This window comes from Chromobacterium sp. ASV23 (assembly GCF_016428945.1).
GTDB lineage: Bacteria > Pseudomonadota > Gammaproteobacteria > Burkholderiales > Chromobacteriaceae > Chromobacterium > Chromobacterium sinusclupearum.
Window position 1 is genome coordinate 1 of sequence record NZ_JAELTR010000006.1, and the last position, 57,671, is coordinate 57,671.

The 57,671-nt window shown below is 63.1% G+C and carries 46 protein-coding genes and 5 tRNA genes (1 of these 51 running past the window's edge); 30 read left to right on the plus strand and 21 right to left on the minus strand.

Annotation, left to right across the window (positions count from 1 at the left end; translation table 11 throughout):
* Positions 1 to 1,012: 1,012 nt before the first annotated feature.
* Entirely contained in the window at positions 1,013 to 2,413 is a 1,401-nt protein-coding gene (locus tag JHD59_RS04280) for an L-serine ammonia-lyase (RefSeq protein WP_199153283.1), read from the plus strand.
* A 115-nt stretch (positions 2,414 to 2,528) separates the two neighbouring features.
* Entirely contained in the window at positions 2,529 to 3,050 is a 522-nt protein-coding gene (locus JHD59_RS04285; protein WP_199153284.1) for a GNAT family N-acetyltransferase, read from the plus strand.
* A gap of 102 nt (positions 3,051 to 3,152) precedes the next feature.
* Here the strand turns inward: JHD59_RS04285 and speA are convergent, their stop codons facing one another.
* Positions 3,153 to 5,033, minus strand: coding sequence for an arginine decarboxylase (speA, locus tag JHD59_RS04290; RefSeq protein WP_199153285.1), 1,881 nt, complete (start codon positions 5,031 to 5,033; stop codon positions 3,153 to 3,155).
* 472 nt (positions 5,034 to 5,505) lie between these two features.
* On the opposite strand from speA, the gene astE reads away from it, so the two are divergent.
* On the plus strand, positions 5,506 to 6,489 hold the full coding sequence (gene astE / locus JHD59_RS04295) for a succinylglutamate desuccinylase (protein ID WP_199153286.1): 984 nt from the start codon (positions 5,506 to 5,508) through the stop codon (positions 6,487 to 6,489).
* Between the two features lie 72 nt (positions 6,490 to 6,561).
* Here the strand turns inward: astE and clpB are convergent, their stop codons facing one another.
* Positions 6,562 to 9,141 (minus strand): ATP-dependent chaperone ClpB, encoded by a 2,580-nt coding sequence (gene clpB / locus JHD59_RS04300; RefSeq protein WP_199153287.1) that lies wholly within the window; start codon positions 9,139 to 9,141, stop codon positions 6,562 to 6,564.
* 169 nt (positions 9,142 to 9,310) lie between these two features.
* Here clpB and JHD59_RS04305 point away from each other — a divergent pair, with 169 nt between their 5' ends.
* A complete protein-coding gene (locus JHD59_RS04305) occupies positions 9,311 to 9,799 on the plus strand; it encodes a hypothetical protein (protein ID WP_199153288.1) in 489 nt (162 codons plus the stop codon).
* A gap of 206 nt (positions 9,800 to 10,005) precedes the next feature.
* Here the strand turns inward: JHD59_RS04305 and JHD59_RS04310 are convergent, their stop codons facing one another.
* Positions 10,006 to 12,036, minus strand: a complete 2,031-nt coding sequence (locus JHD59_RS04310) for a methyl-accepting chemotaxis protein (protein ID WP_199153289.1) — start codon at positions 12,034 to 12,036, stop codon at positions 10,006 to 10,008.
* A gap of 337 nt (positions 12,037 to 12,373) precedes the next feature.
* Between JHD59_RS04310 and mnmC the strand changes: the two genes are divergently transcribed.
* Entirely contained in the window at positions 12,374 to 14,377 is a 2,004-nt protein-coding gene (gene mnmC / locus JHD59_RS04315) for a bifunctional tRNA (5-methylaminomethyl-2-thiouridine)(34)-methyltransferase MnmD/FAD-dependent 5-carboxymethylaminomethyl-2-thiouridine(34) oxidoreductase MnmC (protein WP_199153290.1), read from the plus strand.
* A 2-nt stretch (positions 14,378 to 14,379) separates the two neighbouring features.
* Here mnmC and JHD59_RS04320 read toward each other — a convergent pair whose 3' ends face one another.
* On the minus strand, positions 14,380 to 14,805 hold the full coding sequence (locus tag JHD59_RS04320; RefSeq protein WP_103320673.1) for a thioesterase family protein: 426 nt from the start codon (positions 14,803 to 14,805) through the stop codon (positions 14,380 to 14,382).
* Positions 14,806 to 15,238: 433 nt separating this feature from the next.
* On the opposite strand from JHD59_RS04320, the gene JHD59_RS04325 reads away from it, so the two are divergent.
* The 7 genes from JHD59_RS04325 to crcB all read left to right on the plus strand — a co-directional run bounded on the left by JHD59_RS04325 (position 15,239) and on the right by crcB (position 20,514).
* On the plus strand, positions 15,239 to 16,027 hold the full coding sequence (locus JHD59_RS04325; RefSeq protein WP_199153291.1) for an MBL fold metallo-hydrolase: 789 nt from the start codon (positions 15,239 to 15,241) through the stop codon (positions 16,025 to 16,027).
* The gene (locus tag JHD59_RS04330) at positions 16,024 to 17,436 is read left to right on the plus strand and encodes a FimV family protein (RefSeq protein ID WP_199153292.1); all 1,413 of its coding nucleotides are present in this window, start codon (positions 16,024 to 16,026) and stop codon (positions 17,434 to 17,436) included. The genes JHD59_RS04325 and JHD59_RS04330 overlap by 4 nt, the downstream gene beginning before the upstream one ends.
* Complete coding sequence (locus JHD59_RS04335) at positions 17,420 to 18,487, plus strand: hypothetical protein (protein ID WP_199153293.1); 1,068 nt, start codon at positions 17,420 to 17,422, stop codon at positions 18,485 to 18,487. Before JHD59_RS04330 ends, JHD59_RS04335 begins: the two co-directional genes overlap by 17 nt.
* Before the next feature lie 20 nt (positions 18,488 to 18,507).
* The gene (locus JHD59_RS04340) at positions 18,508 to 19,050 is read left to right on the plus strand and encodes an ATP/GTP-binding protein (protein WP_199153294.1); all 543 of its coding nucleotides are present in this window, start codon (positions 18,508 to 18,510) and stop codon (positions 19,048 to 19,050) included.
* Between the two features lies 1 nt (position 19,051).
* Entirely contained in the window at positions 19,052 to 19,684 is a 633-nt protein-coding gene (locus tag JHD59_RS04345; RefSeq protein ID WP_199153295.1) for a peptidase M23, read from the plus strand.
* 14 nt (positions 19,685 to 19,698) lie between these two features.
* On the plus strand, positions 19,699 to 20,061 hold the full coding sequence (locus tag JHD59_RS04350) for a roadblock/LC7 domain-containing protein (RefSeq protein WP_043622261.1): 363 nt from the start codon (positions 19,699 to 19,701) through the stop codon (positions 20,059 to 20,061).
* Between the two features lie 72 nt (positions 20,062 to 20,133).
* Positions 20,134 to 20,514: a fluoride efflux transporter CrcB gene (crcB, locus tag JHD59_RS04355; protein ID WP_103319473.1), complete on the plus strand. Its 381-nt coding sequence runs from the start codon at positions 20,134 to 20,136 to the stop codon at positions 20,512 to 20,514.
* A gap of 68 nt (positions 20,515 to 20,582) precedes the next feature.
* Here crcB and gltX read toward each other — a convergent pair whose 3' ends face one another.
* Positions 20,583 to 21,971 carry a glutamate--tRNA ligase gene (gene gltX, locus JHD59_RS04360; protein ID WP_199153356.1) on the minus strand — a complete coding sequence of 463 codons (1,389 nt, stop codon included), beginning with the start codon at positions 21,969 to 21,971 and terminating at the stop codon, positions 20,583 to 20,585.
* 84 nt (positions 21,972 to 22,055) lie between these two features.
* Positions 22,056 to 22,679, minus strand: a complete 624-nt coding sequence (locus JHD59_RS04365) for a LysE family translocator (protein ID WP_199153296.1) — start codon at positions 22,677 to 22,679, stop codon at positions 22,056 to 22,058.
* A 203-nt stretch (positions 22,680 to 22,882) separates the two neighbouring features.
* Here JHD59_RS04365 and JHD59_RS04370 point away from each other — a divergent pair, with 203 nt between their 5' ends.
* A complete protein-coding gene (locus tag JHD59_RS04370; RefSeq protein ID WP_199153297.1) occupies positions 22,883 to 24,304 on the plus strand; it encodes a PLP-dependent aminotransferase family protein in 1,422 nt (473 codons plus the stop codon).
* Positions 24,305 to 24,311: 7 nt separating this feature from the next.
* Here JHD59_RS04370 and JHD59_RS04375 read toward each other — a convergent pair whose 3' ends face one another.
* A complete protein-coding gene (locus JHD59_RS04375; RefSeq protein WP_199153298.1) occupies positions 24,312 to 24,824 on the minus strand; it encodes an SDR family oxidoreductase in 513 nt (170 codons plus the stop codon).
* 207 nt (positions 24,825 to 25,031) lie between these two features.
* On the opposite strand from JHD59_RS04375, the gene JHD59_RS04380 reads away from it, so the two are divergent.
* Complete coding sequence (locus JHD59_RS04380; protein ID WP_199153299.1) at positions 25,032 to 26,309, plus strand: O-acetylhomoserine aminocarboxypropyltransferase/cysteine synthase family protein; 1,278 nt, start codon at positions 25,032 to 25,034, stop codon at positions 26,307 to 26,309.
* Between the two features lie 48 nt (positions 26,310 to 26,357).
* On the opposite strand, the gene JHD59_RS04385 is transcribed toward JHD59_RS04380, so the two are convergent.
* Positions 26,358 to 27,239, minus strand: a complete 882-nt coding sequence (locus JHD59_RS04385) for a L,D-transpeptidase (protein ID WP_103319484.1) — start codon at positions 27,237 to 27,239, stop codon at positions 26,358 to 26,360.
* 139 nt (positions 27,240 to 27,378) lie between these two features.
* On the opposite strand from JHD59_RS04385, the gene rlmD reads away from it, so the two are divergent.
* The 5 genes from rlmD to JHD59_RS04410 all read left to right on the plus strand — a co-directional run bounded on the left by rlmD (position 27,379) and on the right by JHD59_RS04410 (position 32,751).
* A complete protein-coding gene (rlmD, locus tag JHD59_RS04390) occupies positions 27,379 to 28,923 on the plus strand; it encodes a 23S rRNA (uracil(1939)-C(5))-methyltransferase RlmD (protein ID WP_199153300.1) in 1,545 nt (514 codons plus the stop codon).
* Positions 28,924 to 29,209: 286 nt separating this feature from the next.
* Positions 29,210 to 30,397, plus strand: coding sequence for a NupC/NupG family nucleoside CNT transporter (locus JHD59_RS04395; protein WP_103319488.1), 1,188 nt, complete (start codon positions 29,210 to 29,212; stop codon positions 30,395 to 30,397).
* Positions 30,398 to 30,506: 109 nt separating this feature from the next.
* Complete coding sequence (locus JHD59_RS04400) at positions 30,507 to 31,133, plus strand: YecA family protein (RefSeq protein ID WP_199153301.1); 627 nt, start codon at positions 30,507 to 30,509, stop codon at positions 31,131 to 31,133.
* 114 nt (positions 31,134 to 31,247) lie between these two features.
* Entirely contained in the window at positions 31,248 to 32,078 is an 831-nt protein-coding gene (locus JHD59_RS04405; protein WP_199153302.1) for an undecaprenyl-diphosphate phosphatase, read from the plus strand.
* A gap of 202 nt (positions 32,079 to 32,280) precedes the next feature.
* Positions 32,281 to 32,751 carry an NUDIX hydrolase gene (locus JHD59_RS04410; RefSeq protein WP_052246652.1) on the plus strand — a complete coding sequence of 157 codons (471 nt, stop codon included), beginning with the start codon at positions 32,281 to 32,283 and terminating at the stop codon, positions 32,749 to 32,751.
* 65 nt (positions 32,752 to 32,816) lie between these two features.
* On the opposite strand, the gene JHD59_RS04415 is transcribed toward JHD59_RS04410, so the two are convergent.
* From JHD59_RS04415 to folD, 3 genes are all read right to left on the minus strand, one after another.
* Positions 32,817 to 33,407 (minus strand): hypothetical protein, encoded by a 591-nt coding sequence (locus JHD59_RS04415; protein WP_103319494.1) that lies wholly within the window; start codon positions 33,405 to 33,407, stop codon positions 32,817 to 32,819.
* Positions 33,408 to 33,414: 7 nt separating this feature from the next.
* Complete coding sequence (purU, locus tag JHD59_RS04420; protein ID WP_103319495.1) at positions 33,415 to 34,278, minus strand: formyltetrahydrofolate deformylase; 864 nt, start codon at positions 34,276 to 34,278, stop codon at positions 33,415 to 33,417.
* A gap of 176 nt (positions 34,279 to 34,454) precedes the next feature.
* Positions 34,455 to 35,306, minus strand: coding sequence for a bifunctional methylenetetrahydrofolate dehydrogenase/methenyltetrahydrofolate cyclohydrolase FolD (folD, locus tag JHD59_RS04425; protein WP_103319497.1), 852 nt, complete (start codon positions 35,304 to 35,306; stop codon positions 34,455 to 34,457).
* A 238-nt stretch (positions 35,307 to 35,544) separates the two neighbouring features.
* On the opposite strand from folD, the gene JHD59_RS04430 reads away from it, so the two are divergent.
* The 7 genes from JHD59_RS04430 (at position 35,545) to JHD59_RS04460 (ending at position 38,094) form a co-directional block, all read left to right on the plus strand.
* Positions 35,545 to 35,621: transfer RNA gene (locus JHD59_RS04430), tRNA-Pro, on the plus strand.
* Positions 35,622 to 35,644: 23 nt separating this feature from the next.
* Positions 35,645 to 35,721: transfer RNA gene (locus JHD59_RS04435), tRNA-Arg, on the plus strand.
* Between the two features lie 26 nt (positions 35,722 to 35,747).
* Positions 35,748 to 35,823 (plus strand) — tRNA-His (locus tag JHD59_RS04440).
* A 46-nt stretch (positions 35,824 to 35,869) separates the two neighbouring features.
* Positions 35,870 to 35,945 (plus strand) — tRNA-His (locus JHD59_RS04445).
* Between the two features lie 27 nt (positions 35,946 to 35,972).
* A tRNA-His gene (locus JHD59_RS04450) sits at positions 35,973 to 36,048 on the plus strand.
* A 168-nt stretch (positions 36,049 to 36,216) separates the two neighbouring features.
* The gene (locus JHD59_RS04455) at positions 36,217 to 36,891 is read left to right on the plus strand and encodes a GntR family transcriptional regulator (RefSeq protein WP_043622219.1); all 675 of its coding nucleotides are present in this window, start codon (positions 36,217 to 36,219) and stop codon (positions 36,889 to 36,891) included.
* Positions 36,892 to 37,254: 363 nt separating this feature from the next.
* The gene (locus JHD59_RS04460) at positions 37,255 to 38,094 is read left to right on the plus strand and encodes a pirin family protein (protein WP_199153303.1); all 840 of its coding nucleotides are present in this window, start codon (positions 37,255 to 37,257) and stop codon (positions 38,092 to 38,094) included.
* A gap of 65 nt (positions 38,095 to 38,159) precedes the next feature.
* Here the strand turns inward: JHD59_RS04460 and JHD59_RS04465 are convergent, their stop codons facing one another.
* Both JHD59_RS04465 and JHD59_RS04470 read right to left on the minus strand, forming a co-directional pair.
* On the minus strand, positions 38,160 to 43,058 hold the full coding sequence (locus tag JHD59_RS04465) for a hemagglutinin repeat-containing protein (RefSeq protein ID WP_199153304.1): 4,899 nt from the start codon (positions 43,056 to 43,058) through the stop codon (positions 38,160 to 38,162).
* Between the two features lie 166 nt (positions 43,059 to 43,224).
* Positions 43,225 to 44,814: a ShlB/FhaC/HecB family hemolysin secretion/activation protein gene (locus JHD59_RS04470; protein ID WP_199153305.1), complete on the minus strand. Its 1,590-nt coding sequence runs from the start codon at positions 44,812 to 44,814 to the stop codon at positions 43,225 to 43,227.
* A gap of 340 nt (positions 44,815 to 45,154) precedes the next feature.
* Between JHD59_RS04470 and JHD59_RS23190 the strand changes: the two genes are divergently transcribed.
* Positions 45,155 to 46,474, plus strand: coding sequence for a PAS domain-containing protein (locus JHD59_RS23190; protein WP_103319039.1), 1,320 nt, complete (start codon positions 45,155 to 45,157; stop codon positions 46,472 to 46,474).
* A 65-nt stretch (positions 46,475 to 46,539) separates the two neighbouring features.
* On the opposite strand, the gene alr is transcribed toward JHD59_RS23190, so the two are convergent.
* Positions 46,540 to 47,610: an alanine racemase gene (gene alr, locus JHD59_RS04480; RefSeq protein WP_199153306.1), complete on the minus strand. Its 1,071-nt coding sequence runs from the start codon at positions 47,608 to 47,610 to the stop codon at positions 46,540 to 46,542.
* Positions 47,611 to 47,614: 4 nt separating this feature from the next.
* Positions 47,615 to 48,982, minus strand: a complete 1,368-nt coding sequence (locus tag JHD59_RS04485; protein ID WP_368671525.1) for a D-amino acid dehydrogenase — start codon at positions 48,980 to 48,982, stop codon at positions 47,615 to 47,617.
* Positions 48,983 to 49,061: 79 nt separating this feature from the next.
* Between JHD59_RS04485 and JHD59_RS04490 the strand changes: the two genes are divergently transcribed.
* From JHD59_RS04490 to JHD59_RS04500, 3 genes are all read left to right on the plus strand, one after another.
* On the plus strand, positions 49,062 to 49,553 hold the full coding sequence (locus JHD59_RS04490; RefSeq protein ID WP_043622207.1) for a winged helix-turn-helix transcriptional regulator: 492 nt from the start codon (positions 49,062 to 49,064) through the stop codon (positions 49,551 to 49,553).
* Positions 49,554 to 49,829: 276 nt separating this feature from the next.
* The gene (locus tag JHD59_RS23195) at positions 49,830 to 50,957 is read left to right on the plus strand and encodes a methyl-accepting chemotaxis protein (RefSeq protein ID WP_103319035.1); all 1,128 of its coding nucleotides are present in this window, start codon (positions 49,830 to 49,832) and stop codon (positions 50,955 to 50,957) included.
* A 62-nt stretch (positions 50,958 to 51,019) separates the two neighbouring features.
* Complete coding sequence (locus JHD59_RS04500) at positions 51,020 to 51,487, plus strand: YbaK/EbsC family protein (RefSeq protein WP_199153307.1); 468 nt, start codon at positions 51,020 to 51,022, stop codon at positions 51,485 to 51,487.
* Positions 51,488 to 51,568: 81 nt separating this feature from the next.
* Here the strand turns inward: JHD59_RS04500 and JHD59_RS04505 are convergent, their stop codons facing one another.
* The 6 genes from JHD59_RS04505 to JHD59_RS04530 form a co-directional block, all read right to left on the minus strand.
* On the minus strand, positions 51,569 to 52,612 hold the full coding sequence (locus tag JHD59_RS04505; protein ID WP_199153308.1) for an ABC transporter ATP-binding protein: 1,044 nt from the start codon (positions 52,610 to 52,612) through the stop codon (positions 51,569 to 51,571).
* Position 52,613: 1 nt separating this feature from the next.
* Positions 52,614 to 54,215, minus strand: a complete 1,602-nt coding sequence (locus JHD59_RS04510) for an iron ABC transporter permease (protein WP_199153309.1) — start codon at positions 54,213 to 54,215, stop codon at positions 52,614 to 52,616.
* Between the two features lie 71 nt (positions 54,216 to 54,286).
* A complete protein-coding gene (locus JHD59_RS04515; RefSeq protein ID WP_103319028.1) occupies positions 54,287 to 55,279 on the minus strand; it encodes an extracellular solute-binding protein in 993 nt (330 codons plus the stop codon).
* A gap of 154 nt (positions 55,280 to 55,433) precedes the next feature.
* Positions 55,434 to 56,666 (minus strand): flagellar assembly protein T N-terminal domain-containing protein, encoded by a 1,233-nt coding sequence (locus tag JHD59_RS04520; RefSeq protein WP_233163893.1) that lies wholly within the window; start codon positions 56,664 to 56,666, stop codon positions 55,434 to 55,436.
* A gap of 50 nt (positions 56,667 to 56,716) precedes the next feature.
* Positions 56,717 to 57,427, minus strand: a complete 711-nt coding sequence (locus JHD59_RS04525; RefSeq protein ID WP_103319026.1) for an LPP20 family lipoprotein — start codon at positions 57,425 to 57,427, stop codon at positions 56,717 to 56,719.
* Positions 57,428 to 57,538: 111 nt separating this feature from the next.
* Positions 57,539 to 57,671 carry the final stretch of a helix-turn-helix domain-containing protein gene (locus JHD59_RS04530; RefSeq protein WP_199153310.1) on the minus strand. The gene runs 779 nt beyond the window's last position, so only the last 133 of its 912 coding nucleotides appear in the window; the start codon falls outside the window, past its right edge; the stop codon is at positions 57,539 to 57,541.

Genomic DNA, 57,671 nt, shown 5'->3' on the forward strand with positions numbered 1-57,671 from the left:
CCCCCCCCCCCCCCCCCCCCCCCCCCCCCCCCCCCCCCCCCCCCCCCCCCCCCTTTTTGAGTCTCGTGGGCTCGGAGATGTGTATAAGAGACAGCTGATCCTGATCGAGGTCAGCTTCATGACTCTGAATTAGCTCAGAGAACTCTTTACTCCGCAAATCCGCTCTTTCTTTAGCAGTCAGCTTGCTGGCAGCATCTGCACCAATCGAAGCCAGCACGCCAACTACACCAAACATTCCGCCCATACCCAGCAGACTGGAGCCGCCCAGATCCAAAACATTGTAATCGGCTTTGTGATAATAGATGTAAACGTTTTTAATGGCAGATATCTTGTCTTTATTGCTATCTTTCTGGGCAGCGGCAGCCGGTCCAGAAGCGCAGCCGCTCAAAGTTGATACGGCTATCGCTGTAGCCAGAAAAGCGCATAGTACTTTTGAATTTCTCATAGAACTTTTCATCTCTCTACAAAGTAGGCTCACTACCCGTCAATTGGGCTTGGCAGGGCACAACACCTCAGCCGAAGCTACACACCTGGTTCGCTCTGCCACTTATTAAAAACAATTAACAATAAGGCAGTCATTTTAATAAGCCCGTGCAATAAGTTCATAAGTAAAAACACTTAAATTACGCAAATAGCATCATTCCCTTACTCTTCCGCTCAGCTGCGCTACCGACTGCTAAAATTTACAATTTATTAACAATAAATTTCAAAAAATGGCGGTTGAAAATCATCCCTCATATACAGCATGTCAATACGATACTCAGACCCTCACACTCACGACAGGAAAGAGTTAGGTCTTATCACAATCGAACATCTCATTAAAATTCTGTTCAAAACCACTTTCTTGACAGGGTGGCGCTGGTTTATATGCTGAGTTACCCTAATCATCGGCTTTGCCAACACGCATCTTTCCCTGAGTAGTCTTACAATAGACACCAACATAAGCGACGCCCCGCGGCGCCCGACAACAACCCGGACTCGATCCGGGACTTTCCCTTAGAGAAGCATTACCATGGCAATCAGTGTTTTCGACCTGTTCAAGATCGGCATCGGCCCGTCCAGCTCCCATACCGTGGGCCCGATGCGCGCAGCCCGCCAATTCATCAGCCGCCTGGAGAAGGACGGCTTGCTGGACGCTACTGTCCACGTCAACGCCGAAATGTTCGGTTCTCTAGGCGCCACCGGCAAAGGCCACGGCACGGATGTGGCGGTGTTGCTGGGCCTGCAAGGCGAGCAGCCGGATCTGGTCGATACCGATGCGGTGGACGGCATGCTGGCCGCCATCCGCGAACAACGCAAACTGAAGCTGCTGGGCAAGCGTGAGATCGATTTCGTCGAAGGCGAGCATCTGGTGCTGCATAAGAAGAAGACCCTGCCCTACCACCCCAACGGCATGATCTTCGAAGCCTTCGCCGCCGATGGCCAAAGCCTGTCCAAGCGCGCCTACTACTCCGTCGGCGGCGGCTTCGTGGTCGATGAGGCGGCGATCGACGCCGGCTTCGTTCCGCCGGGCGTCACCGAATTGAAGCACCCGTTCAAGAGCGCGGCCGAGCTGTTGGCGCTGTGCCAGCGCCACGGCAAGAGCATCAGCCAGATCATGCTGGAAAACGAACTGGCCTGGCGCAGCGAAGAAGAAGTGCGCGCCGGGCTGTTGAACATCTGGAACGTGATGCAGGCCTGCGTCAAGCGCGGCTGCGACCGCGACGGCATTCTGCCGGGCGGCATGAAGGTAAAACGCCGCGCCGCCGATATGCACCGCAAGCTGCTCGCCACACCGGAAGCCGCCATGCGCGACCCGCTGACGGTGATGGACTGGGTCAATCTGTACGCACTGGCGGTCAATGAAGAAAACGCCGCCGGCGGCCGCGTGGTCACCGCGCCCACCAACGGCGCGGCCGGCATCATCCCGGCCGTGATGCACTACTACGCCCGCTTCGTGCCGGGCGCTAACGATGACGGCATCGTCCGCTTCCTGCTGACAGCCGGCGCCATCGGCATCCTGTTCAAGCTGAACGCGTCGATCTCCGGCGCCGAGGTAGGCTGTCAGGGCGAAGTCGGCTCGGCCTGCTCCATGGCGGCCGGCGCCTTGTGCGAAGTGATGGGCGGCACGCCCGAGCAGGTGGAAAACGCGGCCGAGATCGGCATGGAACACAACCTGGGCCTGACCTGCGATCCGGTCGGCGGTCTGGTGCAAGTGCCGTGCATCGAGCGCAACGCCATGGCCTCGGTCAAGGCGATCAACGCGGTGCGCATGGCGCTGCGCGGCGACGGCCAGCATTTCGTGTCGCTGGACCGCGTGATCAAGACCATGCGCGACACCGGCATGGACATGAGCACCAAGTACAAGGAAACCGCCCGCGGCGGCCTGGCGATCAATGTGATCGAGGTGCCGGTCAACATCGTGGAATGCTGATCCGCACCGCCTGAGAAAATGCGGCCATGGCACGCCACCATGGCCGTTTTTTCGCACTGGCATCCGTGTCGACATGCTGGCACACTGAACCCAAACCTATACGCAAGAATACTCCGTGCACGCACTTGATATCGAAACGCCCCGCCTCCGCCTGCGTCCGCTTCAGGAACAGGACGCCCCGTTCATCCTGGAGATGCTGAACGAACCCGCCTTTATCGCCAACATCGGCGACAAGGATGTGCGCGATCTGGACGGCGCTCGCCAATACATTGCGAAAGGCCCGCAAGCCAGCTATCAACAGCATGGCCACGGCCTGCTGCTGGTGGAGTTGTCGGACGACGCCACGCCGGTCGGCATCTGCGGCCTGGTCAAACGCGATTGCCTGCCGCACCCGGACATCGGCTACGCCTTCCTCGAACGCCACTGGGGCCGAGGCTATGCCTGCGAGGCCGGCGCGGCCTGCCTGGACCACGCGCGCAACGTCCTGAACATCGGCGTTGTCGTCGGCATCACCGCGCCGCACAATCAGGGATCGATCCGCGTGCTGGAGAAGCTTGGCCTGCGCTACGACCGCCTGCTGGAGCTGCCCGGCATAGAAGGACCGAGCCTGTACTTCGTTCCTGCCGAAGAGAAATAAGCGCGCCCAAACGACGCCGATTGCCCTTATCCGCGGCGTCCAAGCCAGACATGAAAAAAGCCGGGCTAATGCCCGGCTTTCTTTTTAACCCTGATTTTCAGATCAAACCGACAAGTAGGACGACTGCTTCAAACCGCGGCAGAACTCGGCGAAGAACTGGCTGCGCTCTTCAGCGCTCAGATCGCACTCGCGCGTTTTGGCCTCGTAACGGTTCAGCAGATCTTCCGGCGACAGGTGCACGTAGCGCAGCATGTCCTCGATGGTGTCATGCTCTTCGATGCCGGAAATCTCCAGCTCGCCGCCCGCGCGGACGTATACGTTCACCGAGTCGGTATCGCCGAACAGATTGTGCATGTCGCCCAGGATTTCCTGATAGGCGCCCACCAGGAACACCGCGATCAGGTATTCATCGCCCTGCTTCACCTCATGCACCGACATGCTGGACTCGATGCTCTGCTGGTCGACATACTGCTTCAGCTTGCCGTCGGAGTCGCAGGTCAGGTCCTGCAGCACCGCGCGGCGGGTTGGCTGCTCGGCCAGGCGATGCAGCGGCATGATGGGCAGCACCTGGTCGATGGCCCAGGTATCCGGCAGGCTCTGAAACACCGAGAAGTTGCAGAAGTATTTGTCGGCCAGGCGATCCGTCAGCTCGTCATACACTTGGCGCTGCGAACGCTGGCTGGCCTGCAGCTGATTGTGCAGACGGCGGCACAACGCGGCGTGCACATCCTCGGCCAGCGCCTTTTCCTTCAGCGACAAACGGCCTTCGGCATACATTTCGCCCACTTCCGATACATAGTGGCTGGCTCGGTAGTAGATTTCGGTGACCAGCTCTTCGTCATTGAGGCTGGCCAAGCCGACCAGCTTGCGCAGCGGGCGGGACAGCTCATCGATGTTGTCGATCGGGTCCACGGCATCCGGCAGGCGCTCGACGTCGGTCACGTTCATCAGCAGCACGGCATGGTGCGCGGTCATGGCGCGGCCGGACTCGGACAGGATGCGCGGATGCGGGATGCCGTTCTCGTCGCAGAACTCGGCCAGCATGGAGACGATCACGCGGGCGTATTCGTCCATGTCGTAGTTGATCGAGCTGTCGTTGCGCGAGTGGGTGCCGTCGTAATCGACGCCGAGGCCGCCGCCGACATCGACATGATCCACCGGCATGCCCAGGGCGCGCAATTCGGCGAAGTAGCGGATGGCTTCGCGGAAGCCAGTGCGGTAATCGCCGATATTGGCGATCTGCGAACCCATGTGGAAATGCATCAGCCGCACGCACTCAGACAGACCGGCAGCGGCCAGCTTGTCGGTGGCGGAAATCAGTTGGCCGGCCGACAGGCCGAACTTGCCCTTTTCGCCGCCGGTGTCGGACCATTTGCTGGACGCCAGGGACGACAGACGCACGCGCAGGCCGATATTGGGCTTGATGCCCAGCTTGCGCGACTCCTCGATCACCAGATCGACTTCCGATTCTTTTTCGATAACGATGAAAACCTGATGGCCCAGGCGTTCGCCGATCAGCGCCAGACGGATGAACTCGCGGTCTTTGTAGCCATTGCAGACGATGGTGCAGCCCTTGGGCGCCAGCGCCAGCACGGCCATCAGTTCCGGCTTGGAGCCGGCTTCCAGGCCGATGGAGACGTCGGGCGTGGCGATGATGCTCTTGACCACCGCCTCCTGCTGGTTGACCTTGATCGGATAGATTGCGGTATAGCGGTTGCCATAGCCCTGCTCCGAAATCGCCTTATCGAAAGCGCCGCACAGGCGGGCGACGCGATCCTGCAGGATGTCCGGGAAGCGGACCAGCAGCGGCAGGTCCAGGCCCTTGGCGCCCAGATCATGCACCAGCCGGTACAGATCAATTTCCTTGTGCTGGCGCGCATTGGGACTCACGACGATATTGCCGTTGTCCCCGACATCGAAATAACCAGCCCCCCAATGCCGGACGCCATACAGGCTCCGGCTATCAGCCACAGACCAAGCCATGAGTTTTCCTCTCAGAACTTATGATGGATAACCCCGCTCCTTAGTGCACGGCTTTCGGGCTCTACAGCTTTTATGTGGGCCTGGGATGTCGGAGCGAAACAGAGTGAATTGTAGTTGTTGCACAGCGCAAACGAGCGCGGATTGTAGCAACATCAGGCTGATTGACAAGTAAAAAAAATCTCGCGGCGGCACAGCGGCCCGCGCTCGGCGCACAACCCTGTGGCAATTAGGGTTTGATCGGAAAAAAATCCATGCTGACAAAACAAAGGATTGCAGGCTCAGCCCCCGCCCAGCCATGACATACGGCATTTTTCAGCAGATAGTTTCACCGTAAACATTTTCCGCTTCAAACAAAGTTTTTCGTCAAATTCGCAACACCTTGCCGCCCCTCGCGCCGGCCTGCAACATGACGCGCCAATGGCATCGCGCTTACAATCGGATGACCATCCACCCTCCGCACAGCACACGCACCATGAGCCGCTTCTTGCAGCACGCCCTCGCCGCCAATCCCACCCACCCCAGCTGGAACTTGCCCAATGGCCTTTGCGCGCGCTGGCTCGCCCCCGGCTGCGCGCAGCTAGACTGCGCGTCGGACGATGCCGATTCGGTGTTGCTATCCTGCGGCGTGCACGGCAACGAAACGGCACCGATCGAAGTGGTGGACGGCATACTCTACGACCTAGCCGCCGGACGGCTTGCCCTGAATTGCAGGCTGCTGGTGATATTCGCCAATCCGCAGGCGATCCGCGACGGCGCGCGCTACAGCCAGTACGACATGAACCGCCTATTCAACGGCGCGCATCGCGCGCAACCGGAACTAGCCGAGTCACAACGCGCAGCGCAACTGGAGACTCTGGCCGCCGGCTTCTTCCATGCAGCGCGCAAGCGCAGGCTGCACTATGACCTGCACACCGCCATCCGCGGCTCAGTGTTCGAGAAGTTCGCCATCTATCCCTATCTGCACGAGCGCAGCCACAGCCGCGAACAACTTGCCTGGCTGCAGCAATGCGGCATCGAGGCGGTGCTGCTGCATAGCCAGCCGGCCAATACCTTCAGCTACTTCACCAGCCGCCGCTGCGCGGCGGACGCCTTCACGCTGGAACTGGGCAAGGCCAGGCCGTTCGGCCAAAACGATCTGGCGCGCTTTGCCGGCATAGACCAAGCCTTGCGCAAACTGCTAGCCACGCCCGACGCCGCCATCGCGCCGCTGGACGCGCCAAGCCTGCCGCTATTCCGCGCCAAGTACGATCTGGTCAAGCACAGCGAGTCTTTCTGCCTGCATCTGGCCGATAGCGTGGAAAACTTCACCGAACTGCCGGACGGCATGCTGATTGCCGACGATGGCGACACGCGCTACGTCGCCGCCGGCGGCGCGGAGCGTATCCTGTTCCCCAACCCGACAGTCAAACCGGGCTTGCGCGCCGGCATCGTGGTGGAACCGGCCACGCTGGACTGAGCTGCCGATAAAACAAAACCGCCTGCGACAGACATCGCAGGCGGTTTTCTCACTCAATCCGCGCCGCCAGGCTCAATCGAACACCAGCTGTTCGTTGCGCGCGCCCACCAGCACCGTGGACTTAGGCGGATACTTGCCCGCCAGAATGGCCTTGGCCAGCGGGTTTTCCAGCTCCGACTGGATGGCGCGCTTCAACGGACGCGCGCCGTAAACCGGGTCGAAGCCGGCTTCGGACAACAGCGCCAAGGCTTCATCGCTGATCTGCAGATTCAAGTCGAGCTTGGCCAAGCGCGCCTCTAGACTCTTCAGCTGGATGCGGGCGATGGACTGGATATGCTTCTCGTCCAGGCCGTGGAACACCACCACCTCGTCGATGCGGTTGATGAATTCCGGCCGGAACTGCGTCTTCACTTCCGCCATCACCGCCAGCTTGATCACTTGATAATCGTCGGTGGCCATGGCCTGTATTTGCTGGCTGCCGATATTGGACGTCATCACGATCACCGTGTTCTTGAAGTCCACGGTGCGTCCCTGGCCATCGGTCAGCCGGCCGTCGTCCAGCACTTGCAGCAAGACATTGAACACGTCCGGATGGGCTTTTTCCACCTCATCCAGCAGGATCACGCTGTATGGCTTGCGGCGCACCTGCTCGGTTAGGTAACCGCCTTCCTCGTAACCAACGTAGCCCGGCGGCGCGCCGATCAGACGAGCGACGGAATGCTTCTCCATGTACTCGGACATGTCGATGCGGATCAGATGCTCCTCGCTGTCGAACAGGAAGCCTGCCAGCGTCTTGCACAGCTCGGTCTTGCCGACGCCGGTCGGCCCCAAGAACAGGAACGAACCATACGGTTTGTTCGGGTCGGCCAGGCCGGAGCGCGAGCGGCGGATGGCGTCGGCCACCGCGGTCACCGCCTCGTCCTGTCCCACCACGCGCTGGTGCAGCACTTCTTCCATATGCAGCAGCTTCTCGCGCTCGCCGGTCAGCATCTTGGACACCGGGATGCCGGTGGCGCGGCTGATCACCTCGGCGATTTCCTCCGCGCCCACCTGGGTGCGCAGCAAGCGGTTGGGCTTGCTCTCGCCGGCGTCGCCGGCCGCTTCCGCGTCCTTGAGGCGCGCTTCCAGTTGCGGCAGCTTGCCGTATTGCAACTCGGCCAGCTTCTGCCAATCGCCCTTGCGCTTGAGGTCTTCCATCTCCACCTTCAGGCGGTCGATTTCCTCCTTGATGCTCTGCGTGCCTTGCTGGGCGGCTTTCTCAGCCTTCCAAATCTCTTCCAGGTCCGCATACTCGCGCGACAGATCGGCAATCTCGTCTTCGATCAGCTTCAAGCGCTTTTGCGACGCTTCGTCGCTCTCGCGCTTCACCGCCTCGCGCTCGATTTTCAGCTGGATCAGCCTGCGATCAAGCTTGTCCATCGCTTCCGGCTTGGAATCCAACTCCATCTTGATCTTGGACGCGGCCTCGTCGATCAGGTCGATGGCCTTGTCCGGCAGGAAGCGGTCGGTGATGTAGCGCTGGCTCAATTCCGCCGCGGCGACGATGGCTGGGTCGGTGATGTCCACGCCGTGGTGGATTTCATATTTTTCCTGCAAGCCGCGCAGGATGGCTATGGTGTCCTCCACCGACGGCTCGCCCACCAGCACCTTTTGGAAACGACGTTCCAGCGCGGCGTCCTTCTCAATGTACTTGCGGTATTCGTCCAGCGTGGTGGCGCCGATGCAGTGCAGCTCGCCGCGCGCCAGCGCCGGCTTGAGCATATTGCCGGCGTCCATCGCGCCTTCGGCCTTGCCCGCGCCCACCAGGGTATGGATTTCGTCGATGAAGATCAGGGTCTGGCCGTCGTCTTTGGCCAGATCGTTCAGCACCGCCTTCAGTCGTTCTTCGAATTCGCCGCGGAACTTGGCGCCGGCGATCAAGGCCGCCAGGTCCAGCACCAACAGGCGCTTGTTCTTCAGGCTTTCCGGCACTTCGCCGTTGACGATGCGCTGCGCCAGGCCTTCGACGATGGCAGTCTTGCCCACGCCCGGCTCGCCGATCAGCACCGGATTGTTCTTGGTGCGGCGTTGCAGCACCTGGATGGCGCGGCGGATTTCATCATCGCGGCCGATCACCGGATCAAGCTTGCCTTGGCGCGCGCGCTCGGTCAGGTCCATGGTGTATTTTTTCAAGGCTTCGCGCTGGCCTTCGGCATCGGCGCTGTTGACGCTCTCCCCGCCCCGCACCGCGTCTATCGCGGCCTGGATGGAAGCGTGGCTGCCGCCGTGCTCTTTCAGTAAACGGCCAGTCTCGCCCTTGTCCTGGGACAACGCGGACAGGAACAACTCGCTGGCGATGAATTCATCGCCCAGCTTCATCGCGATCTTGTCGGTGACATTCAGCAGATTGGAAAGGTCGCGCGACACCGTGACCTCGCCGCCATGCCCCTGCACCCGCGGCAGACGCTCCACGGCCAGCTTCAGCGCGGCTTTCAGCCCCGGCACGTTGACGCCGGCGCGAGCCAGCAGGCCGCCGACGCCGCCTTCGCCGTCATCCAGCATCGCCAGCAGCAGATGCTGCGGCTCGATATAGGGGTTGTCGTTCGCCACGGCCAGGCTCTGGGCATCCCCCAGCGCCTGCTGGAATTTGGTAGTCAGCTTGTCGAATCGCATGGTTGAGGCTCCTGCAGTCAAAATCGATAGATTTCATTTGGGGTAGGATTCTGGGCTTTTCAAGCCTTGCCAAACTCAAAGCATTGACTAATCTCAAAAAAGAATAATCGCATTAAGAAACAACAAAGAAGTATCCATCGTCACACAATCAAGACAAGGGGAAGCAACCATGATGAAACTTGAGTTACTACTGGCCGCACTTTTGTCGCTTTGTGTCCAAAATGCCAACGCTGACGTTGCGCTCAATGACTTCTCGCTGTTGTTGTTTGGCGCATCAGACCATCACGGATGTTCAACTTGCCACTTAAATGAAAGCAATCCTGGAGCTGGCTTAGAATGGAAGTTTTCAGGAGATGACGACCAAGGCCGCTGGTTTGCGCGTGCGGGCAGCTACCGTGACTCATTCAAGAAAACCGCTTATTTTGGATCCATAGGCTGGCGAAAAGAGTGGCAAATTGCAGGCCCTGTCGTTGCAGGCATTGGCCTACAGGGCGGTTATTTGGATGGATCAGACCGGCACGGCCTAGCCGCCCTACCTATATTCAGTATCGGCACCCGTGCTGTTGCTCTTGAGATTGGCTATCTACCCAAAGTTTCAGCAGGAAACCATCATCCCAAAACAGCAGTTACCACCTTCAATCTGCGCTGGACTTTCTGAAAGCCGCAGCCCTTACACCCAGCGTAAGACTGGGGAAAGGGTGCTTTACACCATCCAATCCCGAAATAGAAAAACAAATTGACACTTCCCAAACCAGCACTCAAAGGCTGGTTTTTGCTTGCACGCGCCTATACAAACGGGCTTGCCGAACATCTTAAGACCTGTCTATCCAAAAACAGCCTTGAGCCAAATTGCTTTGTCATGGCCTATGTTCTAAAAACCCTCACCTCCCGCTTCAGCGAATCGGCCAGCTGCGTCATTTCCCCCGCCGTATCGGCGGAGCGCTCTGCCGCCTCGTTGTTGGCTTCAGCCAGCTGTGCCACTTGGGCGATCTGTTCGGCAATGCTCGCCACGGTCTGCCGCTGGGTGGCCAGTTCCTGATTGATGGCGGCGACCACAGCCATCGAGCGCTCGGCATCGGCAACGATGGAGGCCATGGCCTGGCGCGCGCTGGCGGTGATGGACGCGCCTTCCGACGCGCAGCTGACCGACTGCCGCATCGCTTGCACCGCCTGCATCGTGGCCTGCTGCATGGCGCTGATCATCTCGCTGATCTGGCGGGTGGACTGGCTGGTGCGTTCCGCCAGCTTTCTCACCTCGTCCGCCACCACGGCAAAGCCGCGCCCCATTTCGCCGGCGCGCGCCGCTTCGATGGCCGCATTCAAGGCCAGCAGATTGGTCTGGTCGGCGATGTCGTGAATCACATTGACGATGTCGCTGATCTGACGGGCATTGTTTTCCAGGGCCTGCAGGCTGTCGGCGGCATTATCCAGCGTGGCGGAGATGCGATTGACCTCGTCCACCGCCGCCACCAGGCTGGCGCTGCCGTTTTGCGCCGCTTCGCTGGACGCTTGCGCCACCTCGCTGGCCTGCGCCGCCACTTCTTCTATCTGCTGCACGCCGGCAATCAGCAGATCGGCATGCTGCGCCATCTGCTGGGCGCTGCTGCGTTGCTCGCCGGACGAGGCCGCCGCCGCGCTGGCCTTCTGCGACAAGTCGCGCGCCGCATGGTTCAGGTTCTCGGCGTGCTGGCCGGTGCGGTTCAAGGCCTGCTGAAAACTATCGAGCAGGCCGTTCAACGCGTCGGCCACCTCGCCGACCTCGTCGCGCCGCTCCATCGGCAGGCGGTGCTGCAGATCGTGGTTGTCCTGAATGGCGGCCACTTCAGTCACCAGCCGGCGCACCGGCCGCGTCACCAGCACCCGCGTCACCAACCACGATCCCAGAGCGAGCACCAACAGCAAAATGCCGCAGCCCGCCGCCAGCCAGACCGTCAACATGCGGTTTTCGCGCTGCAGCTCGGACTCGCTCTCGTCGCTGACCAGCAGCCAGTTCCATGGGCCAAAGGTGGCGTAAGACAGCATATGGGCAGCGCTGCCGGTTTCCGTCGGCAGACGCACCGAGAAATTGCCGCTGCCCGCCTTCAGGATATCGCGCAGATACGGTTGCCCATTCGCATCCACGGATTTGTCTATGGCGCGTCCGTTCAGCTTGGGATGCAGCAGATAGCGGCCGTAGTTTGGGGAGGCGGGATTGATGTCGATCACATCGATGTGGCCGCTTTCTTCGAGTTTGACCTTGCCCAGCCGCACCAAGAGGCTGGCGATGCCCTCCGTCGCGCCGACGCCGACGAAAGTGGCGCCGATCACCTTGCCCTCGCTGTCCTTGATCGGGCTGTAGCTGGTGACGTAATCCTTGCCGTACAGATTGGCCAGGCCGACATAGCCGTCGCCTGACTTCAACTTTGCATAGGCCGCGCTGGCCGGATCCAGTTTGCTGCCCATGGCGCGGTTGCCGTTCTCCATCAACAAGGTGGTGGCGATGCGCACAAAGTCGTCGCCGTCGCGCACGAAGATGGACGCGACATTGCCGCTGACGGTGGAGAAGTGATCGACCATCTGGTTATTGCCATTGATCACCGTATTGCCCATCTGCAAGGTCGGCGTCGCCACCCCGGCCACCGTCACCTTCTGCGCCGGCTTCAGGCTGAAGCCGCTGGGAAATTCCGCGAGGAACACCTTCTCGAATTGGCGCGTGGATATCTTCAGGGATTCATTGAAACCATCCACCATGTTCAAAGACTGTTCCAGCAGCTGGCTCTGCACTTTCTGGGTGCGCTCCAGCAGCATCTTCTGGCTGAACAGATACAAGGGGTACATGATGGCGCAGGCCACCACCACCATCAGCAGCGTCTGGGTCAGCACCAGACGGCCGCCAATGCTCATCGCTCGCTTCATCACTACTCCCCCGATCCGCCAGCCGCCGTTCCGGCCGCGGGTCATGCGGTGCGCCGCGCCGGTCGCTCGCCGGAGCTGGCAAATCGTTGTATGGACGCGCCGCTGTCGCGGCTCGTCGTTTGTTCATCTTATTACATGCGTTCGCATCTTGAATGCCGCGGATGAGACAAAATCGGCCGCGCGGCGATCCACGATATCGCATCATGACATATTGATGACGCAACAGGCGTGCCATGGGCAAACCAGCCTCTTCAAGACTGGCCCCGGTGTATGAGCCATGCGACAATCCGGTCCCGGATCAACCTTCGCCCGCCTCCGCCAGGCGGCATCGCAGCAGATGACAAGCTCACTTCCCCATGGCGCGACCGCGCCTGCCCAACTGGACTGGCATGACGGCCAACCGTTTTCCATCGCCTTCGGCGACGTGTATTTCTCGCGCGATTCCGGACTCGAGGAAACCCGCCATGTCTTTTTGAAGCACAACCAGCTGGAAGAACGCTTCGCCGCGCTGCCGCCGCATGGGCGCTTCGTCATCGCCGAAACCGGATTCGGCACGGGCTTGAATTTTCTTTGCGCCTGGCAGCAATTCGAGGCCTTGGCGCCGGCCGATGCCAGGCTGCATTTCGTCAGCGCGGAGAAGTATCCGCTGACGCCGCGGGATCTGTCCCAGGCGCTGGCGCTATGGCCCGAGCTGGCCCCCTGGTCCGCGCAACTGCTGGCGCAGTACGACACGCTGGCGCCGGGCTGGCACCGCTTCCTGCTAGCCGGTGGCCGCGTCACGCTGACGCTGATGGTGGGCGACGCGCTGGACGCGCTGCCTCGGCTTGACGCCCGCATCGACGCCTGGTTTCTGGACGGTTTCGCCCCCGCCAAGAACCCGGACATGTGGCAGCCGGAGCTGTTCCGGCAGATGGCGCGGCTATCCGCGCCCGGCGCCAGCTTCGCCACCTTCACCAGCGCCGGCGTAGTGCGTCGCGGCTTGGCAGAAGCCGGCTTCGAGGTGAAAAAAGCCCCCGGCCACGGCCGCAAACGCCACATCAGCCATGGCTGGATCGCCCAGCCGCCGACCTCGGGCTGGCAGCCCCCTTGGTATGCGCGGCCGCCGCAACGCCGGCGCGAGCGCAGCGCCATTGTCATCGGCGGCGGCATCGCCGGCGCGGCCACCGCGCACAGCCTGGCCGTGCGCGGCTGGCAGGTCACCGTGATCGAACGGCTGCCGCGACTGGCCGGCGCCGCCTCCGGCAATCCGCAAGGCGTGCTGTACACCAAACTGTCGCCGCACATGACGCCGCTGACGCAACTGGTGCTGTCCGGCTACGCCTACAGCCTGCGCACCCTGACCACGCAGCTGCCCAAGGATGGCAAAGACTGGGCGGCCTGCGGCGTGCTGCAGTTGGCTTACGATGCCAAAGAATCGGAAAAACAGCAGGCGCTGACCGCGCTGGGCCTGCCGCTTGAGATCATGCGCAAGCTGGACCAGGCCGAGGCAGGCGAACTGGCGGGCATGCCCTTGCCCAGCGGCGGATTGTTCTTCCCGCAGGGCGGCTGGGTGCATCCGCCGGCGCTAGTGCGCCAGTTGGCAACGCATCCCAATATCACGCACCGCATCGGCCGCAGCGCGCTGGAGCTGAGCCACAACCCCGCGGAGAGCTGCTGGACCGTCAGCGACGCCGAAGGCCCGCTGGCCGCGGCCTCTGCCGTGGTGCTGGCCGCCGCGGCGGAAACCGCCCAGTTCGATCCCTCCAGCCACCTGCCCTTAAAGAAGATACGCGGCCAGGTCAGCGAGGTGGCCGCCACCGAGGACAGCGCCTCCCTGCGCACCGTGCTGTGCGGCGAAGGCTACATCTCGCCGGCGCGCCAAGGCCGCCACTGCCTGGGCGCCACTTTCAAGTTCGACACGGACGACCTGACCGTGCGCGAAGAGGAGCACGCGGAGAACCTGGCGATGCTGGCCGAACTGGCGCCGGCTTTGCATGCCGCGCTGGGCCAGCCGCCTCAAGCCATCGCCGGCCGCGCCGCCTTCCGCTGCACCAGCCCGGACTACCTGCCGCTGATCGGCCCCGTCGTCACCCGGCGCGATTTTGTGCGCGCTTACCGCGAACTGGCGCGCGACGCCACGCTGCAGCCGGAAACGGACTGTCCGTGGACCGCCGGACTGTATGTCAACGCCGCCCATGGCTCGCGCGGCATGATCACTGCGCCGCTATCCGGCGAAATCCTGGCCGCGCTGTTGGAAGACGAACCGGCGCCGCTGCCGGCGGACCTGATGCAGGCCGTGCACCCCAGCCGCTTCCTGTTGCGCGACTTGATCCGCCGCAAGCTGGCGCTGGATGAAAGCTGAGTTCAGGCTTGCGGCGCGGCCTGCAGGATGGCCTCGCGGATCGGGTCCGGAATCGGCACGGATTTTTCGGCCTTGTAGTCTACCCACACCAGCATGACCTCGGCGCTGGCGTATACCGTGCCGGGATCATCCTGCCGGTAGAAGTGGTGGCGCAGCTTCAAGCTGCTGCGCCCCAGTTTTTCCAGCTCGATGGTGATGTCCAGCGTGGCCGGGTAGGTCAGCTGCTTGCGGAAAGTGCAGCTGGTGCTGGCCAGCACCGGGCCGATCGCATCCGGCTCGATGCCGTAACCGAGCGATTGCAGCCACTCGATGCGCACCTGCTCCAGATAGCGGAAATAATAGGTATTGTTCAAATGCCCCACCGCATCCATGTCTCCCCAGCGCATGCTGATGACGCGGCGGTCTATCACCGGAAACTGCGTAGTCAAAGCGGCCTCTCCTGCTTGTCATGCAAAGCGACATCATAAACGTAAAATGATGGCAGGCGCCGCACTGGAACAATCCAGACAAATTGTTTTCTAAAGTGTTAAGAAAATGCCTTTTTCATTACATGCCGTCACATAAGCCATCAACAATCATGCTACTCCCCCACCCCGCTCGTCAGCATAATGGCCTCGTCAGTTCGCCAACTCCAAGGAGCCAGCGAGCCGGACGCGATCGAATGGCCAGCCGCATTGCGGCTCGCGTTTCGATCACCTGAGCGAAGGTGCAATTCAGAGCCCCACATGGGGCTCTTTTTTTTCGCCTTGCGCCATTTATGACATATTGATTTCAATCAAGCCCGCCCCCGTCAAGACCGCCTAATATCCCAACGTCACACTCGCCCCAGGCGAGGAACCCGTTACGCTGGCAGAGGTCATCATGGCGCAGGTGCTTTACGACGACGGCAATCACAAGTGCGTCGCCTTCACCGAACTGGTGCAGGGCGACGGCATCCAGGCCAATCAGTTCGCCATCATCGACCAGGGCGAAGGCATCCTGCTCGACCCCGGCGGCAATCTCACCTACAAGCATCTGCTGGCGGAGATGGCCGAATACTTCCTGCCGTCCCATACCCGCTACATCTTCGCTTCGCACCAGGATCCGGACATTGTCGCCTCCGCCAACGGCTGGCTGCTGATCACCGACGCCAAGATCATCATCGCCGAAGAGTGGGTGCGCTTCCTGCCGCACTTCTGCGTGCGCGGCGTCACCGAAGGGCGGCTGATCGCCATTCCGCCGCAAGGCATGCTGCTGAAGCTGGGCGGCTGCGAACTGCGCATCGTGCCGGCGCACTACCTGCACACCGTGGGCTTTTTCCAGATTTACGACCCGCTCAGCAAAATCCTGTTTTCCGGCGATATCGGCGCCTCGCTGATGGACGGCCGCGAAGCCGGCTTGCCGGTGCAGGACTTCGAGCGCCACTTGCGCGAGAGCCATATGGAGGGATTCCACCGCCGCTACATGAGCAATAACAAGGCTTGCCGGCTGTGGGTGGAAATGGTGCGCCAGCTCGACATCGAATGGCTGGTGCCGCAGCACGGCGGCTCGTACCAAGGCAAGGTCATGGTCAAGCGCTTCCTCGACTGGTTCGAGCGGCTGGAATGCGGCACCGACCTGCTCAGCAGCGACGACTACGCGCTGCGGCAAAAACATGAGCCGCTGCCATGAGCGCCGCGTACTGGACCGACCTGGTGTTCGCCCATGCCCGGAGCGGCTGGCTGGCACTGGCGGCGCTGGCCAGCGCGATCGCCATCATGTTGATGTCGCTGCCCCGTCTGCGCCGCATCTCGCCGGCAAACGCCGCCATGCAGACGACGCATGCCGCTCCGCCCTACGCCGGCATGCCCGAACAGACTCCCCTAGCCCAGACGGAAAATGCGCCGGACTACGAAGTGGGCGCCGTCGATGCCCTGACCGAGGTGGAAGTCTTCATTCAGTTCGGCCAGCTGGAAAACGCCGCCCAGGCTTTGCGCGGCTATGTCGAACACTATGCAGGGCATTCCAGGCGACACTTGCAGCGCCTGGCCGAACTGTACCTGCAGCTGGACCACTTCCACGACTACGCCGAAACGCTGCGCAGCATGCACGACCAAGCCTTGCTGGACCGGGCGCAACTGGAGGATGCCGTGCTGCAAGGGCTGCGCCGCGACTTCAACAATCTTGAGCTGAGGCTGCTGGCAGAGCAGCGCCTCGGCCTCGGCATGGCGGACATCGCCGCGGCGCTGGGCGACGGCATCGAGGAAATCACGCTGCAAGCCCTGGCCGTGCCCGAACCAGAACCTGAGGCGGCCCCAACCGGCCAGGGCGCGCCGCTGACGCCGGTGCCGCTGGTGGACGGATGCCGGCCGCTGGCGTCGCTAGACGCCATGGAGCGCGACATCGTCTCCAGCCTGCTGCCGGCCGAACGCCAGGCGCGCATCCTGCTGTCCAGCCAGGATTTCCGCCACGCCCTGCCGGTGCTGGAAACCATTTTGCGGCTGCGGCCCGGCTCGCTGTCGCACCGGCTGGACGCCTTGTATGTTCACTACCAGCAACGTGACCTGGACGGCTATTGCCGGACGTTGTGGCAATTCCACTTGGCGCTGGGGCCTTACGGCGCCCGTCTGAAGCAGCAGTTGGTGCATGCCGGCTTGATCATCGGCAGCCATCCGATGCTGAAACAACTGGCGACCGACCCCGACCGCCCCGAGCTGGAAAGAATCGGCCGCCAGGCGGGTTATAGCCCGTTGAGGGCGCCCACGTCCAAACCGTGCCTGCAGCTGGTGGAGCGGCGCGCCGGACCAGGCGGCGATGACAACCCTGACCCGCTGCGCGAGGCCGAGCGCTATCTCGACTACGGCCAAGTGGATCAAGCGACACGCGTGCTGGAGCAGGCCATCCTGTGCCGCCCCGACGACGCAGCGCTATACCCGCCGCTGCTGCAGCTGTACGAACGGCTGGACGATCTGCCGCGCTTCACCTGGCTGCTGCGCCGGCTGAAGGACGATGGCCGGCAACCGCCCGGCGAAATCACTTTGACCTTGAGCGCCTTCGTCCAGGCCATGCAGGAGCGGCGGCATCGTGGACTTGCCGCTTGACGCCTGCAGCCTGCTCCGTCCCGTTTCCGCGCCGGTGACCGTGCTGACAGCCGGCATGGACGAGCGCAAGCTGGCGTTGCTGCGGCTGGCTTTCCGCATGCACGCGGCGCTCGGTTACCGGCTGGCCGTCGACGCCGCCGATGCCCAGCCCGACCTTGCCCTGGTGGACATCGACGGCGAAGGCTGGCCGCTGTGGCAGCGCTTCCGCCAGGCGCACCCCCAACTGCCCGCCGCCATCGTTTCCGCCGCCCCGCCGGAGCGCGCCCCGGCCGCCATCCTGAAAAAACCCTTGCGCGTCGAACAGCTTTTCCCGCTGCTGCGCGAGCTACAGGAAAAACCCGTTGCGGATACGGCCTGGTCGCCGCCCACCGCGCCGCCGCCCAAGCCAAGCGCCCGGCCCGCGCGGCCAGCGGTTATCGAACGCTTTGACCCCGCTAGCGGACTGTTGGGCCAAGCCTGCCTGCTGCAACGCCAGCGCCAGGACGCGCTGATCCTGGCCGACGGCGAACCCATCGTCGCCATCCTGGGCAGCCGCAACGAAGCGCGGCCGCTATGCGGCGCTGCGCGGCTGCGCGAGATTTGCCAGATCGACGCCGCAGCCATCCAGCCGACGCCGCTGCCCCGCGCCCCGCTGCCCGCCGAGGCCCCGGTTTGCCCGTTGAAGCCGCTATTGTGGCAACTGGCGATCTGGAGCGCGCGCGGCCGCCTGATCCGCCAGATCCAGGCTGACACCCCGCTGCGCCTGCGCCACTGGCCCAATCTGACCCGCCTGGCGCCGATTCCAGACGCGCTGCGCGTCAGCGCGCTGCTGTGCCGGAGCACGGTCAACCTGCGGGTCATCGCGCGCTTGCTGCGCATCGCCCCGGCCGACTTGTTCGCCTTCCTCGCGGCGGCGCACTGCATAGGCGCGCTGGACATCCCACAAGAAGGGAAGCTGGGCGTCATCGCCTCCCCGCCCGTGCGCGGCCAGCCTCCCCAGCCGGAAGCCGCGCCCGACGCCTCGCGCCGCGGCCTGCTGTCCCGGCTGCTGCGCAAGATTACCGGCCTGTAAGCCATCAGGACTCTCACGCCATGCCAAGCCCAGACAACAAGATCATCTTCGCCGGACCGGTAGGCGCCGGCAAAACCACCGCCATCGCCGCGATCAGCGACATCGAACCGGTGCGCACCGACGCGGCGGCTTCCGACATGACGCTGCAACGCAAGGGGGAAACCACCGTCGCCCTGGATTACGGCCTGTTGCGGCTGGACCAGGACTGCAAGGTGCACCTGTACGGCACGCCCGGCCAGGAGCGCTTCGACTTCATGTGGGAGATCGTCAGCCGCGGCGGCATCGGCCTGGTGCTGCTGCTGGACAACACCCGCCCCAATCCGGTCAAGGACTTGCAGTTTTTCCTGAAAGCGTTCCAGCCGCTATTGCGCCAGGCGCCGCTGGTGATAGGCATCAGCAAGACCGACCTCAAGCGCGAGCCGGACGTCGAATCCTACGCGCTGCTGCTGGCCCGCTTCGGCATGCGGCCGCCAGTGTTCGAGGTGGATTGCCGCCGCCGCGAGGACGTCAAGCAGCTGGTGCTGGCGCTGCTGTATTCGCTGGACCCGGGCCTGGAGGCATGAGATGGACGGCATTTTGAAACTGAAAGACAGGCTCTACCCGATGGCCACCCCCGCCGGCGCGTACTTCGCGGTGGCCAGCCAGGAGAAAACCCTCGCCCGCCGCCTGCTGTCGCAGATTCTGCGCCTGGGCCACAGCGTGCCGCTGACGGAAGAACTGCTGGCCGAATGGTGCGACGGCGATGGCGAAGCCGCGCTGGATACGCTGTACCGGCTGCAGCGGCTGGATTTCGTCCACGGCACGGAAACGCCGCGCCCCACGCTGGGCAGCAATCTGGAAAGCCAGCTGCCGCCGGTGCTGACCGCGCTGTCCGACAGCGGCCGCGCCATGCTGGCCGACGACAACGGCCTGTATTACGCCGCCGCCGGCTTCCATCACGAAACGGCAGAGGAAGTGGCCGCGCTGGCCGGCGACATCATCAGCCTGGGCCGCCGCCACGCCCTGCTGCTGCAACAACATCTGAACCTGGGCAGCTCGGCCTGGGCGGTGGCCAATCCGGCCGGCGCCAGCGAGCTGGCCTTCTACCCGCTGTACATCGGCCAGCAATCGTTTGTCCTGATCATCGGCGGCATGCCGCGCCTGCAAGACCAGCATTTCGTCACGCTGGTGGAGCTGCTGGCCCGCCGCTACGCCTAGCCCCGGAGAAAACCATGCGCGAACAAATGCTCAAATCGATCTTGAAGGACCTGAACGGCGCCTCCGCCGACATTGAGGCCTCGGCCATCATCTCAGCCGACGGCCTGACCATGGCGGCGCTCTTGCCGCAGGACGTGGACGAAGATCGCGTCGGCGCAATGGCTGCCGCCATGCTGTCGCTGGGCGAGCGCACCGCGCGCGAGCTGTCGCGCGGCGAGCTGGAGCAGGTGATGGTCAAAGGGGACAACGGCTACATCTTGATGAGCCATGCCAGCCGCGACGCGGTGTTGGCGGTGATCGCGCGCAAAGAGGCGAAGCTCGGGCTGATTTTCCTGGACGCTAAGCGCGCCGCCCGCGCCATCGCCGAAATCCTGTGAGGCCGCGGGGCTGTACGCGCGGGACGCCGCCATGCAGAATGAAAACTGTTTGCCGCTTCAAGCGTCCCGACCATGTGGAAATCGATACTGGCCATCGCCATCGGCGCCGCCGCCGGCGCCTTGCTGCGCTGGCTGCTGGGCCTGCGCCTCAACAGCCTGTTCCCGGCGCTGCCGCCGGGCACGCTGGCCGCCAACCTGATAGGCGGCTACATCATCGGCGTGGCCGTGGCGGTGTTCGCCGACCTGCCGGGCCTGTCGCCGCTATGGCGGCTGTTGATCATCACCGGCTTTTGCGGCGGCCTGACCACGTTTTCCACCTTTTCCGCTGAGGTGGTGGACCTGCTGCGCCAGGGGCAATTGCTGCCGGCGCTGACCGCCATCGCATTCCACGTCAGCGGCTCGCTGCTGATGACCATGGCCGGCATCGCCAGCTGGCAGTGGCTGCGGCGCTAGCGCACAGCCCACACAAACAAAACGCCCCGCGCAAGGCGGGGCATTGTGCTTCAGGCTGAAAGGCCGGATCAGCCGCGGATGCGGCGCAGCACTTCTTCCTTGCTGATCAAGGCCAGCACGGCGTCCACCGACGGCGTTTGCGTGGTGCCGCACACCAGCACGCGCAGCGGCATGCCTAACTGGCCCATCTTGATGCCCTCTTCGGCGCAGAACGGCTTGAACAGCTCGTGGATGGACTCGGCGGTCCAGCTTTCCAAACCTTCCAGCTTGTCGGCGAAGCGGCCCATGCGCGCAACGGCGTCGCCCGCCAGATGTTTCTCCACATCGGCGGCGGCCGGCTCACGCTTCCGGTAGAAGTAATCGGCCTCCACGGCCAAGGCGTTCAGATCCTGCACGCGATCCTTCACCAGCGCGATCACCTCGGTCAACGCCGGGCCATTCGCGGCTTCGATGCCGGCGGCGGCCAGACGCGGGGCGATCAGCTCCGCCAGGCGAGCGTTGTCGGCGGCCTTGATGTGCTGGGCGTTCAGCCACATGAATTTTTCATGGTTGAAGCGGCTGGCGGACGGGCTCACCGCTTCCAGCGTGAACCACTCGACAAACTGCTCCATGGTGAAGAATTCGTCGTCGCCGTGGCCCCAGCCCAGGCGCGCCAGATAGTTCAGCAGCGCTTCCGGCAGGATGCCCTTGTCGGCGTAGTCCACCACGCTGACCGCGTCGCGGCGCTTGGACATCTTCTGGCCGTCTTCATTCAGGATCATCGGCAGGTGGCCGTACACCGGCAGCGGCGCGTTCAGCGCCTTCAGGATGTTGATCTGGCGCGGGGTATTGTTGACGTGGTCGTCGCCGCGGATCACGTGGGTGATCTGCATGTCCCAGTCGTCCACCACCACGCAGAAGTTGTAGGTGGGGCTGCCGTCCGGGCGGGCGATGATCAGATCGTCCAGTTCTTCATTGGAAATCTCGATGCGGCCCTTGACCGCGTCGTCCCAGGCCACCACGCCGGAGAGCGGCGTCTTGAAGCGCACCACCGGCTGCACGCCCTCCGGGATGGCCGGCAGGGTCTTGCCGGCTTCCGGACGCCAGCGGCGGTCGTAGCGCGGCTTTTCGCCGCGCGCCTCTTGATCGGCGCGCATCGCTTCCAGCTCTTCCTTGCTGCAGTAGCAATGGTAGGCATGGCCGGAGGCCAGCAGCTGCTGGATCACTTCCTTGTAACGGTCGAAACTGTGCGTCTGATAGAACGGACCCTCGTCGTAGTCCAAACCCACCCAGTGCATGCCGTCCAGAATGGCCTTAACCGATTCCGGCGTGGAGCGCTCCAGGTCGGTATCTTCGATGCGCAGCACGAACACGCCGTTATTCTTGCGGGCAAAGGCCCAGGAGAACAGCGCGGTGCGAACGCCGCCGATGTGCAGGTAACCGGTGGGGCTGGGAGCGAAACGGGTACGGATCATGATGGGTTGGACTCTACGAAAACACTGAAAGACGGCTATTGTACGCCGCCAACAAAAAAGCCCGCAAACGCACGGGCTTTCTCGACGTCAGATCATGTTGGGCAGCGGCTTAGCCGGCAGCATTTCCGACAGCAGCCACAAGGCCGTCAACGCCAAGAGCGCCGCCATGGCGCAGTTGAACAGGCGCAGACGGCCCGGGGAATCCAGAAAGCGGCGAATGGCCACGCCGGAACCGGCCCATACCGCGATGCACGGCAGGCTGGTGAGGAAGGTGATCAGCACAAACAGCGCGGCGGCGTGCCACGGATTCATCTGCGCCGGCAGGAACACCATCACCATATTGAAGCCCATCAGCCAGACCTTGGGGTTCAGCCAGTTGAACAGCATGCCGCCCCAGAAGCCCATGGGCCGCGCGCCGGCTTCCACGCGCTTGGCGCTGCCGGAGCGCGCCATGCCCCAGGACAGCCACAAGAGATAGCCGCAGCCGGCCAATGCCAGGTACAGCTGCAGCGACGCCATGGTCGCCATCACCTCGCCCAGAAACACCGTCAGAATGCCGATCTGCAGCGACAGGCCCAGCGTCATGCCCAGCAGCGACGGCAGCGTGCGGGAGAAACCGAAATTCACGCCGGACGAGGCCAGCACCAGATTGTTGGGGCCTGGGGTGATGGACATCACCAGAAGATAAGTGACAAGCGCAACCAGATTCATGACGACTCCTGAAACCGCGTCCGGCAAGGCGCCGGCATCCTCGGGGCAGTCCCCCGACTCAAGGCCGCCATCATATGCCTTGCGGCTGGACAAATACAGATTCAGAAAAATAGAATTGAGACCATAACAGTTGTACAGTTGCGCAACTGTTATGGTCAATTTCGTTCGAAACTGTACTGTTCGGATTTGCAGGGGAGCAACACATGAGCCAAGAGCCGCTATATCAGCAGCTGGTCAACGAATGGATCACGCTGATCCAGAACGGCACGGTACGGCCGGGCGAACGGCTGCCCTCGGTGCGCAAGGCTTGCGCCATGCACAAGGTCAGCCCGTCCACCATCCTGCAGACCTACCGCACGCTGGAGGATCGCGGCTTGATCGAGGCGCGTCCGCAGTCCGGCTTCTACGTCAAATCGGCCGCCACCCTGCCCCTGCCGCGCATGCGCCGCCAAAGCGCCGCCCACCACACCGGCGAGGTGGTGGATCAGATCGAGGCGGTGATGGGCGCGCAGAACCAGGCGGATTTCATCGATCTGTCGCTGGCCAGCCCGCGCGGCAGCGACTTCTACCCCACCACCCGCTTCAAGCACATCATGGGCCGCCTGCTGCGCCAGCAACCGGAGCTGACCACCGACTACCCGTTCCCGCCCGGCTCGGAACGGCTGCGGCGGCAGATCGCCCAACGCGCAGTCAGCTGGGGCTGCGTGCTGGCGGCCGACGATCTGGTGATCAGCAACGGCTGCACCGAAGCGCTGCAATTGGCGCTCAGGGCCACCTGCAAACCCGGCGATACGGTAGGGGTGGAATCGCCCACCTACTTCGCCCTACTGCCCATGCTGAAAGACCTGGGCCTCTCCGTGATCGAAATTCCCACCCACCCCACCAGCGGGCTGGCGCTGGACGCGCTGGAGCTGCTGCTGTCGGAAAAGCGGCTCAATGCCGTCGTGGCCATGCCCACCGTACACAACCCGTTGGGCAGCACCATGCCGCCGGAAGCCAAGCAGCGGCTGGCGCAGCTGGTCAACGATTACCAGGTGCCGCTGATCGAGGACGTGCCGCACGCCGACTTGTTTTACGGCGCCACCACCCCAGACGCAGTCAAGGCCTACGACCGCGACGGCTGGGTGCTCTTGTGCGCCAGCTACAGCAAAACGCTGGCGCCGGGCTTCCGCATCGGCTGGATCGCGCCCGGCCGCTTCCTCAGCGAGGTGAGGCGGCTGAAATTCTCCAGCAGCCTGGGCCAGCCGGCGCTGTTGGAGGAAACGCTGGCCGAATATCTGGAAAGCGGCGGCTACGATCACCACCTGCGGCTGATCCGCCGCCATTTCATGAGCCAGATGGAAAAGCTGCGCGGCGCGGTGGCCCAGCACTTCCCGGCCGGCACCCGCGCCACGCTGCCCTCCGGCGGCTGCCTGCTGTGGGTGGAGCTGCCCAGCCACGCCGACACCATGCAGCTGTTCCGCGCCGCGCTGGCCGAACGCATCACCGTGGTGCCGGGGGCGATGTACTCGGCCAAGGGCCGCTACCGCAACTGCCTGCGCCTGTCCTGCTGCTATCCGTGGAATGAGGCCTACCAACGGGCGCTGGCGCGGGTGGGCGAATTGGCAGGAGAATTGGCCGGCTGATGCGGCCTCAACTACGGCTGATCGACACGCCGCCATCCGCCAGCAGCGCCGTGCCCGTGGTGAAACTGGAGGCGTCGGAAGCCTGGTACAGCGCCGACAGCGCAATCTCCTCCGGCCGCGCCAGCCGCTTGAGCGCATGCAAGCCTTCCACCCAGGCCCGGGCCTCGACGCTATTGGCCGCCTCTCGTCCCATCGGCGTATCGGTGCCGCCCGGCAGCAAGGCATTCACCCGGATGCCCTGGCCGCCGAACTCGCTGGCCAGCGCCTGGGTCAAGCCGATCAAGCCGGCTTTACTGGCCACGTACGCCGTCATATTCGGCAGCCCCGCGCTATAGCCCACAAAGCTGGAGACAAAAATCAGCGAACCCCCGCCGCGCCGCGACAGCGCATCCAAAGCCTGCCGCCGTCGCGCCACCAAAACCAGGGCTGCGCCGTTTTGCGCAAATAACTTGGCCGTCTCGCGGCCTATGCCGGAGCTGGCGCCCGTCACCAGGGCAAGCTTGCCCGCCAATGCTTCCATGCTCTGCTCCTAATTGAGTGAACCACACCCGCAAAGTGACGGAGGACGGCAACGGCGACGACCCGATTCTTGCCAACCCGGATGGCTCCATTTCCCATATTAAAAAATGCGATATGGAACCTGCCTTTTATTTCTTTGCGTTTGAAATACTTTGCGGATAAGTTCGAGCGGATCGCCATTGATATTGACTAAGCGGAGGAGTGCCCCATGAAGCTGGAAACGCTTGCTGTCCACGCCGGCTACAGCCCGGACCCGACAACCAAGGCAGTAGCCGTGCCGCTGTACCAGACCACCAGCTACGCTTTCGACAGCACCCAGCATGGGGCGGACCTGTTCGACCTCAAGGTGCAGGGCAATATCTACACCCGCATCATGAACCCCACCACCGACGTGCTGGAAAAGCGAGTGGCGGCGCTGGAGGGCGGCATCGGCGCGCTGGCGGTGGCTTCCGGCATGGCCGCCATCACCTACGCCATCCAGACCATCGCCGAGGCCGGCGACAACATCATCGCCACCCGCACGCTGTATGGCGGCACTTACAATCTGTTCGCCCATACCTTCCCGCAGTTCGGCATCGAGGTGCGCTTCGTCGATTACCAGGACCCGGCCGCCATCGCCGGCCTGGTGGATGCGCGCACCAAGGCGGTGTTCTGCGAATCCATCGGCAATCCGCTGGGTAATGTGGTGGACTTCGCCGCTTTCGCCGCCGAGGCCCACCGCCACGGCCTGCCGCTGATCGTCGACAACACCGTGCCCTCGCCGTATCTGTGCCGGCCGTTCGAACACGGCGCCGACATCGTGGTGCACAGCCTGACCAAATATCTGGGCGGCCACGGCAACAGCATAGGCGGCATCATCGTCGATTCCGGCAAATTCCCCTGGGGCCAGCACGCCCAGCGCTTTGTCCGCCTCAATACCCCCGACGTCAGCTACCACGGCGTCAATTACGTGGAGGCGCTGGGGCCGGCAGCCTACATCGCCCGCGCCCGCGTGGTGCCGCTGCGCAACACCGGCGCGGCGATCTCGCCGTTCAACGCTTTCCTGATCCTGCAAGGCATCGAAACCCTGGCCCTGCGCATGGACCGCATTACCGAAAACGCGTTGAAAGTGGCCACCTTCCTGCAGGAAAACGCGGCGGTGGAGTGGGTGGAGTACGCCGGCCTGCCGAACAGCCCGAGCAAGCCGCTGGTGGACCGCTACCTGGGCGGCCGCGCCTCCGGCATCCTGTCCTTCGGCATCCGTGGCGGCGCGGAAGCCGGCGGCCGCTTCATCGACGCGCTGCAGCTGGTGACGCGGCTGGTGAATATCGGCGACGCCAAGTCGCTGGCCTGCCACCCGGCCACCACCACCCACCGCCAGCTGTCGCCGGAGGAGCAATTGCAGGCCGGCGTGCGGCCGGAGCTGGTGCGGCTGTCCATCGGCATCGAGCATATCGACGATATCCTGGCAGACATCGGCCAGGCGCTGAGGGCCGCCGCGCTTTGAAATTGAAAAGGGCCGCAACAGCGGCCCCTTCATGGACAATCTTACCTCTTACCCCGCCTTGGCGGCGGCATGTCCGCGCTGGCTGATCGGCGCGCCGGATTCATGCGAGGCCGGCCCGTCGGTGGCCGGCAAGGGCTGCGGCAGGCTCATCCGGGACAACCAGGGCAGCGCCGTCAGCTTGCCGCTGATCTGCGCCTTGGCGCTCTTGCAACTGATGCAGACCGGCTTGCCGCTGCGCTGCTTCAGCGCCTCGTCCACCCGCTGGCCGTACAAGGCGATCTGATGCTGATGCTGCCAGGCCAGCAAGGTATCCGCCAGATACGGCATCGACGGGTCGTCCTGCTTGTAGTGATTGCGGTAGACGGTGAGCCACAGCTGGCCGGTTTCGTCCTCGTTCAGCAGAATGGTCTGGTAGGCCACGGTGACGGCATCGCCGCGGCTGACGGTATTGGCCAGCGAAAGCGCGTCATCGTTCTTCATGCGCACACAGCCATGGCTGCGGAAACCGGGCACCGAGGCCGGCGCATTGGTGCCGTGAAAACCCAAGCCCAGCTTGCTCTCGCCGAAGCGGACGAATACCGGGCCGAGCGGATTGTCCGGCCCCGGCGGCACTACGGTCTGAACCGGCTTGCCGTTGCGCTTCATCTCGTCCTGGATGGACTTGGGCACATGCCAGCTGGGGTCGCGATAAATACCGGTGATGTCGAAACTGCCGATGGGCGTTTGCGTCAACATCTTGCCGACGGCCACCGGGAAAATCCGCTCCAGTTTGCCATCCTGGTACAGGAACAGCCGCGCCTGCGGCAGATTCAGCACCAGGTGCCGGCCGGCCGGATTGATCTGAACATCCGGCTCGGGCATCACCGCCGCCGCAGCGGCCGGAAACGCCGACAAACAACCCAGCGCCAGCAGCGTCAACCACTTGCACATACTGCTCATTCCATTGCTTTGAATCATTCCGCAGATTCTAACAGAAAGCGTTTGCGCAACGCGTTTGTAAAAAAACCAGCACGGATTGCCGATTTTTGAGAAAATCCGCGCCTTACCGTTTGATTTTGCAAGCAAGACGATGACGCACCCACAGACGATTGCCCTGGTCGAGTCGCTGGATCACGAAGGCCGGGGGGTCTCCCACGTTGACGGCAAAACCATCTTCATCGATGGCGCGCTGCCTTACGAAAAGGTTATCTACAGCAGCTACCGCAAGAAGCCGAGCTACGAAAACGCCAATACCAGCGCGGTATTGAAGGAAAGCTTCATGCGCGCCGATCCGCGCTGTCCGCATTACGGCGTATGCGGCGGCTGCTCGATGCAGCACGTAGAGTTCAGCGCCCAGGTGGCGATCAAGCAGCGCGTGCTGGAAGACAATCTCAAGCGCATCGGCAAGGTCAAGTCCGAACGCATTCTCACCCCCATTGCCGGACCGGCCTGGCACTACCGTCATCGCGCCCGACTGTCCGCCCGCATGGTGGCCAAGAAGGGCGGCGTGCTGGTGGGCTTCCACGAGAAAAGCTCCAGCTACATTGCCGAAATGCGCGAGTGCCACATCCTGCCCAAGCACATCTCCGACCTGATCATGCCGCTGCGCGAAATGATCGCCACGCTGTCGATCAAGCAGCGCATGCCACAGGTGGAAGTGGCCGTTGGCGACAAGCTGGACATCCTGGTGTTCCGCAATATGGACGACATCACCGATGCCGACTTCGCCATCCTGAAGGCCTTCTCCGACGAGCACGGCTCGGCGGAACGCCCGCTGCAGATCTGGCTGCAGCCCAAGGGCCCGGACACCTGCTACCCGATCTACCCGCTGGATGCGCCCAAGCTGACTTACAGCATGCCGGAATACGCGGTGGAGATGCCGTACTACCCCACCGAATTCACCCAGGTGAACCCGCAGATCAACGCGGTGATGGTGGCGCGCGCGCTGAAGTTCCTGGACCCGCAGCCGGGCGAGCGCATCGCCGACATGTTCTGCGGCATCGGCAACTTCACGCTGCCCATCGCCCGCTCCGGCGCCATTGTCCACGGCATGGAAGGCAGCCAGGCGCTGGTCAAGCGCGCGGTGGAAAACGCCACCCACAATCAACTGCAGGATCGCGTCAGCTACGAGATGGCCAACCTGTTCGAAGTGACCGAGGAATCGTTCGCGGCGCTGGGCCATTTCGACAAGATGCTGGTGGACCCGCCGCGCGACGGCGCCGTGCAGCTGCTCAAGGCCATCACCGAAGAAACCGCGCCCAAGCGCATCGTTTATGTGTCCTGTAACCCGGCCACTCTGGCGCGCGACGCCGGCGTGCTGGTGCACACCAAGGGCTACACGCTGAAGGCCGCCGGCATCATCAATATGTTCCCGCACACCGCGCACGTCGAATCCGTGGCCTGGTTCGAAAAAACCAGCCCGTGCAAGACGCGCAAGGAAGTCGAGGCGATTGAGGCTGCCGAAGCCGCGGAACGCGAGGCCGCCCGCGCCGCGCGCCAGGCCGAGGAAGACGCCGAAAAGGCGCGCAAGGCTCAGGAAATGGCCGAGAAGGCCGCCGCCAAGGAAGCCCGCCGCGCGCATTACTTCGCAGAAAAGGCTCGCCGCGAGAGCGAATCCCATCCGTCTGAAGCGTAATGACAAGCCCGGTTTTGACCTTTGAGTCAAACCGGGCTAAATTCTCTTCACATAAAGACAGATTGTTTGATCTAAAGAAAAGTTTTTATCGCGACTTCAGCGCATTGTGCACACACCGAAACCGCCACCCATCGGTCATGGCGGCAAGGCGTGGCGCTACCCCGGCTTTGCGAAGCCGACCCGCACCGCCAATAAGAATGGGCATCCGCCGGCGCGCTTTTAGCCGGACCCATGCCTTGCTCGTAACTCGCCCCCGGCAACGGGAAACCCTAAAGCGACACTTATCATGCATATCGTTCAATTTCTGATCGGCCTCCTTGTGGTGCTGGCCCTGACGCAACTGGTCGCCCGCGACCGGAAGAACATCAAGATCCGCTCCGTCCTGCAGCTGCTGGTTGTCGAGATCGCCTTGGCCTTCTTCCTGCTCAACACGACCTATGGCCTGGCCATCGTCGGCAGCATTTCCGGCGTTTTCACCAAATTGATGGAATTTGCCGGCGAAGGCACCAACTTCGCCTTCGGCGGCATCCTGAACAAGGGTGAGTTCAGCTTCTTCCTGATGGTGCTGATGCCTATCGTGTTCATTTCGGTATTGATCGGCATCCTGCAGCACATCCGCGTTCTGCCGGTGGTGATCCGCGCCGTCGGCTTCGTGCTGTCCAAGGTCAGCGGCATGGGCAAGATCGAATCGTTCAACGCCATCAGCTCGATGATGGTGGGCCAGTCCGAGAACTTCATCGCCTACAAGAACATCATCCATACCTTTGACGAAAAGCGCATGTACACGCTGGCCGCCACCGCCATGTCCACCGTGTCCATGTCCATCGTCGGCTCCTACATGCAGATGATAGAGCCGCGCTTCGTGGTGACCGCGCTGGTGCTGAATCTGTTCAGCACCTTCGTCGTGCTGTCGCTGATCAACCCCTACGACACCGCCCTCGGCGATGACGAGCTGATCAGCAGCGACGCCCACCGCGTGTCCTTCTTCGAAATGCTGGGCGAATACATCCTGACCGGCTTCAAGATCGCCGTGATCGTGGCCGCCATGCTGGTCGGCTTCATCGCGCTGATCTCCTGCGTCAACTTCATCTTCACCTCGATCTTCGGCATCAACTTCCAGACCATGCTGGGTTATGTGTTCTGGCCGTTCGCCTGGCTGATGGGCGTGCCGACGCACGAAACGCTGACCGCCAGCAGCATCATGGCGACCAAGCTGGTGACCAACGAGTTCGTCGCCATGCTGGAGCTGAAGAACCAGGCCGCCCACCTGTCCGACTACACCCGCGGCGTGCTGTCCATTTTCCTGGTGTCCTTCGCCAACTTCAGCTCCATCGGCATCATCGCCGGCGCGGTGAAGGGCCTGAACGAGGAACGCGGCAATATGGTGTCCCGTTTCGGCCTGAAGCTGGTCTACGGCTCCTCGCTGGTGAGCATCCTGTCCGCGCTGATCGCCGGCCTGGTGCTGGCCTCCTGAGCCAAACCGCCAGCCTGTCCCGAACATCCCGCCGCCCGCTCTTGCGGGCGGTTTTGTTTTGTCCTCCCCTGCCGCATAATGGCAGCCTGATCCACTAGGAAAGTCCGCCATGCCGCATCAAGCGCTCAGCGAGCAAGACTATCAACGCCTGTCCGCCACCCTGTCCCGCTTCGTCGACCAGGGGTGCATGAATCTGGAACAGCTGGACGGCTTCTTCGCCGCGCTGCTGGCCGGCCCGGAAGCCATCCGCCCGGCGGAATGCCTGCCGCTGATCCTGGGCGACGCCTTCGACGACGAATCGGCCTTTCCCAGCGAAAAAACGCTGGAACAGTTCGTGACGCTTCTGCGCGGCCACTGGCAGGACATCGCCGAGGCGCTGAACGGCGGCGAATTCCAGCCCTGGCTGGATGCCGGCGCCGATGGCGAAGTCCGCGGCAACGACTGGTGCGAAGGCTTTGTCGCCGGCATGGAATTGCTGAACGAAGACTGGGGCATGCTGTTCGATTCCCCGGACAGCGCGCCGCTCCTGGAACCCATCATGGCCCTGGGTTTTGAACGCCACCCGGATGCGGACATGCGCCCGTTCGTGGACGGCATTTCCAGCGAGGTCCGCGCCGAACTGCTGGCCGCCATCTCGCCCTCCGTGCACGGCATCCATGACTTCTTCGCCGGCATCCGCCGCCAGCTGGAACAGGAAGAACAGGAATCGGACCCGCACCCCAGGCACAAGCATTGAAAGCCGGGTAAACCTGCGGCCACGCCGCCGCGTTTAGCATAGACTGACCGTCACCAGGCGAGCCGGCCACTGTTCACGCGCCGGCAGCCGCAGTCCATTTCCAAGGGGTAATCCATGAATCCAATCGAAGCCTTGCTGTTTGCCGTGATCCAGGGCGTCAGCGAACTGTTTCCCGTCAGCAGCCTGGGGCACGGCGTCCTGATCCCGGACTGGCTGCACTGGTCGATCAACCGCACCAGTCCGGACTTCCTGCCATTCATGGTGATGCTGCACTTGGGCACCGCCGCCGCGCTGCTGATCTACTTCCGCCGCGACTGGATAGAACTCATCGGCGGCTGGCTCAGGGCGGGCGGCCGCGCCAGCAATCCTGAAGCGCGCCTGATGTGGCTTGTGATCGCCGGCACCATCCCCGCCGGCCTGCTGGGCCTCTTGCTGGAAAAACAGCTGCGCGCGCTGTTCACCAGCACCACCGCCGTGCTGATCTTCCTGGCCCTGAACGGCCTGCTGCTGCTGCTGGGCGACCGGCTGAAAAAGAAAACCGCCTCGCACGACCTATCCAAACTGAGCGTTGCCGGCGCGATCAAGATCGGCGCCGGCCAGGCGCTGGCGCTGCTGCCTGGCTTCTCCCGCTCCGGGGCCACCCTGGTGACCGGCCTGGCCCACGGCCTGGACTACGCCTCGTCCGCCCGTTTCTCCTTCCTGCTGGCCACCCCCATCATTACCGCGGCCGGCATCCTGGAAATCCCCAAGCTGGCGCACAAGGGCCACGGTTCTGCCGAATGGGGCCTGCTGCTGGCCTGCGGCGCGGTAGCCGGCCTGTGCGCCTATGCCAGCACCTGGTTCCTGATGCGCTACTTCAAGAAGACCGAGATAGAGTCGCTGCGGCCCTTCGGCTTCTACTGCCTGCTGGTCGGCATCGGCGGCCTGCTGGCAAAAGCGCTGTAAAGCGCTGGACTTACGTCGTCAATCCTATAGAATTGCAATAGACAGTAATTCTACTTATTGAAACCCGGTTTCCTCCGGGCTAAAGCCTTCATGGCAGCCGCCGGCCCTGCTCTACGCGCGTGGAGCACAACCGGCGGTTTTCTTGGAATCACTGATCTCACACAGGAGGCGACAGACCTCGTACATCAATATTTTCGGAAGAATGAGTGTATTGGAAGATCGTAAAAATGACCGCCTGCCCGATGATTTGGCCAGGCGCGCTACCGCCATCATCGAACTCCCCGACGGCGTGCTCGTCACCGCCAGCCGCGGCGGCCGCTACAACTTGCCGGGCGGCAAAGCCAACCGAGGCGAGCTTCGCTCGCAGGCGCTGATCCGCGAAGTACGCGAGGAAACCGGGCTGCGCATCAACTCGATGCTTTACCTGTTCGACCACATCACCCCGTTCAATGCGCACAAGGTCTACCTGTGCATCGCGCAGGGCCAACCCAAACCGCAGAACGAGATCGAACGCATCGCCTTGGTATCATCGCCGGACACCGATATGGATCTGTTCGTCGAAGGCCGCGCCATCCTGCGCCGCTACGCCCGTCTGCGCAACGAGGAAACCGCCAAAGGCCAGGCCTTGCGCGCCATGCTGGGCTTGGCGCGTTACATCGCCAAGGTGGATTAAAGCCATCGGGAAAACAAAAAGGACACGCTTGAGCGTGTCCTTTTTTCTTGCCTGCCCGCCGCGGCTTACTTGGCTATCGCCGCCGCGCCGGAGCTCGCGGCGCCCTTCTCCTGCATCATCGCCACCATGTCGGCCGGCAGATCCACCCAGCCAGCGGTATTGGCCAAGGACAGCGTCGCCGCCAGCAGCACCAGGGCCAGCGGCGCGAACAGCACCACGCCCGCCAGCACCCGCAGCTTGGACACCCCCGACACTTGTGACAAGGCATTCACCAGCACCACCATGCCCAGCAGCGACAATAGCATGTCGGCGCCGGCCGCCACATCGTCCGGCAGCCAGCTGGTCAACGGCTCGATGAATTGCAGGCCGCTGGCCACCACCACCAGGCCAAACAGCGACCCCGCCAGCTCGGCCTTGCCCAGCCGGAGCCAGAAGCCGATGAAGCGGGTGAAGAACACCGTCTCCAGCCAGGTGAACGCCACCATGAAGCCGATGCGGCCGGCGACATTGCCGCCCAGCTCCGTGGTATCGCCGCTGGCGATCACCCCCAGCAGCGTCAGCAGCAGCGCCGGCTGCCACCACGGATACTGATAGGCGGCCAGCGGCTTCACCCGCAAGCGCAACAGGTCGAACAAATCATCGATCAGCACGCGCATGGCCGGCTCAATCGAAAACCACGGTCTTGTTGCTGTAGGACAGCACGCGATTGTCCAGATGCCAGCGCACGGCGCGCGACAGCACCACTTTTTCCAGATCGCGGCCCTTCTCCACCAGGTCCTCCACCGTGTCGCGGTGCGAGATGCGGGTCACTTCCTGCTCGATGATCGGGCCTTCGTCCAGATCCTCGGTCACATAGTGGCTGGTGGCGCCGATCAGCTTGACGCCGCGGGCGAAGGCGCGATGGTAAGGCTTGGCGCCATCAAAGGCCGGCAGGAAGCTGTGATGGATGTTGATGACGCGGTCCGGGTAGCGAGTGACGAATTCGCCGGACAGGATCTGCATATAGCGCGCCAGCACGATGAAATCGACGCCGGCCTCTTCCAGCAGGCGGAACTGCTCGGCCTCGGCCTCCGCCTTGTTGTCCTTGGTCACCTTGATCACGTGGAACGGAATGCCGTTGAACTCCACCAGGCGGCGGCAGGTTTCGTGATTGGAAATGACCAGCGGAATATCGCAATCCAGCTCGCCGATGCGCCAGCGGTGCATCAGGTCCACCAGACAATGCTCATACTGCGACACGAAGATGGCCATGCGCGGCTTGCGGGCCGACAGCGACACCTTCCAATTCATGCCATGCTCGTCGGCGATGGGCTGGAACGCCGCGGCGAAACTGTCCATCGGCAGGGTGAAGCCGTCCAGATCCCACTGCACCCGCATCAGGAACAGGTTTTCGCTGGTATCCTGATGCTGGTCCGCGTGCATGATGTTGGCGTTATAGGTCATCAGGAAATTGGCGATGGCCGCAACCAGGCCCTTTTTGTCCGGCGCGCTGATCAGCAGCGTGGCCGAGTGTTTCTCGTGACTCATTCAGTAAACCCGTGATCAATCTGTAAATTAGTTTTACGTAATACTAAAACAGCCGCGCGCGGCTGTCTGCAACTCTCGCGCCAGCTTGGCGGCGAAAAACAAAATCGCCACAGCCCGGCTGCACCGGCCGCTGTGGCGAGCATGCTCAGAACCGCCGCATGGGCGGCGGATAAGGCTCAGGCATTCAGATTGGCGGAATCCAGCGTATTCTGCAAGAGGGTGGCGATGGTCATCGGCCCCACGCCGCCCGGCACCGGCGTAATGAAGCCGGCGCGCTCGCGCGCGGCGTCAAACTCCACGTCGCCGCACAGTTTGCCGGTGTCCAGACGGTTGATGCCGACATCGATCACCACCGCGCCCGGCTTGACCCATTCGCCCTTGACGAAGTTGGGGATGCCCACGCCCACCACCAGGATGTCCGCGCTGGCCACTTCTGCGGCCAGATTCTGCGTGGCGCTGTGGCAGACGGTGACGGTGGCGCGCGCCATCAGCATTTCCAGCGCTTGCGGCCGGCCCACGATATTGGAGGCACCGACGATCACCGCTTTCTTGCCTTTGGGATCGATGCCGTATTCTTCCAGCAGCGTCATCACGCCGCGCGGGGTGCATGGCCGCATCAGCGGCATCTTGATCGCCAGGCGGCCGACATTATACGGGTGGAATCCATCCACATCCTTTTTCGGATCAATACGTTCAATCACCGTTTGCGGATCGATCTGTTTCGGCAGCGGCAGCTGCACCAGTATTCCATCCACGCCGGCATCGGCATTCAACTCGTCGATTATCTCCAGCAATTGCTGCTGGCTGGTTTCGGCCGGCAATTCATACGATACCGAACGCACGCCGGCTTTTTCGCAAGCGCGCTTCTTGCCGCCCACATATACTGCCGAAGCCGGATCATCCCCCACCAGCACCACGGCCAGCGCCGGCGCGCGCTTGCCTTGCGCCAGACGCGTTTCCACGCCCACGCGTACCTTCTCAACCAGCCGTTCCGCTACTGCCTTGCCATCGATCAATTGTGCCGACATGCCTGAATCCCATATTGATGCAGATAAATAACGGGCGCTATTGTCGCATTATTTGCGCAGCGCAGTAAGAGCGGTTCCGCGGTTTATTTTTCTTAAGATCAAGATAAATAAAGAGAAAAATCCAGACAGAATCCGCAAGCCGGAAAACAGCGGCAAATACTCCCCGCAAACCCGCTAAATTATTTGCACAAAGCCGTTGACAGGCCTCGGCCTCATCCGTATAGTTGCGGTCTCTGTTCGGGGCGTAGCGCAGCCTGGTAGCGCACCTGATTTGGGATCAGGGGGTCGCGAGTTCGAATCCCGCCGCCCCGACCAGACACAACAAGCAGCCCGATAGAGCGCCCGTAGCTCAACCGGATAGAGCACCAGCCTTCTAAGCTGGGGGTTACAGGTTCGATTCCTGTCGGGCGCGCCAAGCTTGCTTGATTGCAGTACCCAGTGGTGGATATAGCTCAGTTGGTAGAGTCCCGGATTGTGATTCCGGTTGTCGTGGGTTCGAGTCCCATTATCCACCCCACAATTTTCCTGATTGCGGCCCAGCCGTGGTCTAAGCCGTATCGGCGGTGGATGTAGCTCAGTTGGTAGAGTCCCGGATTGTGATTCCGGTTGTCGTGGGTTCGAGTCCCATCATCCACCCCAAAGATTTCGGCCATCGCGTCACCAGCGGTGGATGTAGCTCAGTTGGTAGAGTCCCGGATTGTGATTCCGGTTGTCGTGGGTTCGAGTCCCATCATCCACCCCAGAAATTCAAAGCCCGACGGATCCGTCGGGCTTTTTTTCATGCCCTCCTCCGCAAATTACAGATTCGCGACAAAAATATTCAAGTTAGATGCTTGCCGGAACAGGGAAGCTCCGTATAATCGAATACATTTGCATGTATCCGATTGACTGACAGATAACGACACCCACCATGACCACCCTGCAGCCGATCAAGCGCCAGACGCTTACCAGTGCCGTCACCGAATCTCTGCGCCGCCGCATTCTGTCGGGCGAATTCGCTGACGGCCAACAATTGCGCCAAGAGGCGCTGTCCCACGAATACGGCGTCAGCCGTGTGCCGGTGCGCGAGGCGCTGCGCCAGCTGGAGGCGGAGGGACTGATCCAGATCATCGACCACAAGGGCGCCCTGGTGTCCAAGCTGTCGCTGGAAGACATTCTGGAGCTGCTGGAAGTGCGAGCCATGCTGGAATGCTCGCTGCTGAAAGCCGCCATCTCCTGTCAAAGCGCGGCGGACCTGGACGCCGCCCAGCAGACGCTGCGCGAATTCGAAGTGGCGCTGAACAACAACGATGTGCGCCACTGGGGCGAGATCAACTCCCGCTTCCATCTGGCCCTGTACCGCGCCGCGCGCCGCCCCAATACCCTGGCGCTGATCGAGCAGCTGCACAACAAGACCGACCGCTATACCCGGATGCAGATCCTGTTCACCCGCACCATGGAGCGGGCCCACGAGGAACATACCCGCCTGCTGGAACTGTGCCGCCAAGGCAAGGCGGACGAGGCTGCCGAGTTCCTGCGCTTCCACATTCTGTCCGCCGGCCATGCGCTGGAAAGCTATCTGAAGGGCCAGCAGGCCAATCACTGACCGCCGCCGCACGGCGCAAAGGCTCATCCTGCGCCAGCCATAGCGCGGCCTTGCGCACCGCGCCGGCTTGCCGGCGGCCGTCGGTCACGCGGCTCGATGCCGCGCGCAGCGGCAAACCCACGCCCATCGCTTGCGCAGCCGCGCCATCGCCGCCAACCGATACCGGCTGCGATGCCGCCCCTCCGCCGCCCAGGCAACACTGCCCTCCTCCACAACGGCTTGCCGTGCAGCCATTGCTGCCAGATGAGTCCTTGGCAGCCTAAAGCATCTAATTTTCCGATCATTAACCACTAAATTTTGCGCTTTTTAATCTATTTTCCCACCAGGAAAATGGCAGCATCAACCTCGGAACAGGAGATGGCCATGCCCGCCCTCAGCAGAAAAGTCGAACAACTGGTCAACGGCCGCGAAGTCTCAGACGGCGCCGGCGTGCGCTTGCAGCGGGTGCTGAGCCAATCGCTGCAACGGCGGCTTGACCCGTTCCTGATGCTGGATGAGTTCCGCTCCGACAACCCGGACGATTACATCGCCGGCTTCCCCAGCCACCCGCACCGCGGCTTTGAAACCGTGACCTATATGCTGGATGGCCGCATGCGCCACCGCGACAACGCCGGCAACGAAGGCCTGCTCGGCCCGGGCGGCATGCAATGGATGACGGCTGGACGCGGCATCGTTCACTCGGAAATCCCGGAACAGCAGGATGGGCTGATGCACGGCTTCCAGCTGTGGATCAATTTGCCGGCCGCCAACAAGATGGCCGCGCCAAGCTACCGCGACATCCCGGCAGCGGATATCCCGCAATGGCAAGACGCGGACGGCAACACCTTGAAGCTGCTGGCGGGCCGCTTCGACGGCCGACAGGGCGCGATCGAGCGCCCGGTGACCGACCCGCTATACCTGGACATCGCGCTGCGCCCAGGCAACCGCCTATGGCTGCCGCTGCCATCCGGCCACCACGCCTTCCTGTATCTTTACCAGGGGGCGGTACAGGTGGCGGACAGCGTGATGGGAGAGCGCCAGCTCGCCGTGCTGGACAATGACGGAGATGGCGTCGAGCTGCTCAACGGCAGCGCGGAAAGCCGCTTGCTGGTATTGGCAGCCAGACCGCTGAACGAGCCCATCGTGCAATGGGGACCGTTCGTGATGAATACACGCCAGGAAATCGAGCAGGCGATGGAGGATTACAGCGAAGGCCGGTTCTGATCCGCGCCACGAAAAACGGCAGCCACAGGCTGCCGTTTTTGATTGCGCAAGGCGGAACGCCCTGCTCAAGTGCCCGACTTCACCTCGCCGGTCACCGTCTGCTTCTGATTGTCGATATCGACATGCATCAGCGGCGCCTTGCCGGAAGTCACGTCCTTGACCGCCTGCTGGATGATGGCCGCCGGCGTGCCGTCCAGCTTGACGCCGCCGGTGCCGGTGTAGCTGCTGGTCTGGATATTGGCGGTCTCCACCTTGGCATCGCCCAGGCTCACCTTGCCGGCGCTGGAATCGATCTGGCCACCGGTCAGTTGCACCTTGCCGCCCACCGCCAGGTTGACGCCCTGATCGCCGCTGATCGCGCTGACCGTACCCACGCCATTATCGGACTTGACGCTGACGTCGATCACGGCGGACACCTGGGTGCCCTTGTCCTGCGGGTTCAGCAGCTTGTCCTTCAAGGTGTTGCCGCCTTTGCGCAAGGCGCTGTCCACCACGCCGGATTTGGCCTCGCCGCTGGTCGGCTGCGCCGGCAGCGTCACGCTGCCGCCGTTCGCATCCTTGCTGAACGGCACCGGCTGGGTGGTGTCTTCCTTCAGGCCGTTCTTGAAGGCGAAGCTGTTGTACTTGTCTTCCACCTTGTCGGCCGCGGTGTTCACCGCGTCGGTCGCCTTTTCCTTCACCTTGCCGGACAGCGGGCCGGTCAGATTGGCCGCCTGATCCACCAGGCTGGGGTTCTTGGCGTTGGAACTATTGACGTTCAGGCCCACCTCGACATGATTGCTGTTGTTGCGGTCCTGCTGGCTCTGCACCACCACATTGCCGCCGATGCTGCCATCCACCTTGCCGGCGTTGATGTTGCCGCCGGCCAGCGTCAATTGACCATCGGCCTTCAAATTGACCTGATCGCCCTTGATGGCGGCGTTGGCGTTGGTCAGCTTGTCCTGCTGATCGACTTTGACATCGAAGCCGCCGTTCGCCTGATAGGTCTTGCTCGCGCCATCGGCCTTAGGCTGGCCGTTTTCCTTGGCCACGCTGTTGCCTGCCCCGCCGCCCAGATTGGCATTGGCGCTCCAGTCATTCTTCTGGCTGCCATTCTGCGCCGATTGCAGGCTGATGCCGCCATTGTCGGCGCTCACGTTGACCGTTTTGCCGGTCAACTGGCTGCCCTGCAGCGCAACCGCGTTGTTGCCGGTGGCGCCGCTGCTGACGCTCAAGGCGCCGCCGCTTGTCACCTGCGCGCCGGACTGAGCGGTGTTGGCTTCATTCTGGCTGGACAGCTGCACGCCGCCGCCCACATTGAAGCCCTTGGCCGACGCATCCTTGCCATTGCTGTTGTTGCCGCCGGCGTTGACGCTGAAGCCCCAGCCGCTGCCGGTTTTGCTGTCGCTGCCATTGGCCGCCTGCAGGCTCACCTTGCCGTCGGACTGCAGCTTGATGTCGCCGCCGCTGGCGAGGCTGCCGCCCTGCACGGTCAAGCCATTGCCGGATGTCAGCGCGATGCCGCCGGCCGACTGCACCGAGCCGGTCACCGCCTGGCTGCTGGCTGCCTGGCTCTGCTGGTTGTTGACCGCCAGATTGCCGCTGCCGCCGAGTTTATTGCCGCCATCGATCGGGCTGGTGCTGATGGTCAAACCCGCCGCGCCGCCCACCGTATGCTGTTGGCTGCTGCTGGTATTGTCAGCCTGGGTCAGGGCGAGCTTGCCGCCAGTCTGGATACTGGACTGGCCGCTGCCGCCGTTGATGGCCGCGCCCTGGTAGCTCGCATCATTGTTCACCTTGATGCTCACGCCGCTGGCGGACTGGATGGAGCCGGTCACCGCGTTGCTGGACGCGCTCTGGCTGCTGCTGTAGCTGCCCTGGCCGCTGCCCTTGACGTTGATGTCCTCGCCTGTCGTGGTGTAAACACGCACCGTGGCGCCGCCTTCGCTGCTCTGGCTGCCCTGGCTCTGGGTATTGGCCGCCGCCGTCATCTGGTGGCTGTCCGCGCTGATGCTGACTGGGCCTTGCGTCGCCTGGTACTGGGTGGCCTGATCCTTCAGCGCGCCGCCGGCAGTCACATTGACCGACGCCCCGGCAATGCTGGTGGCCTGCGCGGTGCTGCTCTGGCTTTGCGATTTGCCGCTGCCGCCCGTGGCGCTGACGTCCACGCCCAGATTGGCAGCGCCGAGATTGGCCGCCTGGCCGGCCGCGCCGGCCACATCGCCCTTGGCCACGCTGCCGCCTGCATTGGCTATGGGACGGGTGATGCCGCTGTAATCGACATTGACGCCGACATCCACGCCCCAATGGCTGCTGGTCTGCTGGGTCGATTGTTGATTGACGGCCGCTTGGTTGCTGACGTCGCCCGCGGCGATATTCACCGCGCCGCCGGACTTGATCTGGCTGCCCTGGTTCTGCACGCCGCCCATGCCGTTGCCGGCGGTGATGTCCAGCTTGCCGCCGGTCTTCACTTCGGTCGCCTGGGCGGTGCTGCCGTCGCTGACGGCGCGGTTGCTGTTCTGGCCGAACTCGATGCCGGCGCCGGCCTTGTCCAGCCCGCCGGTCAGGTACAGGCCGCCGCCGGTCACGGTGGTGGCCTTGTCGCTGTGACTCGTGTTCTGCGCCGCGTTCAGGCTGACGTTCTGGCCGGCGAGGCTGGCGTCGCCTGCGCTCTCCAGCTTGGACCCCGTCACCGTCAGATCATTGCCGGCCGCCAGCTTGACGCTGCCGCCGGACAGCTGCGAGCAGCTTTGGCTGGTCTGGTCCAGTTGCTGGTCCGTGCTGGTATGTTCCAGCCGCACGCCGCCGCGGTATTGCTTGTCGCCGGTTTCGGCGCCGACGCCGCGCAGCGCCAATTGGGTGTCGCTGGATTGGCTATGGGTTTCGGATGCCTGGCTCGCCACCTTGATGTCGCCCACCGCCTGGATGTCCAGCGCCTGCGCGGCCTTGAGCAGGCTGCCCGTCACCGCCACGTCGCCGGCGGAGATCAGCTGCAGATCGGCATCGGACTTCAACGCCGAACCGACCGCCGTTTGCTGACTGCTGCTGCCCTTGCTGGAGCTGCTGGTGATATTGAACGCGGTGCCGGTGCGCTGGTCGGTATCGGTCTGCGTCAGATCCAGCGCGCTGTCGATCACCACGCCGCCGGACTGGGTCTTGGCGTATGCGCCCTGCGCGCCCTTGGCCTGGCTGCCGTTGATGGCGATGCCGGCGTCGCCGTTGATGAACAGCTTGCCGCCGGCATTCACCGCGCTGCCGGTATTGAGGGTGGCGCTATTGCTGTTGTTCTGGTTGCCGCCTCCGCCGATGCCGCCCCAGTAGGTCTTGCCGTTCTGCACGCTGCTGCTGTTGGCGCTGGTTTGCGTCGCCAGCGTGGCTTTGCCCTGGGCGGACAGGATGGCGTCGCCGCCGGATTGCAGAATGGCGGCCTGGCCGTTGATGTCGCCGCTGGCGCTCACGCCCAGCGCGTTGCCGGCGCGCAATTGCGCCTGCACCAAGCGCTGCTGCGAGCTGCTGTTGTTCCAGCTGCCGGTTTCCAGCGCCGCGCCGTCGTTCTTGCGATTGCCGACGTCGCTGCTGGTATCGGTTTCGGTCAACGCAGACAATTGAACGCCGCCCACGGCGTTCAGTTTGAGATTGTTGCCGGCCTGCACGCTGGCGCCGGCGATGACGATGTCGCCGCCGGTGCTGGAGATGTCCGCGTCGTGGCCGGCCTTGATGCGCGCCACCGATTGCTCCTGAGTGGCGCTGCTCTTGTCCTGGTTGAATGCCCAGGAATTCTTCCAGGCGTGATCACTGCTGCTGGCGCTGCTTTGCGCCAGCTGGCCGTCCAGATTGACGCTGGCGGCGGACAGTTTGACGTCCTGGCCCTGGATGTCGGCCGCGCCGACATGGGCGTTGCCGCTGGCGCTAATCGACACATTGTCGCCCTGCAGAGACGCGCGCTTGACGCTGGCGTCGGTCTTGCTGGACGTGCTGTTGCTCTCGCCGGTCTTCCAGATGAACCAGCTTTCGTCATGCTTGCTGTCGTTGCTGGTTTCGCTGTCCACCCGGCCGGAGATGTCCACGCTGGCACCGTTCAACGCCAACTGCTTGCCCTTGAGCTGGGCCGCCTGCACCGCCAGCGCGCCGGCTGAGTTGACCGTCAGTTCGTCGCCGCCGGACAGATTGCCGCCGACATTGACGCCGGCGCCGGCCGCGGTGCTGACGATATTGATCCGGCCCGCCTGCATGGCGCCCAGGAAATAGCTGTCCAGCTTGCCCACGCCGTCCGGCGCGGCGGCGGTGGCAGTGATCTGGCCGCTAGCGTAATCGACGGTATTGAAGCCGGCGCGGACGCGGATGGCGTCGTTTGCGGAAACATTGCCGCGGATATCGAGACGCGGCGCAATCAGGTCCAGCACGTTGACGCCGGACGCGCCGCCGCCATTGATGCTGAGCGCGTTGCCGTTATTGGCCGCCTGCAGTGAAGAGATGGCGCCGTTTTGCAGATTGGCGGTGCCCACCACCAGGGAGGCGCGGGGGATGTTGATGAAGCCGCAGCCGTTGCAGGCGATGCCGTTGGGGTTGGCCAGCACATAGTCGGCCGCCTTGCCGAAGACTTCCTGCTTGCCCAACAGCAAGGACGGGTTGCGGCTGACCACCTCGTTCAGGATCACGCTGGCCTGGTTGCCGCCAAGCTGGGCATTGGCGCCCAGTTGGCCCGCCAACTGCGACTGGCCGGCCTGCAAGGCGTTGTTGAACACCGCGCCCGGCTTGCCGACATTGAAGTCTTGGTACTGGTTGACCGACACCCCGCCGGCCGTCGGCGCGGTGATGTTGATCACCTGCGCGCCATTGCCGGCAGTGGAAACCTGCGGCTGCTGGCCATTGCCGCCGGCGGCCACGATGCCGCCAGCCTGAACCACATCGGCCAGCACGAAGGCCAGCGTCAGCGCCGCGGCGATTTTGCCGCTCACGGACAAATCGAATCTGCTTTTTTTCATCATAATCCCCTCGAATCCAGGTTCGTCGGCCCTCTTGACGTGGCCTGCGACCAAATAAAACAAGTGTTTAGTTTAGAATCTAAGGGGTTTTTTAAATCAAATCAATCGAAACACAATTTTACAATATTATTTCAATTATTTTCCGCGCATTTACAACACTTTGCCCTCACCACTGCCACGCCAGCCGCGCAAACAGGATGTGCCCTTCCGGCAACCAGCCCTGCGGCTGGCGCAGCGGGCGGCTGTAATCCAGATCCAGCGTCAGGCCGCCCCGCGTCAGCGCCATCCCGATATCCGCGCCGGCGATGTCCTGCCAGGTCTCGTTGCCGCCGCGCTGCAATACCCGGCCGCCATCCAAACCCAGCCGTGGCGTGACGGCGAAGGCGCCAAGCTGCCAACGCCGCGACAAGGTATTGCGCCAGTACCAGCCGGTTTCGGCAGGCAAGGCATTATTGCGGAAACCGCGCACCGCGCTGCTGTCGGCGATATCCAGCTGCTCGACGCCGGGCAGCCGGTCGCGACTGGCTTGGCCGGAAAGGCTGGATTGCAGCTGGAACGGCCCGCCCGGCCAGGCGATGGTCTGCAGCCAATTAACGCTGAGGCGCAGCTTGAGAAACTGCGGATCAGGCGTGCCGGGGAAACGCGTGTCCTGCGCATCCGCGCCCATCCAGCGCGTGCCGCGCTGCAAGCCGCCCTCCAGTTGCAACACGCCGCCCGACAGCACCGTCATCCTCGACAGCCCGGCCTCCAGCACGGTCAGACTGGGGCTGCTGACTGGAATCTCGGCATCCTGCAGATAGTTGCGCACCCGCTTTTGCGTCAATTGCAGGTCCGCGGTCAGGATATGCCCCTGGTCGCGCGTCAGCACGCGGTCCAGCCGCAAGCCGCTCTGCACGGTGGAGCCGGACAGTTGCACCGCGCTATACGCCAGCTGCAAGGGGTTCAAATAATCGGAGCGGCTGGCGAAAGCGCTGGCCGTCCAGTAGCCATAAGGCAGCGAATAGAATAGTGACTCGCTGCGGCTGTGCCGCAGCGCGGGATTTTCCGTGGTGGTCTGCGCCGACAGGCTGAGGAAGTCGGACCAACCGGTGACATTGTCCCAGCCCAGGTTGGCGCCGGCCTGGATGCGCCCGGTGGACGCCCGCCCGGTATTGTCCAGCGTCAGCCCGCCCGCCAGGCGCGAATCCGGCTGATTGTGCAACTGCAAGATGGAATCTCCTATGCCGTCGCCGGGCAGCACATCCACCGTCGCGTGATTGGAGCGCAGCCGGTTGGCCTGATCCAAGCCCTGGTCCAGATCATGCACATTCAGCGGCTTGCCCTGCATGCCGGGGAACAGATTGCCGGGCCGCAACGCGGCATCGTCGCTGCGAATCGCCGCCACCCGCCCCTCCACCGCGCGCAGCGTCAGCACGCCATTCGCGTTCGGCCCCTCGGCCAACACCCGCGCGGCGATATAGCCTTTGTCGAGGTAAAGCGCGGTCAACGCGCGGCTGAAGCGGTTCAACTCGCCGACGTCCAGGCAATCACCCTGGGGCAGTCCCAGCGCGGCAACTTCCTCATGCGTCAACAAGGTGATGCCCGCCAGGCGCAAACCCATCACCGGCAGGCAAGCCTCGCCGGCCGCCACGGGTTGCCTGGCGGTTTCCGCCGCGCTGCCGCCGCCTTGCAACTGGCGCAGCTTTTGCTGCCGGATCAAATCGTCGAATTGTCGGCTGGAGTCCTGCAGCAAACGCCGGGCATCGTCATCCCCCATTCGCAAATCCGGGGGCAAGGGATGGGTTTCCGCTCGTAGCGGGCCGGCGCAACATAGCAAGCCGAAAAATATCCAAGAGTGTTTCATCACGCGGAGTCGATTCCGATTCCGCGCCGGAGCGGCCGGCGCGGACATTGCGAAAGATTCAAGGTCATCTATCAGCGCCTCTGACAGATGACAGTAGGTATTTTTGTTAAACCGGCATCATATATCGAAATAGCACCTGCCACGCCATACGCCGCAGCAAGTGATTGTGATGGTCGCAAGTAGTTATACCTAATTCCACATTCATGACGTCCGGCTATGCTGAAAATCTGAACAGCGCATCAGGGGGAATGCCATGTGGTTTGCCGGAAACAAGATGATCAACCAGTTGGATGCCGCCGCCGAAGCCGTACTGCGCGGAGAATCGGCCAGATGGCAGATTCACGGCGATGAGCGCTGGCGCGCTCTGGGAGAAAAACTGTCGCGCGTATGGGAGCAACGCGACCGGCAAATCAACGAAGCCGACGCGGAACGCCAGGCCGCCGACCGCCAGCTGACGCAACTGCAGGACGCGTTGCGCCGGGCCGAGGAACAACTGACGCTGCTCAGCGTCCGTTTCGACCTGGTCAACCGCGCGGCCAGCGAGGGGCTGTGGGACATGTCGGTAGTGGCCGGCGACCCGCTCAACCCCAACAATGTGTTCTGGTGGTCGCAAACGTTCCGCGCGCTGCTGGGCTTCAACGACCAGCGCGATTTTCCGGACGTGCTGGGCAGCTGGGCCGGCCGCCTCCACCCCGACGACCGCGAACGCGTGCTGGACGCCTTCGGCGCGCACCTGAGCGACCGCAGCGGCATGACGCCGTACGACATCGAATACCGGCTGCAATGCAAGAACGGCGAATACCGCTGGTTCCGCGCCCGCGGCGCCACGCTGCGCGACGACAAGGGCGTGCCCTTGCGTGTGGCCGGGTCATTGGCCGACATCACGGAATGGCGCGCGCAGCAGTTGCAATTGGAGCGGACCATGACCCGCTTCGAACTGGGCAGCGCCATGCTGGCCGAGGGGCTGTGGGACATGGAAGTGGACCCCGCCAATCCGGTCAGCGGCAACAACGCCTTCTGGTGGTCGCCGCAGTTCCGCCAGTTGCTCGGCTTCAGCACCGAGCAGGATTTTCCGAACGTGCTGGAGAGCTGGTCCAATCGTTTGCATCCCGAAGACAAGCAAGGCGTGCTGAACGCCTTCGCCGCCCATTTGAGCGACCGCAGCGGCCAGACGCCGTATGATCTCGAATACCGGCTGCAATGCAAGAACGGCGAATACCACTGGTTCCGCGCCCGCGGCCAGACCCGGCGCGCACCGGACGGCACGCCGCTGCGCGTGGTCGGCGCGCTGATCGACATCGACGCGGAAAAGCGCTCCGCCGCGCTGGACAGCGAAAGCCAGCAGCGGCAGCAACTGGAAAAGAGCCTGTCCGAGATCGGCGCCATCGTCAGCACCATCCAGTCCATCGCCGACCAGACCAATCTCTTGGCGCTGAACGCCGCGATCGAAGCGGCGCGCGCCGGCGAGACCGGCCGCGGCTTCGCCGTGGTGGCGGACGAAGTGCGCAAGCTGGCCGAGCGCACGCGCGATGCGACGCAGCGGGTAGAAAAACTGGTCATACAGAAAAACTGAACGTTAGGTTGCAAAACAACAGCCCGGCTAATGCCGGGCTGTTGTTTTTGGCGGCCGCGCATGTTTCAGCGGTAATCGAAATGCGCCCGCTTGACGTTGCACAGGGGCTCGTAGCCTATGGTGCCGGCGTGGGCGGCCACCTCGTTGACCGAGACCACATCGCCCCACAACTCTACCTCGCTGCCGATGCCGGTTTCAGGCAGATCGGTCAGATCCACCGTCAGCATGTCCATCGACACCCGGCCGATCAAGCGAGAACGTTGGCCGTCTATCAGCACCGGGCTGCCGCTGGAGGCGCGGCGCGGGTAGCCGTCGGCGTAGCCGCAGGCTACCAGGCCGACGCGGGTAGGCCGGTCGGTGACGAAGTTGTCGCCGTAACCTATCGGCTCGCCGGCGGCCAACTCGCGCACGCCGAAGACCCGGCTGCTGAAACGCATCACCGGACGCAAGTCGGCAGCATCTTCGAAGCCGGCCGGCAGCGGCGTCACGCCGTAAAGCGCGATGCCGACGCGGCCCCAGTTGCGTTGCGCGCGCGGGTGGCACAGGATGCCGGCCGAGTTGGCCACCGACTCGTCACCCGGCGGCAACCCGCGAACAACGGCGTCGAAACGCTCCAGCTGCGCCGCGGTCATCGGCAGCTCCGGCTCGTCGGCGCGGGCAAAGTGGGTCATCTTGGTGATCGTGCCCGCCTTGCCGCTGGCCTCCAGCCGGCGCCAGGCCGCGTGATAGGCTTCCGGCAGAAAGCCTTCTCTATGCATGCCGGAGTCCAGCATCAGCCAGACGTTGAACGGCTTCTGCGGCGCGGATTGTTCGATCATCCGCAGCTGCTCCTCGCTGGTCACCGCCAGCCACAGCTGGTGCTCGTCCACCGCCTTCAGCTCCTCGGCTTCGAACACGCCTTCCAACAACAGGATGGGGTGGGCGATGCCGGCCGCGCGCAGCTCCAGAGCCTCTTCCAGACAGGCGACGGCAAAGCCGTCGGCGATGTCGGCCAGCGCCTGGGCGCAGCGCACCGCGCCGTGGCCATAGGCATTGGCTTTCAAGACGGCCAGCGTCCTGTCGCCATGCGCGGCGCGAGCCACTTGGTAGTTATGCCGCAGATTGTCCAGCCGTATCGTCGCGATCAGGGGACGCATCGCCTCACGCCCCTTGTACCGACGGGCGCATCACCGGCACCACCAGCGTTTCGCCCTGCTTGGCGTAGCGCTGCATGGACAGGCCATCGATGCTGATTTCCGGCTTGACGCCGGTGATGATGTCGGCCAGCACCTTGCCGGAGCCGGCGCTCATGGTCCAGCCCAGCGTGCCGTGGCCGGTATTCAGGGACAGGTTGGCGTAGCGGGTGCCGCCGACGATGGGCGTGCCGTCCGGCGTCATCGGGCGCAGGCCGGTCCAGAACGTGCCGGCCGGGATGTCGCCGCCGTTCGGGTACAAATCGCCCACTACCATTTCCAGCGTCTGGCGGCGGCGCGGGTTCAATTCCAGATTGTAGCCGGACAGCTCAGCCATGCCGCCGACGCGGATGCGATTGTCGAAGCGGGTGATCGCCACCTTGTAGGTTTCGTCCAGGATGGTGGACACCGGCGCGGCGGCCGGATTCGTGATCGGCACCGTCAAGGAATAGCCCTTGACCGGGTACACCGGGATGTCGATGCCCAGGGTTTGCACCAGATCGCGCGAGTAGCTGCCCATCGCCACCACGTAATGGTCGGCGGTCAGGGTCTCGTCGCCGACACGCACCCCGGTGATGCGCTTGCCATCGTTCAGGATGGCGTCCACCGTCACGCCGAAGCGGAATGCCACGCCCTTGGCGCGAGCCAGTTCGGCTAGGCGGCTGGTGAACAGATTGCAGTCCCCGGTTTCATCATTGGGCAACTGCAGGCCGCCGGTCAGCTTGTGCTTGACCGCCGCCAGCGCCGGCTCGACGCGGGCGCAGCCGTCCGGATCCAGCACATTGAAGTCCACGCCGCACTCGCGCAGCACGGCGATGTCCTTGGCCATGCCGTCGACTTGGGCCTGGCTGCGGAACAACTGCAGCGTGCCGCCCTGGCGGCCTTCATAATCCAGGCCGGTCTCGGCGCGCAGCTCCTTGATCTTGTCGCGGCTGTACTCGGCCAGGCGCATCATGCGGCTCTTATTCACCGCATAGGATTTTTCATTGCAATTGGCCAGCATCTTGGCGATCCACTGCAGCTGGTACAGGCTGCCGTCCGGGCTGATGGCCAGCGGCGCATGGCGCTGGAACATCCACTTGATCGCCTTCAGCGGAATGCCGGGCGCCGCCCAAGGCGCGGAGTAGCCGGGCGAGATCTGGCCGGCGTTGCCGAAACTGGTTTCCAACGCCACGCCATCCTGGCGCTCCAGCACCGTCACCTGACAGCCGGCCTTGGCCAGATACCACGCAGTCGATACGCCCAGAACGCCGCCACCCAGCACGATTACCTTCATGATTCCCTCTCCGTTTGTAGCCATGTCACTACAGCTAGTGAATTCCGCTAGTATATTCATTGATATCTGGTTTTTTTCACTGAAATTGACGAGAATCAATAGATGACTAATAAGAATTTTTCGCGTAAGCAGTGAAAAAATGAAGACTGTCACTTCCTCCGGCAAAGCGCTGGACAAGATGGACCGCAAAATCCTGCGCATCCTGCAGAAAAACGGCCGCATCGCCATGACCGAACTGGCCGAGAAAGTCGGACTCTCCACCACGCCCTGCACCGAACGGGTGCGCCGCATGGAGCGCGACGGCATCATCGACGGCTATTACGCCCGCCTCAATCCGCACGCGCTGGGCGGCTCGCTGCTGGTCTTTGTCGAGATCAAGCTGGAGGCCAAGTCCGGCAACATCTTCGACGCCTTCCGCCGCGAGATCCTGAGCATCCCGGAAATCCTGGAGTGCCACCTGGTATCCGGCGACTTCGACTACCTGATCAAGGCGCGCATCGCCGACATGTCGATGTACCGCAAGCTATTGGGCGACATCCTGCTGCAGCTGCCATCGGCCAAGGAATCCAAAAGCTATGTGGTAATGGAAGAGGTCAAGGAAACCCTCGCCTTGCCTTTGAACGACGCCTGAGCCGCCAGCTTGTTCCACCCGCCTCAGCGCTTGTTAAGACGCCGCTGTTCAGCGCGCATTCCGGGCTGCATCTTCAGCAAAAACACTTATGATTGATTGAGATAGTCCTAACTAAATGCATCGCATTGACAGGCGTCTGGGCTGGCGCGCATGCCGCAAGCAGCGCCCTGCTTTCAGCGTGTCCGACAAGATCCCGCAAGCCGCAGCGCCTACTGGCAGTCCAGGCATCGCCATCTCGTCAGCCACGCCCGATATCATCGTTCGCAGGAGGTGGCCATGGCAGGCTGGTTCAAAAAATCCGCGCAGTCGGAAGATCTGGAACAAACCATCCATCAGTTTCAGTGCGTGCTGGATAACAGCGACAATCTGATCATGTTGTGCGATACCGGTCCGGACAATGTGATTTTCTATATGAACAAGACCGCGCGCGACGTGCTCAACCAGCACCATGCCTCGCTGAATCAGCGCTTTCGCGCTGGCGTCGACGTGAATCAGGCGATGAATCACACCATTCATCAGTTCCATCGCGATCCCTCGCACAACCGCAGGATTCTGGCGGACCTGGCCGCCCGCAAAATGCCGTTTCACAGCGCGTTGATCCCCGTGGGCGACGTCATTTTCGAAACCAAGGTCTTCCCGATCTGGAGCCGGCAGGATGGCAGCAAGCTGCTCTGCTTCATGGCCAGCTTCAAAGACGTGTCGGCCGAGGAAAGAGCGCGCCAATTGCAGGAAGAAAACGACAAGCGCCGGCAATTCCTGGAGGCGCGCATCAACGAGCTTTCCGAGAACATGCAGGCGATGAGCGCCACCATCCAGAACGTGGCGGTGCAAACCTCCTCCGCTTCCGAATCCGCCGACCTGATGCTGGCGGAAAGCCGCAAGAGCTCCGCCATCGTCGGCGAAACCAGCAACGGCATGAAGAGCGTCGGCACCATGGTGCGCCACACCGCGGACAGCCTGGTTTCGCTGGGCACGCGCTCCGAGACCATCGGCCAGATCATCAACGTGATCAAGGACATTGCCGATCAGACCAACCTCTTGGCCTTGAACGCGGCCATCGAAGCGGCGCGCGCCGGAGAAATGGGCCGCGGCTTCGCCGTAGTGGCCGATGAAGTGCGCAAACTGGCGGAACGCACCGCCAAGGCGACGCAGGAAATCGGTGAAATGATCCGCATGATCCAGACCGAAGTGCAGCAAAACGTGAAGGCCATAGAAGAAGGCCGCAACACGGTAGCCGCCACTGAGAGCGACTTCCTGCGCGCGGAGGAAGCCCTGGAAGCCATCGTCCGCGAAATCAACAATATGCGCGACTTCGTGGTGCAGATCGCCAATGCGGCGGAGGAGCAGGCGGCCACGTCGCAGGACATCGCCGACAAGCTCACGGAGATCACGCAGGGACACTGAACGGTCTTGGCGCGCGCGGCCGGATAAGATAGCTTGTGGATTTTACTTGCAAAGACAAGACCATGAGCCTGGAGTCCGTCCGCCAGTTTTTCGCCAGCCGCCAGCTGGACATCGAAATCATCGAGCTGCCGGTCAGCACCGCCACGGTGGCAGAAGCGGCCGCCGCCCACGGCGTGGAGGCCGGCCGCATCGCCAAGACGCTGGCTTTCCGCCTCAACGATGGCCGGGAGGTGATTCTGGTGGCGCGCGGCGATGCCCGCATCGACAACCGCAAGTTCAAGGACGCTTTCGGCAGGGGCAAAATGCTGCCGCCGCAGGACGTGGAAGCGATCACCGGCCACCCGGTGGGCGGCGTCTGCCCCTTCGGCCTGGCGCGCGAACTGCCGATTTACCTCGACGTATCCATTCAGGCCTTTGACGAAATCCTGCCCGCCGCCGGCGCCGTGCACAGCGCGGTGCGCATCAGTCCCAGCCAGTTGATCGACATCACCGCCGGGCAGTGGGTGGATGTCTGCCAGGCTTTCGACTAAGCGCCGCCAGCCCCCCCTGATCTTGCGTTGCGCCGCCATGCGCCATGCGCTTCGCTGATCTTTTCAGTTTCCCGAAAGGCGTCAAACCGCAAACGCCAACAGCCGCCGCGGCTGCAGGCGGATGCCCACCGTTTCGCCCACCGCCAGCGGCTGATCGTGGCCCAGTTCGGCCACCAGACGCCTGCCGGACAGCAATTCCAGCACATAGTGGCACACGCCGCCGCGATGGATGCGCTCCGCCACCTTGGCCCGCAGCGCGCTGCCCGGCTCCAGCCTCACCTCGTCTGGCCGCAACAGCACTTCCACCTCCGCGCCATCGGCAAAGGGCAAGCCGCCGTCGCTGCGCAGCTCGCCGGTTTCCAGCACCACGCTGCGGCCGCCGCTTGCCTTACCCGGCAAAAAAGCGCCCTGGCCGATGAAGCCGGCCACATAACGGCTGGCTGGGGCATGATACAAAGCCTCCGGCTGATCCCACTGCTGCAGGCGTCCACCATGCATCACCCCGACTTTGTCGGAGAAGGCGAAGGCCTCGTGCTGATCATGCGTCACCATCAACGCGGCGATGCCCAGCGACTTCAGCATCGACCTCACCTCGCGCGCCAGGCGTTCGCGCAACTCCGCGTCCAGATTGGAAAATGGCTCGTCCAGCAGCAGCAGCCTGGGCAAGGGCGCCAAGGCGCGCGCCAGCGCCACCCGCTGTTGCTGCCCGCCGGACAGCTGGTGCGGGTAACGATCCGCCTCCGCCGCCAGGCCCACCAGCTTCAGCACTTCCGCCACCCGTTCGCGGCGGCCGGCGCGGCTCAACGCCGACAAGCCAAAGGCGATGTTGCCTGCCACGGTCAAATGCGGAAACAGCGCATGATCCTGGAACACCATGCCGATGCGGCGACTATGGGCCGGCAGCATCACGCCGCCGCCGAACATCGTCGTTCCTGCCAGCCGGATCGCGCCGGCAGTAGGCGTCTCAAAACCGGCGATGCTGCGCAACGCGCTGGTTTTGCCGCAGCCGGAAGCTCCGAGCAAACAGGCGATCTCCCCTGGCTGCAGGGTAAAACTCATGCCATCCAGCACCGTCCGTCCTGCGAAGTCCAGGCTCACATTGTCGAATTCGAGCAGGTTTTCCATATCAGGCTCCTGATTTCTGTCTGGACAGCAGCAGCACCGGCAGCAGCCCGGCCAGCACGATGGCGACCGATGGCAATGCGGCGCGCTGCCATTCGCCCTCGGTGGTCAAATTGAAGATGCGCACCGCCAAGGTGTCCCAGCCGAACGGCCGCGTCATCAGCGTGATCGGCATTTCCTTCATCACGTCGACAAACACCATCAGCATCGCGGTGAACAAACCGCCGCGCAGCAGCGGCAGATGCAAGCGCCAGGCCAGGCGCATGCCATGCAGGCCGAGGCTTTGCGCGGCCTCCTCCTGGCTGCGCGCGATGCGCTGCATCGCGGTGTCGAGCGCCGAATGGCCTACCGCCAGAAAGCGCGAGGCATAAGCCAGCAGCATCACCAGCAGCGTGTCCTTGAACACGGCGGAGCTGCCCGCCGGCAGCCAGTGGCCGAAGTGATCGAGCAACAGGTTGTCCAAGGCCGCCACCGGGGCGAAGACGCCCACGGCCAGCACCGTGCCCGGCACTGCGTAACCCAGCGTGGCCAGCCTGGCCCATGGCCGGCTACGAGGATCGCGGCGCACCGCGAAAACCAGCAGCAAGGCCAGCGCCGGCACCAGCAACGCCGCCAGAGCGGCCAGCAATAGCGAGCTTTTCAGATAATCCAGCAGGTCGGCCATATCATCCGCCGCATGCTCGGCGGCCCAGAGCAGGATCTGCCCGAACGGCAGGACGAAGGCCAGCAGCAGCACCAGGCTGCAACAGGCGCAAGCCAGCCAGCCGCGCGCGCCGGGCAAGCGCGTCCGCGGCAAGGGCGCCGCCCTGCCCGCCTCGCCATAGGCGCGTTGGCCGCGCGCCCGTTGCTCCAGCCATACCAGAGCCAGCACCAATAACACCAGCAACGATGCCAGCTGCTTGGCAGCAGGCAGCGAGAACAGGCTGAACCAGGCTTTGTAGATGGCCGAGGTGAAGGCGTCGAAATTGAACACGGCAACCGTGCCGAAATCGGCCAGCGTCTCCATCAGCGCCAGGCTCAGTCCGGCCACGATCCACGGCCGGGCCATGGGCAGCGCCACGCGGAAAAAACCGGCCAGCGGAGACAGGCCGAGCGACTGGCCGACTTCCAGCGCGCGCCGCCCCATCGTGGCAAACGCATTGCGCGCCAGCAGATAGACATAGGGGTAGAAAGCCAGCGTCAGCACCGCCACCACGCCCGGCGTCGAGCGGATATTAGGCACCCAGGACGAGCTGCCGAATGCCTCGCGCAGCCAGGTTTGCAGCGGTCCGGTAAAGTCGAACAGGCCCAATTGCGAAAACGCCATCACATAGGCCGGCATGGCCAGCGGCAGCATCAGCGCCCAGGAAAACACCCGGCGACCCGGAAAATCATGCACCGCCGTCAGCCAGGCCAGCGGCACGCCCAACAGCAACACGCCCGCGCCCACGCCCAGCAGCAGAATGGCGGTGTTGCGCCACAGCTCTGGCAGCGCGTGCGCCGACAGATGGCGCCAAACCTCCATATCCGGCGTAAGCAGCCCCAGGGCGATCACGCCCAACGGCAGCAAGGTGAGCAGGCTGATGGCCGCGGACAGCGTCCGCCAGCGCAAAACAGAAGCAAACATGAGATTGATCCAGCAACAACGGCCCGCCGTTGAAAAACCGGCGGGCCGAAGAAACCAACAATGGGCGGCGCTTATTTGTAGCCGGCGCGGTCCATCAGCTTCACTGCCTCAGCCTGCCGGGCGCCGGCATTGGAGACATTGATGTAGTTATGTTTGAAATCGCCCCAGGCGGCGACGCGGGCATCCGGCTTCACCTTGGGATTGACCGGGAACTCCATATTGACGTCGGCGAACAGGTTCTGCGCCTTTTCCGAGCTCAGCCATTCCAGGAACTTCAGCGCGCCCTTCTCGTTCTTGGCGTAGCGGGCGATGCCGGCGCCGGAAACGTTGACGTGGGTGCCCTTGCCAGCCTGATCCGCCCAGAAGATGCCGATAGGCAGCTTGGGAGACTTCTCCATCAAACGGCCGTAGTAATAAGTATTGGCGATGCCTACATCACACTGGCCGGCGGCGATCGCTTCCAGCATCTTGGTATCGTCCGGGAAAGACGCGGTAGCCAGATTGTTCACCCAACCCTTGACCACCTGCTCGGTCTTAGCCGGCCCCATCTCGGTCAGCATCATCGCCACCAGCGACTGGTTGTATACCTTCTTGGAAGTGCGCAGGCACAGCTTGCCCTTCCACTTAGGATCGGCCAGGTCGGCATAGCTGGACAGCTCGGCCGGTTTGACTTTCTGGGTGTTGTAGAAAATGGTGCGCGCGCGAATCGACAGGCCATACCATTGATGGTTGGGGTCGCGCAGGTGGGCGGGGACATTGGCGTCCAGCACCGGCGATTTCACAGCTTGCAGCAGGCCCATTTTTTCCGCCTGCCACAGATTGCCGGCATCCACCGTCAGGAGCAGGTCGGCCGGGCTATTGCGGCCTTCGGCACGCATCCGCTCCATCAGCGGACCTTCCTTGTCCGACACCAGCTTGACGGTCACGCCGGTTTCCTTCTTGTAGGCGTCGATCAAGGGTTTGACCAGTTGCTCCGCGCGCGCGCTGTAAACAACGACATCCTCGGCCAGCGCCTGGCCGGCCAGCGCCGCCAGTACGGCGGCGAAAATCAGTTGCTGCTTCAAGGTGTATCCCCTGTTTTGCTGTTTGAGAGCGAAGTGCGGGATGCACCGTAGCATCAAGTGATAATACGTATCAATACAAAAATATTTTGTAAATTGGGGAACTGCCGGAAAGAAGCGTCCCGGCATGCTCCCGACCCGCGGCTATCGGCCGGAATCATCGAGTCGGGACGAAACGGACAAAGTCGCCTTCTGACACCGCCTGACTGCTGCTCTGCACCAAGCCGATGGAGAAATTCGGCTGCACCTGGGTCAGCGTGACATCGCCGTTCAGGCTTTCCGGCATGCCCAGATCCGCCCCGGAAATCAAGTCGCGCACCGGCTGGCCGGACGAGCGCTTGTACAGCAGCATCTTGTCGCCTACCGCCATTCCGTCCAGCAGGCCGGCGTTGATATAAACGCGCTTCCCCTCCTGCCGCACGATGCGGGCAGAAAATGGTATGCAGGAAATGACGTCGTCGACGCGCTGCGCCGCCTTGTCCATTAATTTATCCACCAGGCGGCCATAATCCGTGGCCCAAAACGCGGCGGAGGCGAAAGGCTTGGGCAGCTTGGGCTGTACATCGCCGCGCGACAGTCCGCCGACGCGCTCATTGGCCAGCAATGAACCCGTCAGGCCATCGTAAATCCACACTTCCATGTCGAACTGACGTTCGGTGGCCTTGTATTTGGCGCCGCCGCCCAGCAGGCCGGAAAACGGTCCGTTATAGATGGCGCTCTGGTCGCTGGTATTGTTGGACTCGAAAAACGACGGCTTCAGGCCTTTGTCGGTCACCGAGGTGGACAGCACGCGGCCCGCCACCACGAACTGCACGCCCTGGCGCTGGCCAAGCTGGCTGGCGATGTCGCGGCCGGCGGCAGGCTCGGCGATGCGGCTGTCAGACAACACCGACACGGTATTGGCGTCGCGCACCAGCAGCAAGGGATTGCGCGACAAGCGGCGCGATAGCTCGGTCGGCAGCGCCGTCGCCAGATTCGCCAGGTCGGACGCGTCGGCGGGACGCGCCACGTCGAAATACGTCGTCACCAGTTTGCGCCGCAACGAACGCCCCGGCGGCATCGCGCAAGACGGATCTCGGCTGCGCGTTGGGGCCTGGGCTTCAGCCGCCCCCTCCGTATCGACCTCGATCTTGACGTGGTACAGCTTGCCCTGCTGGTATTCATTGACCACCCGCACCGTGCCCTGCAGCTGGCCGCTCACGGTCAGCGTGGCGGACTCGGCCGGCTTGCCGTTCTCCAGCACCTGCACCGACTCCACCCGCGCGCCCTGGTTGATGGTGATCAGCCGCATCGCGTCGCGGATGGCCATCTCGCGCGCCGCCACCGTGCCGTTATCCAACGGCGCCACGCCCTCGGCGCTCAGGATTTGCGCCTGCGCAGATGCGGACAAAACAAATGCCGCCACAAGGGCGGCAGCAGTCTGACGGATTCGCGTCTTCATCATTGGTTCACATAGAAATTGCTGCTGTAGCGCGCCGGAGCCATCATCATGGTTTGCGCCGGGCTAGCGGCCGGCATGGTCTTGGTGGCGCCGCAGTTAGGCTCGGCGCACTGCGCGCCGACGGCGCCGGTTTCCTGCGCCGCCCGCATCACGCTGCCGGTCTTGTCGAAGGAGTTCTTGAACTGCTTGTAGAAGTCCTGATCCAGCGTGATTTCCGCCACCGCCTCGCTGGTGCCGTCCGGCTTCATCGTGGTGGAAACGATGGTGACGCCGCGCAGATAAGCGTCCACATAGGTGCGGAAGCTATCGTTGTTGGCGATCATATTGGACACCGTGCTGTTGCCCACCAGCTTCATGCCCTGCACTTGTTCCGCAATGGCGCGGAACGCATCGAGCCGCGCGGCGCGCATCGCCAGCAGCTTGCGCTGCGACGGGGTCAGGCTGTTGGTATACGGCGCGGCGCCGCTGCCGGTGACGCGCACCACGATGGGCTGGAACGGATTGACTTCCCGCACCACCACCTTCACATCCTCGCCGCTATTGCCTTCCTCGCTGGGACCAACATAGCCGACGCCGGACGGCACCATGCCGCCTTCCTTGGCCGGCGCAGGCGCAGCCATTTTCTGCGGCGGCGTGCCAGTGGAGCAGGCGGACAGGGAGGCCAACAGAACCAGAGGCAGGAGACAAGACAGGCTGCGGACAGTTTTCATGGCAATTACCGGTAGATATTGATGGAATGGTATGAACCATTCCCGGAGCGCGTCAACCCGGAATATCGTCCAGAATCGTTAAAACTTAAGAAATATGCTGTCCAGCAAGGTTTAGCGGCGGGACGCCGCCCGCCCCAACTGCCGCGCGGACGAGAAACCCGCCGCCAGCGCCGCCTTTTCCTTGCCCAGCCCGGCCGCGCGCCATTGCATGGCCAGCGCCAGCCGCAAAGCCTGATGATAATCG

What these genes read in the sequence shown, in the direction of transcription:
- JHD59_RS04375 (WP_199153298.1), bottom strand. Translation starts at nt 24,824, where the DNA reads ATGGAAGCATTGGCGGGCAAGCTTGCCCTGGTGACGGGCGCCAGCTCC.
- JHD59_RS04345 (WP_199153295.1), top strand. Translation starts at nt 19,052, where the DNA reads ATGGACGGCATTTTGAAACTGAAAGACAGGCTCTACCCGATGGCCACC.
- JHD59_RS04460 (WP_199153303.1), top strand. Translation starts at nt 37,255, where the DNA reads ATGCCCGCCCTCAGCAGAAAAGTCGAACAACTGGTCAACGGCCGCGAA.
- crcB (WP_103319473.1), top strand. Translation starts at nt 20,134, where the DNA reads ATGTGGAAATCGATACTGGCCATCGCCATCGGCGCCGCCGCCGGCGCC.
- JHD59_RS04405 (WP_199153302.1), top strand. Translation starts at nt 31,248, where the DNA reads ATGAATCCAATCGAAGCCTTGCTGTTTGCCGTGATCCAGGGCGTCAGC.
- JHD59_RS04465 (WP_199153304.1), bottom strand. Translation starts at nt 43,058, where the DNA reads ATGAAAAAAAGCAGATTCGATTTGTCCGTGAGCGGCAAAATCGCCGCG.
- JHD59_RS23190 (WP_103319039.1), top strand. Translation starts at nt 45,155, where the DNA reads ATGTGGTTTGCCGGAAACAAGATGATCAACCAGTTGGATGCCGCCGCC.
- rlmD (WP_199153300.1), top strand. Translation starts at nt 27,379, where the DNA reads ATGACGCACCCACAGACGATTGCCCTGGTCGAGTCGCTGGATCACGAA.
- JHD59_RS04280 (WP_199153283.1), top strand. Translation starts at nt 1,013, where the DNA reads ATGGCAATCAGTGTTTTCGACCTGTTCAAGATCGGCATCGGCCCGTCC.
- JHD59_RS04330 (WP_199153292.1), top strand. Translation starts at nt 16,024, where the DNA reads ATGAGCGCCGCGTACTGGACCGACCTGGTGTTCGCCCATGCCCGGAGC.
- JHD59_RS04505 (WP_199153308.1), bottom strand. Translation starts at nt 52,612, where the DNA reads ATGGAAAACCTGCTCGAATTCGACAATGTGAGCCTGGACTTCGCAGGA.
- purU (WP_103319495.1), bottom strand. Translation starts at nt 34,278, where the DNA reads ATGAGTCACGAGAAACACTCGGCCACGCTGCTGATCAGCGCGCCGGAC.
- JHD59_RS04395 (WP_103319488.1), top strand. Translation starts at nt 29,210, where the DNA reads ATGCATATCGTTCAATTTCTGATCGGCCTCCTTGTGGTGCTGGCCCTG.
- JHD59_RS04305 (WP_199153288.1), top strand. Translation starts at nt 9,311, where the DNA reads ATGATGAAACTTGAGTTACTACTGGCCGCACTTTTGTCGCTTTGTGTC.
- JHD59_RS04485 (WP_368671525.1), bottom strand. Translation starts at nt 48,982, where the DNA reads ATGAATATACTAGCGGAATTCACTAGCTGTAGTGACATGGCTACAAAC.
- JHD59_RS04500 (WP_199153307.1), top strand. Translation starts at nt 51,020, where the DNA reads ATGAGCCTGGAGTCCGTCCGCCAGTTTTTCGCCAGCCGCCAGCTGGAC.
- mnmC (WP_199153290.1), top strand. Translation starts at nt 12,374, where the DNA reads ATGACAAGCTCACTTCCCCATGGCGCGACCGCGCCTGCCCAACTGGAC.
- JHD59_RS04370 (WP_199153297.1), top strand. Translation starts at nt 22,883, where the DNA reads ATGAGCCAAGAGCCGCTATATCAGCAGCTGGTCAACGAATGGATCACG.
- JHD59_RS04340 (WP_199153294.1), top strand. Translation starts at nt 18,508, where the DNA reads ATGCCAAGCCCAGACAACAAGATCATCTTCGCCGGACCGGTAGGCGCC.
- JHD59_RS04385 (WP_103319484.1), bottom strand. Translation starts at nt 27,239, where the DNA reads ATGTGCAAGTGGTTGACGCTGCTGGCGCTGGGTTGTTTGTCGGCGTTT.
- JHD59_RS04525 (WP_103319026.1), bottom strand. Translation starts at nt 57,427, where the DNA reads ATGAAAACTGTCCGCAGCCTGTCTTGTCTCCTGCCTCTGGTTCTGTTG.
- JHD59_RS04365 (WP_199153296.1), bottom strand. Translation starts at nt 22,679, where the DNA reads ATGAATCTGGTTGCGCTTGTCACTTATCTTCTGGTGATGTCCATCACC.
- JHD59_RS04490 (WP_043622207.1), top strand. Translation starts at nt 49,062, where the DNA reads ATGAAGACTGTCACTTCCTCCGGCAAAGCGCTGGACAAGATGGACCGC.
- JHD59_RS04380 (WP_199153299.1), top strand. Translation starts at nt 25,032, where the DNA reads ATGAAGCTGGAAACGCTTGCTGTCCACGCCGGCTACAGCCCGGACCCG.
- JHD59_RS04470 (WP_199153305.1), bottom strand. Translation starts at nt 44,814, where the DNA reads ATGGGGGATGACGATGCCCGGCGTTTGCTGCAGGACTCCAGCCGACAA.
- astE (WP_199153286.1), top strand. Translation starts at nt 5,506, where the DNA reads ATGAGCCGCTTCTTGCAGCACGCCCTCGCCGCCAATCCCACCCACCCC.
- JHD59_RS04455 (WP_043622219.1), top strand. Translation starts at nt 36,217, where the DNA reads ATGACCACCCTGCAGCCGATCAAGCGCCAGACGCTTACCAGTGCCGTC.
- JHD59_RS04415 (WP_103319494.1), bottom strand. Translation starts at nt 33,407, where the DNA reads ATGCGCGTGCTGATCGATGATTTGTTCGACCTGTTGCGCTTGCGGGTG.
- JHD59_RS04350 (WP_043622261.1), top strand. Translation starts at nt 19,699, where the DNA reads ATGCGCGAACAAATGCTCAAATCGATCTTGAAGGACCTGAACGGCGCC.
- JHD59_RS04310 (WP_199153289.1), bottom strand. Translation starts at nt 12,036, where the DNA reads ATGAAGCGAGCGATGAGCATTGGCGGCCGTCTGGTGCTGACCCAGACG.
- clpB (WP_199153287.1), bottom strand. Translation starts at nt 9,141, where the DNA reads ATGCGATTCGACAAGCTGACTACCAAATTCCAGCAGGCGCTGGGGGAT.
- JHD59_RS23195 (WP_103319035.1), top strand. Translation starts at nt 49,830, where the DNA reads ATGGCAGGCTGGTTCAAAAAATCCGCGCAGTCGGAAGATCTGGAACAA.
- alr (WP_199153306.1), bottom strand. Translation starts at nt 47,610, where the DNA reads ATGCGTCCCCTGATCGCGACGATACGGCTGGACAATCTGCGGCATAAC.
- folD (WP_103319497.1), bottom strand. Translation starts at nt 35,306, where the DNA reads ATGTCGGCACAATTGATCGATGGCAAGGCAGTAGCGGAACGGCTGGTT.
- JHD59_RS04510 (WP_199153309.1), bottom strand. Translation starts at nt 54,215, where the DNA reads ATGTTTGCTTCTGTTTTGCGCTGGCGGACGCTGTCCGCGGCCATCAGC.
- speA (WP_199153285.1), bottom strand. Translation starts at nt 5,033, where the DNA reads ATGGCTTGGTCTGTGGCTGATAGCCGGAGCCTGTATGGCGTCCGGCAT.
- JHD59_RS04325 (WP_199153291.1), top strand. Translation starts at nt 15,239, where the DNA reads ATGGCGCAGGTGCTTTACGACGACGGCAATCACAAGTGCGTCGCCTTC.
- JHD59_RS04410 (WP_052246652.1), top strand. Translation starts at nt 32,281, where the DNA reads ATGAGTGTATTGGAAGATCGTAAAAATGACCGCCTGCCCGATGATTTG.
- JHD59_RS04400 (WP_199153301.1), top strand. Translation starts at nt 30,507, where the DNA reads ATGCCGCATCAAGCGCTCAGCGAGCAAGACTATCAACGCCTGTCCGCC.